General features: G+C 62.7%; 55 protein-coding genes, 1 tRNA gene and 2 pseudogenes (2 of these 58 running past the window's edge). 15 read left to right on the forward strand and 43 right to left on the reverse strand.

The genetic code is table 11. The features are described 5' to 3' along the window. On the reverse strand, positions 1 to 1,049 hold the 5' portion of the coding sequence (locus tag ACA027_RS20540; RefSeq protein WP_370680038.1) for a DUF445 domain-containing protein. The gene continues 217 nt to the left of window position 1, outside the view; only the first 1,049 of its 1,266 coding nucleotides appear in the window; the start codon lies at positions 1,047 to 1,049; its stop codon lies off the left edge, out of view. 169 nt (positions 1,050 to 1,218) lie between these two features. On the opposite strand from ACA027_RS20540, the gene ACA027_RS20545 reads away from it, so the two are divergent. Then, positions 1,219 to 1,461, forward strand: a complete 243-nt coding sequence (locus ACA027_RS20545) for a DUF3297 family protein (protein ID WP_370680039.1) — start codon at positions 1,219 to 1,221, stop codon at positions 1,459 to 1,461. 281 nt (positions 1,462 to 1,742) lie between these two features. Further along, positions 1,743 to 3,893, forward strand: a complete 2,151-nt coding sequence (locus ACA027_RS20550; protein WP_370680040.1) for a TonB-dependent receptor domain-containing protein — start codon at positions 1,743 to 1,745, stop codon at positions 3,891 to 3,893. A 182-nt stretch (positions 3,894 to 4,075) separates the two neighbouring features. Here the strand turns inward: ACA027_RS20550 and ACA027_RS20555 are convergent, their stop codons facing one another. From ACA027_RS20555 to ACA027_RS20570, 4 genes are all read right to left on the reverse strand, one after another. After that, complete coding sequence (locus ACA027_RS20555) at positions 4,076 to 4,486, reverse strand: FKBP-type peptidyl-prolyl cis-trans isomerase (protein ID WP_370680041.1); 411 nt, start codon at positions 4,484 to 4,486, stop codon at positions 4,076 to 4,078. Positions 4,487 to 4,700: 214 nt separating this feature from the next. Continuing rightward, positions 4,701 to 5,840 (reverse strand): aminotransferase class V-fold PLP-dependent enzyme, encoded by a 1,140-nt coding sequence (locus ACA027_RS20560; protein ID WP_370680042.1) that lies wholly within the window; start codon positions 5,838 to 5,840, stop codon positions 4,701 to 4,703. A 235-nt stretch (positions 5,841 to 6,075) separates the two neighbouring features. Further along, positions 6,076 to 9,375, reverse strand: a complete 3,300-nt coding sequence (locus tag ACA027_RS20565) for a carboxyl transferase domain-containing protein (RefSeq protein ID WP_370680043.1) — start codon at positions 9,373 to 9,375, stop codon at positions 6,076 to 6,078. An 81-nt stretch (positions 9,376 to 9,456) separates the two neighbouring features. Next, the gene (locus ACA027_RS20570) at positions 9,457 to 11,055 is read right to left on the reverse strand and encodes an AMP-binding protein (protein WP_370680044.1); all 1,599 of its coding nucleotides are present in this window, start codon (positions 11,053 to 11,055) and stop codon (positions 9,457 to 9,459) included. A gap of 164 nt (positions 11,056 to 11,219) precedes the next feature. Here ACA027_RS20570 and ACA027_RS20575 point away from each other — a divergent pair, with 164 nt between their 5' ends. Beyond that, positions 11,220 to 11,984: a TetR/AcrR family transcriptional regulator gene (locus tag ACA027_RS20575; protein WP_370680045.1), complete on the forward strand. Its 765-nt coding sequence runs from the start codon at positions 11,220 to 11,222 to the stop codon at positions 11,982 to 11,984. On the opposite strand, the gene ACA027_RS20580 is transcribed toward ACA027_RS20575, so the two are convergent. Next, positions 11,969 to 12,688 (reverse strand): YggS family pyridoxal phosphate-dependent enzyme, encoded by a 720-nt coding sequence (locus ACA027_RS20580; protein ID WP_370680046.1) that lies wholly within the window; start codon positions 12,686 to 12,688, stop codon positions 11,969 to 11,971. The genes ACA027_RS20575 and ACA027_RS20580 overlap by 16 nt on opposite strands. Before the next feature lie 42 nt (positions 12,689 to 12,730). Here ACA027_RS20580 and ACA027_RS20585 point away from each other — a divergent pair, with 42 nt between their 5' ends. Next, complete coding sequence (locus ACA027_RS20585; protein WP_370680047.1) at positions 12,731 to 13,777, forward strand: type IV pilus twitching motility protein PilT; 1,047 nt, start codon at positions 12,731 to 12,733, stop codon at positions 13,775 to 13,777. Positions 13,778 to 13,928: 151 nt separating this feature from the next. Then, positions 13,929 to 14,831, forward strand: a complete 903-nt coding sequence (locus ACA027_RS20590) for an NAD(P)-dependent oxidoreductase (protein WP_370680048.1) — start codon at positions 13,929 to 13,931, stop codon at positions 14,829 to 14,831. 231 nt (positions 14,832 to 15,062) lie between these two features. On the opposite strand, the gene ACA027_RS20595 is transcribed toward ACA027_RS20590, so the two are convergent. From ACA027_RS20595 to ACA027_RS20605, 3 genes are all read right to left on the reverse strand, one after another. After that, the gene (locus ACA027_RS20595) at positions 15,063 to 15,725 is read right to left on the reverse strand and encodes a BON domain-containing protein (protein WP_370680049.1); all 663 of its coding nucleotides are present in this window, start codon (positions 15,723 to 15,725) and stop codon (positions 15,063 to 15,065) included. Beyond that, on the reverse strand, positions 15,722 to 16,318 hold the full coding sequence (locus tag ACA027_RS20600; RefSeq protein ID WP_370680050.1) for an SIS domain-containing protein: 597 nt from the start codon (positions 16,316 to 16,318) through the stop codon (positions 15,722 to 15,724). Before ACA027_RS20600 ends, ACA027_RS20595 begins: the two co-directional genes overlap by 4 nt. Before the next feature lie 75 nt (positions 16,319 to 16,393). After that, entirely contained in the window at positions 16,394 to 16,792 is a 399-nt protein-coding gene (locus tag ACA027_RS20605; RefSeq protein ID WP_370680051.1) for a YraN family protein, read from the reverse strand. On the opposite strand from ACA027_RS20605, the gene rsmI reads away from it, so the two are divergent. After that, positions 16,792 to 17,709: a 16S rRNA (cytidine(1402)-2'-O)-methyltransferase gene (gene rsmI, locus ACA027_RS20610; RefSeq protein WP_370680052.1), complete on the forward strand. Its 918-nt coding sequence runs from the start codon at positions 16,792 to 16,794 to the stop codon at positions 17,707 to 17,709. The genes ACA027_RS20605 and rsmI overlap by 1 nt on opposite strands. A 125-nt stretch (positions 17,710 to 17,834) precedes the next feature. Here rsmI and ACA027_RS20615 read toward each other — a convergent pair whose 3' ends face one another. The 26 genes and pseudogenes from ACA027_RS20615 to ACA027_RS20740 all read right to left on the reverse strand — a co-directional run bounded on the left by ACA027_RS20615 (position 17,835) and on the right by ACA027_RS20740 (position 36,670). Next, on the reverse strand, positions 17,835 to 19,085 hold the full coding sequence (locus ACA027_RS20615; protein ID WP_370680053.1) for an Hsp70 family protein: 1,251 nt from the start codon (positions 19,083 to 19,085) through the stop codon (positions 17,835 to 17,837). A 225-nt stretch (positions 19,086 to 19,310) separates the two neighbouring features. Next, positions 19,311 to 19,387 (reverse strand) — tRNA-Met (locus ACA027_RS20620). 24 nt (positions 19,388 to 19,411) lie between these two features. Beyond that, positions 19,412 to 19,798 (reverse strand): 50S ribosomal protein L17, encoded by a 387-nt coding sequence (rplQ, locus tag ACA027_RS20625; protein ID WP_370680054.1) that lies wholly within the window; start codon positions 19,796 to 19,798, stop codon positions 19,412 to 19,414. A gap of 184 nt (positions 19,799 to 19,982) precedes the next feature. Further along, positions 19,983 to 20,978 carry a DNA-directed RNA polymerase subunit alpha gene (gene rpoA / locus ACA027_RS20630; protein ID WP_370680055.1) on the reverse strand — a complete coding sequence of 332 codons (996 nt, stop codon included), beginning with the start codon at positions 20,976 to 20,978 and terminating at the stop codon, positions 19,983 to 19,985. A 106-nt stretch (positions 20,979 to 21,084) separates the two neighbouring features. Next, on the reverse strand, positions 21,085 to 21,708 hold the full coding sequence (gene rpsD, locus ACA027_RS20635; RefSeq protein WP_370680056.1) for a 30S ribosomal protein S4: 624 nt from the start codon (positions 21,706 to 21,708) through the stop codon (positions 21,085 to 21,087). A 90-nt stretch (positions 21,709 to 21,798) separates the two neighbouring features. Then, the gene (gene rpsK / locus ACA027_RS20640; RefSeq protein WP_042417426.1) at positions 21,799 to 22,200 is read right to left on the reverse strand and encodes a 30S ribosomal protein S11; all 402 of its coding nucleotides are present in this window, start codon (positions 22,198 to 22,200) and stop codon (positions 21,799 to 21,801) included. Between the two features lie 17 nt (positions 22,201 to 22,217). After that, positions 22,218 to 22,583 (reverse strand): 30S ribosomal protein S13, encoded by a 366-nt coding sequence (rpsM, locus tag ACA027_RS20645; RefSeq protein WP_370680057.1) that lies wholly within the window; start codon positions 22,581 to 22,583, stop codon positions 22,218 to 22,220. Between the two features lie 25 nt (positions 22,584 to 22,608). Continuing rightward, the gene (gene rpmJ, locus ACA027_RS20650; protein WP_003050535.1) at positions 22,609 to 22,722 is read right to left on the reverse strand and encodes a 50S ribosomal protein L36; all 114 of its coding nucleotides are present in this window, start codon (positions 22,720 to 22,722) and stop codon (positions 22,609 to 22,611) included. A gap of 135 nt (positions 22,723 to 22,857) precedes the next feature. Beyond that, a complete protein-coding gene (secY, locus tag ACA027_RS20655) occupies positions 22,858 to 24,174 on the reverse strand; it encodes a preprotein translocase subunit SecY (RefSeq protein WP_370680058.1) in 1,317 nt (438 codons plus the stop codon). A gap of 23 nt (positions 24,175 to 24,197) precedes the next feature. Next, positions 24,198 to 24,632, reverse strand: coding sequence for a 50S ribosomal protein L15 (gene rplO / locus ACA027_RS20660; RefSeq protein WP_370680059.1), 435 nt, complete (start codon positions 24,630 to 24,632; stop codon positions 24,198 to 24,200). An 11-nt stretch (positions 24,633 to 24,643) separates the two neighbouring features. After that, positions 24,644 to 24,826: a 50S ribosomal protein L30 gene (gene rpmD / locus ACA027_RS20665; RefSeq protein ID WP_370680060.1), complete on the reverse strand. Its 183-nt coding sequence runs from the start codon at positions 24,824 to 24,826 to the stop codon at positions 24,644 to 24,646. Between the two features lie 14 nt (positions 24,827 to 24,840). After that, the gene (gene rpsE / locus ACA027_RS20670) at positions 24,841 to 25,362 is read right to left on the reverse strand and encodes a 30S ribosomal protein S5 (RefSeq protein WP_370680061.1); all 522 of its coding nucleotides are present in this window, start codon (positions 25,360 to 25,362) and stop codon (positions 24,841 to 24,843) included. Positions 25,363 to 25,377: 15 nt separating this feature from the next. Further along, a complete protein-coding gene (gene rplR / locus ACA027_RS20675) occupies positions 25,378 to 25,743 on the reverse strand; it encodes a 50S ribosomal protein L18 (protein ID WP_370680062.1) in 366 nt (121 codons plus the stop codon). An 11-nt stretch (positions 25,744 to 25,754) separates the two neighbouring features. Beyond that, positions 25,755 to 26,288: a 50S ribosomal protein L6 gene (gene rplF, locus ACA027_RS20680; protein WP_370680063.1), complete on the reverse strand. Its 534-nt coding sequence runs from the start codon at positions 26,286 to 26,288 to the stop codon at positions 25,755 to 25,757. A 24-nt stretch (positions 26,289 to 26,312) separates the two neighbouring features. Continuing rightward, positions 26,313 to 26,708 carry a 30S ribosomal protein S8 gene (rpsH, locus tag ACA027_RS20685; protein WP_370680064.1) on the reverse strand — a complete coding sequence of 132 codons (396 nt, stop codon included), beginning with the start codon at positions 26,706 to 26,708 and terminating at the stop codon, positions 26,313 to 26,315. A gap of 20 nt (positions 26,709 to 26,728) precedes the next feature. Beyond that, positions 26,729 to 27,034 carry a 30S ribosomal protein S14 gene (rpsN, locus tag ACA027_RS20690; protein WP_370680065.1) on the reverse strand — a complete coding sequence of 102 codons (306 nt, stop codon included), beginning with the start codon at positions 27,032 to 27,034 and terminating at the stop codon, positions 26,729 to 26,731. Positions 27,035 to 27,042: 8 nt separating this feature from the next. Next, a complete protein-coding gene (rplE, locus tag ACA027_RS20695; RefSeq protein ID WP_066541321.1) occupies positions 27,043 to 27,582 on the reverse strand; it encodes a 50S ribosomal protein L5 in 540 nt (179 codons plus the stop codon). A 10-nt stretch (positions 27,583 to 27,592) separates the two neighbouring features. After that, positions 27,593 to 27,913: a 50S ribosomal protein L24 gene (rplX, locus tag ACA027_RS20700; protein WP_370680066.1), complete on the reverse strand. Its 321-nt coding sequence runs from the start codon at positions 27,911 to 27,913 to the stop codon at positions 27,593 to 27,595. 13 nt (positions 27,914 to 27,926) lie between these two features. Beyond that, a complete protein-coding gene (gene rplN, locus ACA027_RS20705) occupies positions 27,927 to 28,295 on the reverse strand; it encodes a 50S ribosomal protein L14 (protein ID WP_120971765.1) in 369 nt (122 codons plus the stop codon). Between the two features lie 406 nt (positions 28,296 to 28,701). Next, a complete protein-coding gene (locus ACA027_RS20710) occupies positions 28,702 to 30,309 on the reverse strand; it encodes a glycerol-3-phosphate dehydrogenase/oxidase (RefSeq protein ID WP_370680067.1) in 1,608 nt (535 codons plus the stop codon). Positions 30,310 to 30,521: 212 nt separating this feature from the next. Next, entirely contained in the window at positions 30,522 to 32,255 is a 1,734-nt protein-coding gene (locus ACA027_RS20715; protein ID WP_370680068.1) for an ABC transporter substrate-binding protein, read from the reverse strand. A gap of 217 nt (positions 32,256 to 32,472) precedes the next feature. After that, positions 32,473 to 32,781, reverse strand: coding sequence for a DUF2160 domain-containing protein (locus tag ACA027_RS20720; protein ID WP_370680069.1), 309 nt, complete (start codon positions 32,779 to 32,781; stop codon positions 32,473 to 32,475). Between the two features lie 2 nt (positions 32,782 to 32,783). Further along, the gene (locus tag ACA027_RS20725) at positions 32,784 to 33,596 is read right to left on the reverse strand and encodes a carbohydrate ABC transporter permease (RefSeq protein ID WP_370680070.1); all 813 of its coding nucleotides are present in this window, start codon (positions 33,594 to 33,596) and stop codon (positions 32,784 to 32,786) included. Continuing rightward, positions 33,589 to 34,482, reverse strand: a complete 894-nt coding sequence (locus tag ACA027_RS20730) for a carbohydrate ABC transporter permease (RefSeq protein WP_370680071.1) — start codon at positions 34,480 to 34,482, stop codon at positions 33,589 to 33,591. Before ACA027_RS20730 ends, ACA027_RS20725 begins: the two co-directional genes overlap by 8 nt. After that, positions 34,479 to 35,567, reverse strand: a complete 1,089-nt coding sequence (locus ACA027_RS20735) for an ABC transporter ATP-binding protein (protein ID WP_370680072.1) — start codon at positions 35,565 to 35,567, stop codon at positions 34,479 to 34,481. The genes ACA027_RS20730 and ACA027_RS20735 overlap by 4 nt, the downstream gene beginning before the upstream one ends. Before the next feature lie 3 nt (positions 35,568 to 35,570). Continuing rightward, positions 35,571 to 36,670 (reverse strand): annotated as a pseudogene (locus ACA027_RS20740) (ABC transporter ATP-binding protein). 242 nt (positions 36,671 to 36,912) lie between these two features. Between ACA027_RS20740 and ACA027_RS20745 the strand changes: the two are divergent. The 4 genes from ACA027_RS20745 to proC all read left to right on the forward strand — a co-directional run bounded on the left by ACA027_RS20745 (position 36,913) and on the right by proC (position 41,182). Then, positions 36,913 to 37,683 carry a DeoR/GlpR family DNA-binding transcription regulator gene (locus ACA027_RS20745; protein WP_370680073.1) on the forward strand — a complete coding sequence of 257 codons (771 nt, stop codon included), beginning with the start codon at positions 36,913 to 36,915 and terminating at the stop codon, positions 37,681 to 37,683. A gap of 67 nt (positions 37,684 to 37,750) precedes the next feature. Continuing rightward, positions 37,751 to 38,266, forward strand: coding sequence for a GNAT family N-acetyltransferase (locus ACA027_RS20750; RefSeq protein WP_370680074.1), 516 nt, complete (start codon positions 37,751 to 37,753; stop codon positions 38,264 to 38,266). A gap of 41 nt (positions 38,267 to 38,307) precedes the next feature. Next, a complete protein-coding gene (glpK, locus tag ACA027_RS20755; RefSeq protein ID WP_370680075.1) occupies positions 38,308 to 39,804 on the forward strand; it encodes a glycerol kinase GlpK in 1,497 nt (498 codons plus the stop codon). A gap of 547 nt (positions 39,805 to 40,351) precedes the next feature. Next, complete coding sequence (proC, locus tag ACA027_RS20760) at positions 40,352 to 41,182, forward strand: pyrroline-5-carboxylate reductase (protein ID WP_370680076.1); 831 nt, start codon at positions 40,352 to 40,354, stop codon at positions 41,180 to 41,182. Between the two features lie 35 nt (positions 41,183 to 41,217). On the opposite strand, the gene ubiA is transcribed toward proC, so the two are convergent. From ubiA to recG, 5 genes are all read right to left on the reverse strand, one after another. After that, positions 41,218 to 42,105, reverse strand: coding sequence for a 4-hydroxybenzoate octaprenyltransferase (gene ubiA / locus ACA027_RS20765; protein WP_370680077.1), 888 nt, complete (start codon positions 42,103 to 42,105; stop codon positions 41,218 to 41,220). 136 nt (positions 42,106 to 42,241) lie between these two features. Next, on the reverse strand, positions 42,242 to 43,039 hold the full coding sequence (locus ACA027_RS20770) for a phosphatase PAP2 family protein (RefSeq protein ID WP_370680078.1): 798 nt from the start codon (positions 43,037 to 43,039) through the stop codon (positions 42,242 to 42,244). A gap of 25 nt (positions 43,040 to 43,064) precedes the next feature. Further along, positions 43,065 to 43,607, reverse strand: coding sequence for a Dps family protein (locus tag ACA027_RS20775; protein ID WP_370680079.1), 543 nt, complete (start codon positions 43,605 to 43,607; stop codon positions 43,065 to 43,067). A gap of 122 nt (positions 43,608 to 43,729) precedes the next feature. Continuing rightward, on the reverse strand, positions 43,730 to 44,692 hold the full coding sequence (locus ACA027_RS20780; RefSeq protein WP_370680080.1) for a LysR substrate-binding domain-containing protein: 963 nt from the start codon (positions 44,690 to 44,692) through the stop codon (positions 43,730 to 43,732). Between the two features lie 202 nt (positions 44,693 to 44,894). Beyond that, a complete protein-coding gene (recG, locus tag ACA027_RS20785) occupies positions 44,895 to 47,012 on the reverse strand; it encodes an ATP-dependent DNA helicase RecG (RefSeq protein WP_370680081.1) in 2,118 nt (705 codons plus the stop codon). Between the two features lie 95 nt (positions 47,013 to 47,107). Here recG and ACA027_RS20790 point away from each other — a divergent pair, with 95 nt between their 5' ends. Next, positions 47,108 to 48,352 (forward strand): HD-GYP domain-containing protein, encoded by a 1,245-nt coding sequence (locus tag ACA027_RS20790; RefSeq protein ID WP_370680082.1) that lies wholly within the window; start codon positions 47,108 to 47,110, stop codon positions 48,350 to 48,352. Between the two features lie 83 nt (positions 48,353 to 48,435). Here ACA027_RS20790 and ACA027_RS20795 read toward each other — a convergent pair whose 3' ends face one another. Beyond that, positions 48,436 to 49,605, reverse strand: coding sequence for a GGDEF domain-containing protein (locus ACA027_RS20795; RefSeq protein ID WP_370680083.1), 1,170 nt, complete (start codon positions 49,603 to 49,605; stop codon positions 48,436 to 48,438). A gap of 224 nt (positions 49,606 to 49,829) precedes the next feature. On the opposite strand from ACA027_RS20795, the gene queA reads away from it, so the two are divergent. Further along, on the forward strand, positions 49,830 to 50,918 hold the full coding sequence (gene queA, locus ACA027_RS20800; RefSeq protein WP_370680084.1) for a tRNA preQ1(34) S-adenosylmethionine ribosyltransferase-isomerase QueA: 1,089 nt from the start codon (positions 49,830 to 49,832) through the stop codon (positions 50,916 to 50,918). Positions 50,919 to 51,036: 118 nt separating this feature from the next. Here the strand turns inward: queA and ACA027_RS20805 are convergent. Further along, positions 51,037 to 51,969, reverse strand: a pseudogene (locus ACA027_RS20805) (IS5 family transposase). Positions 51,970 to 52,123: 154 nt separating this feature from the next. On the opposite strand from ACA027_RS20805, the gene ACA027_RS20810 reads away from it, so the two are divergent. Beyond that, positions 52,124 to 53,026: a hypothetical protein gene (locus tag ACA027_RS20810; RefSeq protein WP_370680085.1), complete on the forward strand. Its 903-nt coding sequence runs from the start codon at positions 52,124 to 52,126 to the stop codon at positions 53,024 to 53,026. Between the two features lie 8 nt (positions 53,027 to 53,034). Here the strand turns inward: ACA027_RS20810 and ACA027_RS20815 are convergent. Beyond that, positions 53,035 to 53,809 (reverse strand): IS5 family transposase gene (locus ACA027_RS20815; RefSeq protein ID WP_370680086.1). Its coding sequence is split into 2 segments (ribosomal slippage): positions 53,035 to 53,551 and positions 53,550 to 53,809, totalling 777 coding nucleotides; the frame shifts between segments, so codons are not numbered across the junction. A gap of 99 nt (positions 53,810 to 53,908) precedes the next feature. Here ACA027_RS20815 and ACA027_RS20820 point away from each other — a divergent pair. Both ACA027_RS20820 and ACA027_RS20825 read left to right on the forward strand, forming a co-directional pair. Then, a protein-coding gene (locus tag ACA027_RS20820) for an IS5 family transposase (protein WP_370680087.1) occupies positions 53,909 to 54,720 on the forward strand; the annotation gives its coding sequence in 2 pieces (ribosomal slippage) (positions 53,909 to 54,245 and positions 54,245 to 54,720; 813 coding nt in all). Positions 54,721 to 54,984: 264 nt separating this feature from the next. After that, positions 54,985 to 55,784: the 5' portion of a hypothetical protein gene (locus tag ACA027_RS20825; RefSeq protein ID WP_370680088.1), read on the forward strand. Its footprint extends 250 nt past the window's final position; only the first 800 of its 1,050 coding nucleotides appear in the window; the start codon lies at positions 54,985 to 54,987; the stop codon falls past the right edge of the window.

Below are 55,784 nucleotides of genomic sequence, written 5' to 3' on the forward strand. Positions count from 1 at the left end.
CGCGTATTCATGGAGGCGCGCAGGGCCGCATCCTGCGCCAGCGCCTGGCCCAAACCCCGGCCCATGCCCGCCAGCTTGCGCGCAATGTGAGAGTTGGGGTTGGCCAGATCGGCCTCCAGCCGCTGGCGCATACGGCCCCACATCTCGCGCAGATAGGCCGCCAGCTTCTCGTCATGCAGCAGGTAGTGGCGCAGTTGCTCGGCCCGCTGTGCGTAGTCCGGATCTTGCTGCAGCCGGGTGATCAAGCGCTGCACCGCACCATCGAAGGCCTCGCGCATGCGGTGCTGCGGGTTGTGGGCAATGTCATGGAGCAGGCTTTCCAGCGCATCGGCCACCAGCTCTGCGCCCTTGTCACCCAGCCAGTCTGTGGGCAGCAGCTTTTCCTTCACCGGGTGCTCGCGTTTGAGCCATTGCACAATCGACTCGGCCACCAGATGGTGGGTATCGGTCTGCCGCAGCACGCCGCTGATGCGGCGCAGCACATCGTCCAGCACCGCCTGGTGACGGCCATCCTGGGTCAGTGCCTGCAGCACCGAGGCCATAGAGCGAGCGAAGTCCACCTGCGCCAGCACACCGCGCAGCGCTTGCGTCAGCAAGCGCTCCACCTGGCGGTCCTGCACCATTTCCAGCCCGGCCAATGCCAGGCGCGCCAGCTGCCGCCCCAGCAACGGGCTGTTGCCCGGGGCGCCCAACCAGTCCGCCAGCGACTGGGCAGCATCATGGCGGCGCAGCAGCGCCACCAAGGAAACAGGGTCCAGAAACCGGTCGCGCACAAACACCGCAAGGTTCTCGCCGATGCGGTCCTTGTTGCGCGGGATGATGGCCGTGTGCCGCTGCACCCAGGGAATGGGAATGCGGCGAAACAGCGCCGACACCGCAAACCAGTCGGCCAACGCCCCCACCATGGCGGCTTCTGCCACGGCCTGCAGGCACTGCACGGCCAAGGTCTGTGCCAGAAAGTGGGTGGCAATGAACACTGCCGTCACCAGCAGCAGCAGCCCCAGCGCCAGGCGCTTGGAGCGGGTCAGAGCGGAAGCAGTGGAGGACATGACATTCAGCCTAGCATGGCCCTGCCCGTTTTCCATGGCGCTGTGCAGCACCCTGCAGCGCCCTGCAACCTGCACATGGCACATAGCCGCCGGCACCAAAGGCGACCCAGGGGGTTACTTCAAAATCCCGGACAATCCGGGCATTCCCATTTTTTGCCAGCTACACACCATGAGCGACACCCGCCCCACTCTGCCCGATCACCTGTCCATCGACCCACGCAGCCCCCACCATGTGGCCGCGATTTTTGAACACGACATCGGCATCCGCTTCAACGGCAAGGAACGCTTTGATGTGGAGGAATACTGCATCAGCGAAGGCTGGGTGAAAGTGCCCGCCGGCAAGACCGTGGACCGCCGTGGCTACCCGCTGCTGATCAAGCTCAAGGGCCTGGTTGAGGTGTTCTACAAGTAAACCGGCCCCTGCATTCAAAGCCTGTGGTGAAAGGGTCGCCACAGGCTTTTCCGTTTCTGCCCATACCGGTGTCTTGTCTGTGTTTTGCAACGCGCAACACAAATACTCATGCGATTGATAACAATTATCAACATCCTCACGCATAATCTACGGCGCCGGCCTCCATAAAACAATCCATAGCACAGGAACGGCAGTCACCCGCACGCGCTGGCCACTGCGCCCAGCCCCCGCGTTCCTACCCCTTCCTGACCTCCGCCAGCCTCGCCTGGTGAGGCGTAGCTATGTCTTTTTCTGCCGCACCCAGCTCCTTCCTCTCGCCCACCTTATTGGCCTTGGCCGCTGCAGCGGCCTGCGCTTCAGCCACCGCCCAACAAGCCCCCGCTGCAGCAACCCAGACCCTGTCGGAAGTGGTGGTCTCCGCCTCCGGTTTTGAACAAGACATCAAGGAGGCGCCCGCCTCCATCACTGTCATCTCTCGCAAGGATCTGGAGAAGAAGAGCTTCAGCAACCTGGCCCAGGCTTTGGAAGATGTGGAAGGCGTGGACATTGGTGCGGCCACCGACAAAACCGGCGGCCTGAACATCAGCATCCGGGGTATGCCCAGCGAATACACCCTGGTGCTGATTGATGGTCGCCGCCAGAATTCGGCAGGCAATGTCACCCCCAATGACTTTGGCGGGACACAGACCAGCTTTCTTCCGCCCCTCTCTGCCATTGAGCGCATCGAAGTCATCCGTGGCCCCATGTCCACGCTGTATGGCTCGGATGCCATGGGCGGCGTGATCAACATCATCACGCGCAAGGTGGGCAAGACCTGGAGCGGCTCGGTGGGCGTGGACTACACCATGCAGCAAGAATCCGCATTTGGAGACACCCATGCAGGCAAGTTCTATCTGAGTGGTCCCATCAAGCAAGACTTGCTGGGTCTGACCCTGCGCGGCAGCACATTTCATCGCGACGGTGCAGACATGCACTATGTCGGCAGCAACGGGCAAGAAGTCGTTCCGGTCATGGGCTCCAACCCCGTCAAGTCCACCGTCAACACGGTGGGGGCACGTCTGTCGCTCACCCCGAGCCGCCACCACGACATCGTGCTGGACGTGGATACCGGCCGCCAAACCTATGACAACGGACGCGGGCAAATGGGGTCTTTGACAGGTGGCTATGCGCCCGAGCAGAAATACAACCGTGACCAATGGAGCCTGGCCCATACCGGACGCTATGGCTTTGGCACCTGGGAGACCAGCTTCATGGTCAACCAGACCGAGACCATTGGCCGCACCATACCCAGCGGCACACCCGGTGCGGTAGCCGGCGCTCCACGCACGCTGGAAGTAGAAAGCAAGGTGCTGGACACCAAGCTGGTCATGCCCTGGGGCAATCACTTGACGACTCTCGGCGGCCAATGGTGGAAGGCTGAAATGGAAGACGGCGTCGCGCCCAGCCCCTTTGAGTTCACACAAAAAGCCATCTTTGCCGAAGACGAATGGAGCTTGGCCGAGGCCTTCAAACTCACCCTGGGTGCACGTTACGACCGCCACAGCATTTTTGGCGGCAAGGTCAGCCCACGCGCCTACGGTGTATGGCAGGCAGCGCCGCAATGGACCGTCAAGGGGGGCATGAGCCATGGCTACAAGACGCCACGCGTGGAGCAACTGGCTCCCGGCATCAACGGCTTTGGCAACCAGGGCAAGACCCCGCTGGTGGGCAGCCCCAACCTGAAGCCCGAAACTAGCCGCAGCACCGAGCTGGGTGTGTATTTTGACAATGCCCGAGGTCTGTCTGCCAGCGCCATGCTGTTCAACAACCAGTTCAAGGACAAGATCACCAGTGGTCCTGGTTTGCCCAACTGCTCCTTTGCAGGCGACCCCAACCGCCCCGGCTGTGCCGATTTCGGCAACTGGCCCTTGGTGGATACCTTTGGGCAATCCATCAACGTGGATGAGGCTGTCACGCGCGGCATGGAGCTGAGCGCACGCTACACCTTCAATCCCCAATGGAGCAGCAGCGCCAACTACACCTACACCAAGAGCAAACAGCAAAGCGGCCCCAATCAAGGCAAGCCGCTGACCGACACGCCCAAGCATGCGCTGAACGCCCGCGTGGACTGGAAGCCGACAGCCCAATGGAGTGGCTGGGTACGCGCCGAGTACCGCAGCGAACGCTACCGCGACCCAGGTACCACCGCCACAACCATTGCCGCAGCCCAGGTGTTGGGAGACTACAAGGCCTACACCCAGTTCCACCTGGGTGGCAGCTACCGTGTCACGCCCAAATTCACCATCAACGCAGCGGTCTACAACCTGTTCAACAAGGACTTTGTGGACTATCAGCCTTACTACCGCAGCGGCAACACCGTGACCTATGGCAACCGCTATCGCAACCCGCAAGATGGCCGCCGCCTCTGGATCTCGGCCAACTACGAGTTCTAAAAACCGCCGCGAGGCGCAAAAACAAAGGGAGGCCATGCCTCCCTTTTTGCGTTCTGCTCACAGAACATCGCTCATCAAAAATGAGCTGCTTGTGCAGTCCAGCCTTGATTTCACGCACTATTGATGTGTGAAACCAAGTGGGTCACTGCATAGGCAGCTCCTGTTTTCTTCAGGCCCTTGGCTCACTTGCCATTGATGCCCAGCAGCTCCACCTCGAACATCAGCGTGGCGTTTGGTGGAATCACCCGGCCTGCCCCACGGCTGCCGTAGGCAATGCTGGATGGGCAGGTCAGGCGGGCCTTGCCGCCCACCTTCATCTTCTGCACGCCCTCGGTCCAGCAGGGAATCACGCCATTCAGGGGAAACTCGATGGGCTCGCCCCGGGCAATGGAGCTGTCGAAATCCTTGCCGGTATCGGGGAAGTAGCCGCGGTAATGCACCTTGACCTTGTCGCTGGCCTTGGGGCTGAGGCCTGTGCCCTCCTTCAGGCTTTCGTAGACCAGGCCGCTGGCAGTGGTGACGGGCTGGGCCAGTGCATGACCGGCCAACAAGGCGCCCATCAGGCAGGCAGCGCCTGCAATGCGTGTGAACATGGTTTTCTCTCCAATCTGGTGCCCAAGCAATCGGTAAGCGCTTGAGCAGCTATCAAAAAATCAGTGGGCCGTCAGTTCCCATAACGCCACGTCGCCGGCCTATGAAACTGGCGCAGGCCCCATGCCAGGGCACCGCGCAAGGGCCGCCCCGCCGCGCCGGTGCCGTCCCCCTCCATCGCGTAGCGATAGAGAGGGGGAAGGCGCCGCAGGCGACTCAGGGGGTGCTTATTTTTTCCAGGGCATCCCGCAAATGCTCCACCGTGCGGTCCACGTTGTGCCATTTTTCCAGGCCAAACAGGCCGATGCGGAAGGTCTGGAAGTCGGGGCCTTCGTCGCACATCAGTGGCACGCCCGAGGCCGTTTGCAGGCCCACGGCCAAAAAGGCCTTGCCGTTCTGGATCTCGGGGTTGGTGGTGTAGCTCACCACCACGCCAGGGGCCTTGAAGCCGCCGCCCGCCACGCTGGGAAAACCGCGCGACTCCAGCAGCTTGCGCACCTTGTCGCCCAGGGCGATTTGTTCTTCGCGCACTTTTTCAAAGCCGTAGGCACGGGTTTCCAGCATCACATCGCGCAGGCGCACCAGAGCGTCGGTGGGCATGGTGGTGTGGTAGGCGTGCTGGCCTTTTTCGTAGCCTTCGGCAATCTGCATCCACTTCTTCAGATCGCAGGAGAAGCTGGAGCTTTGCGTGGGCTCTATGGCTTCACGCGCACGGGCCGAGAGCATGACCATGGCGCAGCAGGGCGAGCTGCTCCAGCCCTTTTGCGGGGCGCTGATCAGCACGTCCACGCCGGTCTTTTCCATGTTCACCCACATGGCACCGGAGGCCACGCAATCCAGCACCATCAAGGCACCCACGTCATGGGCGGCTTCGGAGATGGTGCGCAGATAGTCGTCGGGCAGCATGATGCCACTGGCGGTTTCCACATGCGGGGCAAACACCACCTTGGGGCGCTCGGCACGAATGGCCTCGGCCACATCCTGGGCCGGGCAGGGGGTCCATGGGTCCTGGCTGCCTGCGCCCTGCTTGCGCGCCTTGCAGACCACGGCGCCGCCGCCCAGGCCGAAGTTGCCGGCCTCGAAGATCTGCGTCCAGCGGTAGCTGAACCAGCCATTGCGCACGATCAGCACCTTCTGGTTGTTGGCGAACTGGCGGGCCACGGCTTCCATGCCAAAGGTGCCGCTGCCGGGCACCAGCACGGCGGTGTGGGCGCTGTAGACCTCTTTGAGCATGCCCAGAATGTCTTGCATCACGCCGGTGAAGCGCTTGGACATGTGGTTGAGCGCGCGGTCGGTGTAGACCACCGAGAATTCCAGCAGACCATCGGGGTCGATATCGGGCAAAAGTCCGGGCATAGGTTTTTATCTCCAGTCACAGGGGCCGCGCGCTGTTGTCCAGCGCTGCGGCCGATGCCGCATCCGGTGCGGCCAAATATTGCATTGAGATTTTCAGCTTAGCATGGGATGCAGCCCCCTCCTGCGCGACCGGCACCCAGCGGCGCTTGCCACATCCCTTCTCTCTGGCATCTCTCGTACCTCCCGTATCCCGCATGCGGCCCTGCCCGAAAGCGCCCGGCCTCCACCGCGGCGGCTACCAGGTGTCAACAAACCGGGGCGGAATCTCCCGCAAGCGGGCGCTGGCCAAGCCCCGCACCAGCCAGGCGCGTGTGTCGGCCGGGTCGATGACGGCATCGATTTCCAGCGTGGACGCCATGTGCTGGGCCTCGCCATGTGCGTATTGCTGGGCCAGCAGTTTCTGGAACAGGGCATCGCGCTCGGGGCCTTCGGCCAGGGCCTCCAGTTCCTTGCGATAGCCCAGGCGCACCGCGCCCTCCAGGCCCATGCCACCGAATTCGCCCGTGGGCCAGGCCACGTTGAACAGCGGTGCATGAAAGCCGCCCGCCGCCATGCCCATGGCACCCAGGCCATAACCCTTGCGCAGCACCACGCTGAAATACGGCACACGCAGCTTGGCGGCGGTGACAAACAGCCGGCTCACATGGCGCACCTGGGCCGTTTTTTCGATCTCTGGCCCCACCATAAAACCGGGGGTGTCCACCAGGCTGACCATGGCAATGCCATGCGCATTGCACAGCTGCATAAAGCGCGCGGCCTTGTCTGCGGCATCGGCGTCGATGGCACCGCCCAGATGCGAGGGGTTGTTGGCCATGATGCCCACGGCGCGCCCCTCTATGCGCGCCAACGCCGTGTGAATGCCGACACCAAAACCGGTGCGCAGCGGCAGCAGGCTGCCCTCGTCCACCAGGTGCCGCATGGCTGCGCGCGTGTCATAGGCGCGCAAGCGGTTTTCGGGCACCACATGGCGCAGGGCACGCGCATCGGGCGCGCTCCAGTCCCGGGCCCGGCCCTGGAAGAAGGAGAGGTAATGCTTGGCAGCGGCCACGGCCTGGGCTTCGTCCTCCACCAGGATGTCGATCACGCCATTGGCATGCTGCACGCCGCTGGGGCCAATTTGCTCGGGCTTGAAAACACCCAGGCCGCCGCCTTCGATCATGGCCGGCCCGCCCATGCCAATGGTGCTGGCGCGCGTGGCGATGATGACGTCGCTGCAGCCCAAAAGCGCCGCATTGCCCGCAAAGCAGCGCCCGTGGGCAATGCCCACCACGGGCACCTGACCGGACAGCGCCGCATAGGCCGCAAAGGTGTGCACATGCAGGCCGGCCACCACGGGCATGTCGGTATCGCCGGGGCGCCCGCCACCGCCTTCGGCGAACAACACCACGGGCAGTTGCTGCTGCAGGGCCACACCCAGCATGCGGTCGGTCTTGGCGTGGTTGCGCATGCCTTGCGTGCCGGCCAGCACGGTGGCGTCGTAAGACATGACGACGGCGCGCGCTTTCTCTTCACCACACTGCGCGCCGTTGATGCTGCCTATGCCGGTGACCATGCCGTCCGCCGGGGTGTTGGCCACCAGGTCTTCCATGCTGCGCCGGCGCGTTTGCGCGGCAATGGCCAGCGCCCCATATTCGATGAAGCTGCCGGCATCACACAAATCAGCAATGTTCTCGCGTGCGCTGCGCCCGCCCTGGGCATGGCGCTTGGCCATGGCTTCGGGCCGGGCCGCATCCTGCGTGAACACATGGCGGTCCATCACGCGCTGCAGGTCGGCGCGGATATGGGCGGGGTCTTGCGTCTGCTGCGACGCCCCCGCTTCGGCCACCTCACCCTGGATGGCCTCGAACACCAACAAGGCCTGGCCCTGGGCCACATAGGCACCGGCCTCGGTCAGCAGATCTGCAATGCGCCCGGCATGCGGCGCGCACAGCACATGCTCCATCTTCATGGCCTCGAGTACGCCCAGCTCGGCGCCCTGCGCCACCACATCGCCCACCGCCACGCTCCACTGCAGCACCCGCGCCGGCATGGGGGCCAGCACTGCGTTTTCAGGAGCTGCTTGTGCAGTATCTGCGGTCGATACAGAGGGATTCATCCCTGCATTGCTTGCGCCATCTGCACTGGTAGCTATCTTTTCTGCTTGCTCTGCGGCCGCCACCAGCGCGGGCAGGGCCTCTTCCAGCCAGCGCGTGTGTACCTTCTGGCTGTCCATCTCCGGCCGCTGCGCCAGGGCCTGCAGCAGCGGCAGATTGGTGGGCAGGCCTGCAATGCGGCATTCGGCCAGGGCGCGGCGCGAACGCGCCAGCACATCAGCAAAGCGTGGCGAATGGCTGTGGACGATGAGCTTGGCCAGCAGCGTGTCGTAATGCGGCGAAGGTGCCACGCCCAGGCGCGCATGGCTGTCTATGCGCATGCCCGGGCCGGCGGGCCAATCCAGCTGGCGGACGCGGCCGCTGCCCGCCGTGGCTGCGCCCTGAGCATCCAGGGTTTCGGCATTGATGCGCCATTGCATGGCATAGCCGCGCGGCGCGGGGGGCGGGCTCAGGCCCAACTCGCTCAGATGCTCGCCTGCCGCAATGCGGATCTGGGCCTGCACCAGGTCCACGCCAAACACCTCTTCGGTGATGGTGTGCTCCACCTGCAGGCGCGGATTGGCCTCGATGAACACATAGGGCAGGTCTTGCGAGGCCATGTCGACCAGAAACTCGAAGGTGCCCAGGCTCTCGTAGCGGATATGCGATGCCAGCGCCAGCGCATCGCGGGTGATGCGCTCGCGCAGTGCCTGGCTCAGGCTGGGGCTGGGCGCAATCTCCACCAGCTTTTGAAAGCGCCGCTGCAGCGTGCATTCGCGCTCGCCCAGGGCCACGGGCCATTCGCTGCCATCGCCCAGCACCTGGATCTCGATATGGCGCGCCCCCGTCATCAAACGCTCCACATAGACGCCGTCCACGCCAAAGGCGGCGCGCGCCTCGCTGCGGCAGCGCTCGTAGGCGGCGGGCAGGTCCTCGGCATGGATCACGGCGCGCATGCCGCGCCCGCCACCACCGCCTATGGCCTTGACCATGATGCCGGGCGCGCCCGCGGCCTGCTGGGCCGCGAAAAACGCCTGGGCCTGCTCCAGGCTCACGGCCTCGCTGCTGCCGGGCATCACGGGCACGCCGCATTCCAGCGCCAGCGCGCGCGCCCTGGCCTTGTCGCCCAGCAGGGCCAGTTGCTGTGGCGTGGGGCCGATAAAGCGCAGGCCGGCATCCGCACAGGTCTGGGCAAAGCCGGCATGCTCGCTCAAAAAACCGTAGCCGGGGTGGATGGCATCGCAGCCCGCCTCACGGGCAATGCGCAGCAGGCTCTCTCCATCCAGATAGGCCGCGGGGCCGCTGGCGCCCAGGGCCTGGGCCGCATCGGCGGCCGCCACATGGGGGGCATCTGCATCGTCGGCCGCGTACACGGCCAGGCTAGCAATGCCCAGCTCGTTCAAGGCGCGCACGATACGCAAGGCGATTTCGCCACGGTTGGCGATCAGTACTTTGTCAAACATTCGATTTCCTATTCAGCGGCACATGGCGCCACGCTTGCCAGCGGTCTTCACCCCCTCCTCCGGGAAGGAGCCTGCCAGCACTCAGGGGATATCACGCAGCAAACGGCGCAGCACCTTGCCTGCGCCGGTGGCCGGCAAGGCCGCGATAAAGCGCAGCTCGCGCGGCGCCTTGTAGCTGGCCATGTTCTGTTTGGACCAATGCAGCAGCGCCTCGGCCTCCAGCGTCTGCCCGGGTTTGGTGACGATGAAGGCGCGCACGATCTCGCCCTTCTCCGCATCGGGCACGCCGATGACGGCGGCCTGGGCCACGGCCGGGTGCTTGATCAAAATGGTCTCCACTTCCTCGGGGAACACGCTGTAGCCCGAGACCTTGATCATTTCCTTGAAGCGGCCGATGAAGGTGAGGTAGCCATCGGCATCCATCTTGCCCATGTCACCGGTATGCACCCAGCCGTCTTTCAGGGTCTTGGCCGTGGCCTCGGGCTTGTTCCAATAGCCTTTGAAGTTGCCTGGGCCGCGCACGATGATTTCACCCACCTCGCCTGCAGGCAGTGGCTCGCCACTCAAGGGGTCGATGATGCGAATTTCATTCCCCGCCACGGGCTTGCCGTGCGTGCCCCAGCGTATGGCGTCCATGGGCATGGTGGTGTCCATGGTGTGGGTCTCTGACAGGCCGTAGGCCGCCTCGCAGGAGATGCAATCGGGCGCGAACTGGCGCCACTTGGCAGCCAACTCCTCGGTATAGGCAATGCCAAAGCTGGTGACGGTGTTGCGGCGCAGCGAACGCAGGTCCATGTTCTGCACGCCGGGCAGCTGCATCACGGCCACGTTCATGGGCGCAATGCTGTACCACCAGCTCACGCGGTAGCGCTCTATGGCCTGGGCCACGGCCAGCGGGTCAAAGCGGTAGAGCAGCACACAGGGCGCGCCGGCCTGCACCGGCATGTTCACCCCCATGGACATGCCGGCAATGTGATAGAGCGGCGCCACGGCCAGCAGCATGTCCTGCGCGCCCACCTGGCTGGCCTGGCAGGCTGCGGCCGTCTTGCTGGCCGCGTTGGCAAAGCTCAGCATGGCGCCCTTGGGCAGACCGGTGGTGCCCGAGGTATAGGTCATCAGCGCCACATCGTCCATGCCAACTTCAACGGGCGCAGGCCTGGCGCCGCTGTGCATCACGCTCCAGAAGGATTCCACGCCGTCAGGCAGGGGCTGCACCGGCGCCTGCAATTCGGCCGGCAGGGGCAGCGTGGGCACCTCGGGCAGCCAATCCGCATAGCGCACGCCCAACACATGCTGCAACGCCGTGCTGCTGCGCACCTGGTCCACGATGGGCAGCAACACATCGGCGGCGATGATGATGCGCGCCTGCAGATCCCCCAGCTGGTAGGCCAGCTCATGCTCCTTGTTCAGCGGGCCGCAGGGGCAAACGATGGCGCCCGCCTTCTGCACGCCGTAGTGGGCCACGATGTACTGCGGGCAGTTGTTCATGAACAGCGCCACGGGCTCGCCTTTTTGCACGCCCAGGGTTTGCAAATGCGCCGCCACGGCATCACTGGCATCGTCCAGCTGCCGCCAGCTGATGTGCCTGCCATACCAGATATAGGCCGTGGCATCGGACTGCTGGCGCGCATTGCGGCGCAGGGCTTGGTGCAAGGGAACGAGGGTTTCGGAATCCGCCATGGCTTGTCTCCTGGGTGTCGGGTGGAGTGCGAGGTCTGGCACGGTATGTTTCCGTGCTTCCAGGGATGGTCACAGGCCTTCCCGCCTCGCTGTCTTGCCAATATATACCGCTTGGTAGAACAATAATACCCATTGGTATAACCTAGATGACACGGAGCCACCGCATGGCCAGCACCTCCCGAAAAGCCCCTGTTTCTCCCCGTGGCCGGCAGCGCCTTCCCACCGCAGGCTCCGACGAAAAGCGCGAGCGCATCCTCAAGGCCGCCGAGGCCCTGTTCGACCGCAATGGCTACGCGAACACCACCATGGAGCAAATCGTGCAGGCTCTGGGCGTGACCAAGCCCTTTGTGTATTACTACTTTCGCAGCAAGCAGGAGATCTTCGAGACCCTATGCTGGGCACCTACCGAGGCTTGTTTCACGGTGCTGGATTTCGAGGCCGACGATGCGCGCCCGGCACATGAAAAAGCCATAGACGGGCTGCAGCGCCTGATTGCGGCCACCATCGCCCATTACCCGGCGGCCTTTTTCCCTTACCGCGAGCCCCAGGCCTTCAGCCCGGCCTACAACAAGGCCTCGCGCGCCGTGGCCAAGCGCTTTTACACCCAGCTCTGTGCGCTGCTGGAAGAGGGCCGCGCCAGCGGCCATTTCGACTTTAAAGAAACGCGCATCACGGCCCAGGCCGCCTGCAGCCTGCCTGGTTTTCTCTACCACTGGTACCGCCCCAGTGGGCGCCTGGGCCCGGCGGAAATGGTGGCCGAGCTGACGGCGCTGGCCACCCGCGTCCTGGGTCTGCAGTCTCTGCCTGCCGCACCGCAGCGCCGCACCAGCAAGGCCCGTACGGCCCAGCCGAGCGAGGCCACCGCCAAGCCCGCCAAAACACGTAAGCGAGCCGCGAGCCAGGCCAGAGAACTTCAGGCTGCGGGGTAGCTTCTTTTACCGAACACGCCGCTGCCCACACGCACCATGGTGCTGCCGGCCGCAACGGCCAGTTCCAGGTCGTCAGTCATGCCCAGGCTCAGGGTGTCAAAGGCATCCAGCCCCGGCAGGCCGCTGTCACGGATCTGCGCAAACACGGCGGCCACACGCTGGTGCACGGCCAGCATGGCCTCGGGCGTGGGCTGGGGGTCGGGAATGCTCATCACCCCGCGCAGTTGCAGCTGCGGCAAGGCGGTGATGGCCTGGGCCAGGGCCAGGGCCTCCTCGGGGCTGCAGCCGGACTTGGTCTCGCCCCCGTCCACATTCACCTGCACGCAGACCTGCAGCGGCGCCAGCGCGGCCGGGCGCTGCTCGGACAGGCGCTGGGCAATCTTCAGGCGGTCCACGGTGTGTACCCAATCAAAATGCGTGGCCACCAGCCGCGTCTTGTTGCTTTGTATCGGGCCTATGCAATGCCATACAGGCTGGGGCATATCGGCCATGGCGCGCAGCTGGGCGATCTTGTCCACGCCTTCCTGGATGTAGTTCTCGCCAAAGGCGCGTTGGCCCGCCAGTGCGGCTTCGCGCACGGCGTCGGCGCCAAAGGTTTTGGAGACCGCCAGCAAGGCCACGCTGTCCTGGGGTCGCTGCGCAGCATCACAGGCATGCGCCATGCGGCGGTGTATCTGCTGAAGGTTCTCGGCTATGGTCGTCATAAGGACTTGAGGTTACCAAACCCCTGGAGGAAGGTGGAGACGGTGGACATCACCCGCTTGCTGGCCTTTGGCGTGCAGCACCAGGCCTCGGACCTGCATCTTTCGGCCGGGCTGCCTCCCATGGTCCGCGTGCACGGTGATATGCGCCGCATCCATGCCCAAGCGCTAGACCACAGAACCGTGCTCGGCATGCTCCATGAAACCATGGGCGATTTGCAGCGCAAGGTATTTGAAGCCTCGCTGGAGGTGGATTTTGCGTTCGAGATCCCGGGCCTGGCACGCTTTCGGGTGAATGCATTCCAGCAAAGCCGGGGCGCTGCCGCGGTGTTCCGCACCATTCCCAGCACCGTGCCGACGCTGGAGCAACTGGGCAGCCCCCCGATTCTTGCCGAGCTGGCCCTCAAGCCCCGTGGCCTGGTGTTGGTCACCGGCCCTACGGGCTCGGGCAAGTCCACCACGCTGGCGGCCATGCTCAACCACCTCAACGACCACTTGCACGGCCATATCCTGACCGTGGAAGACCCCATCGAGTTTGTCCATGCCTCCAAGAAATGCCTGGTCAACCAGCGTGAGGTGGGGCCCATGACCCAGTCGTTTTCCGCCGCACTGCGCTCGGCGCTGCGTGAAGACCCCGACGCCATCCTGGTGGGCGAGATGCGCGATCTGGAAACCATACGCCTGGCCATGACGGCAGCCGAGACCGGCCACCTGGTCTTTGCCACGCTGCACACCGCCAGCGCAGCCAAGACCATAGACCGCATCATTGACGTCTTCCCCGCTGGCGAAAAAGACATGGTGCGCAGCATGCTGTCCGAATCGCTGCAGGCCGTGGTCTCGCAGACGCTGTGCAAAACCAGGGAAGGCACAGGCCGCGTGGCGGCGCACGAGATCATGCTGGGCAGCAGTGCCATACGCCACCTGATCCGCGAGTCCAAGGTGGCGCAGATGTATTCCACCATCCAGACCAGCCAGAGCCTGGGCATGCAGACCCTGGACCAGAGCCTGAGCGATCTGCTGCGCCGCCAGTGCATCAGCGCTGCAGAGGCCCGCAGCAAGGCCAGGACGCCTGAGAGCTTCCCCGGCGGCTGACCGCTGTCATCCCCTGTCCGCAGCACGGCACCATGGTGTGCTGCCCGGCTACTCGCCCATCTGTAGCACCACAGGCTGCCGGCACTGTGTCACCATGTCGGCCTCGCCACAGTGCCTGTGCACTGTTTTTTTGCATTCCTGATCCACCGACATGTCGAGCATTCACCACCGCGAATACGCTGCCACCGCTTCCCGCAAAGTTGCCTTTCTGGGCCTGGGCGTCATGGGCTTTCCCATGGCCGGCCACCTGGCCAAGGCCGGTCACCAGGTCACCGTGTACAACCGCAGCCCCGCCAAGCGCCAGGCCTGGGTGGCGGAGTTCGGCGGTGCCGAGGCCGCCACACCGCGCGAGGCCGTGCAAGGCGCCGAGATGGTGTTCTGCTGCGTGGGCAATGACGATGACCTGCGCTCCGTGGTGCTGGGCGAGCATGGCGCTCTGGCCGGCATGCAAGCCGGCGCGATTTTTGTGGACCACACCACGGCCTCGGCCGAGGTGGCCCGCGAGCTGTATGCCACCGCCCAGGCCCAGGGCTTGCACTTCATCGATGCACCCGTCTCCGGCGGCCAGGCCGGCGCGCAAAACGGCCAGCTCACCGTGATGTGCGGTGGCGATCAAACTCAGTTCGACGCCGTGGCACCGGTTGCGGCATGCTTTGCCCGGGCCTTCACGCTGATGGGCGAAAGCGGCGCCGGCCAGCTGACCAAGATGATCAACCAGATCTGCATTGCCGGCGTGGTCCAAGGCCTGTCCGAGGCCGTGGCCTTTGGCGAAAAAGCCGGCCTGGATGTGCACAAGGCACTGGATGTGGTCAGCAAGGGCGCAGCCCAGAGCTGGCAGATGGAAAACCGTGGCAAGACCATGGTGGAAGGCAAGTTCGACTTCGGCTTTGCCGTGGACTGGATGCGCAAGGACCTGGGCCTGGTGCTGGACGAAGCCAAGCGCAACGGCGCCCGCCTGCCCCTGACGGCCCTGGTGGACCAGTTCTACGCCGATGTGCAGGCCATGGGCGGTGGCCGCAACGACACCTCCAGCTTGATACGCAGGCTGCGCTGATTGGAAGTTTCAGACACAAAAACGGCAGCCCAGGCTGCCGTTTTTTGCTTGTGGTGTTGTGTCCGCGCTCAACTATCCATAGCGTTGAAAACTGTCCGCACCGGCTGAAATCGGCGCAGCCCACGCCAGGGCACCGCGCAAGGGCCGCCTTGTATCCCTGTCAGGCGCCGGTGCCGTCCCCTTCCGGCGAAGCCAGAGAGGGGGAAGACGCGCAGCGGCTCAGGGGGAGCCTCAATTCTCCGTAGCAGGATCGCGCGTGACCGGTGCCGTGCCTGGCATGTAGTTGGCCAGTGCGTCCTCGGTGGTGATCTCGAACAGACGTACCACCTTGCGCACATCGTTGATGCCGCGCGCCACCTCGGCCGCACGCTTGGATTCGCGCTCGGTCACGATGCCCAGCAGGTAGACCACCTTGTTCTCTGTGACCACCTTGATGGCCGAGGCCTGGAGGTCCTTGGAGTCCAGCAAGCTGGCCTTGACCTGGGTGGTGATGATGGAGTCCTTGCCGCGCTGCGTCAGCGAAGAGGTGAAGGGCAGCACCTCAAGCTCGTTGAACACGCCTTCGACGTTGTTCACCTCGCGCACCAGGCGCTCGACTTCCTGCTTGTCCTTTTCGGTACGCGCTTCACCGCTGATGAGCACCTTGCGGTTGTAGCTGGTGGTGTTGACGCGCACCTGGTCGCCCAATGGGGACTGGCGAATACGGTCCGAGGCCCGCAGCTCGATGCCCTGGTCTTCCACCTGGGCGCCCGTGGTGCGACGGTCTGCCGCCGACAGGGCTGCCGTGGCCATGCCACCGCCCACCACCAAGGGCACGCAGCCCGACAATGCGCCCACCATGCCGGCGGTCGCCAAGGCCATACAGACCCAACGGGAGGAACCCGTACGCTTCATAACACCTCCTGATCACCTAGCAACTGGGTGTCCAAGCCATCGCACAGGCAATGGATCACCAACTCATGGGCCTCTCGCACGCGGGCGGCCCTCTCGTGCGGAACGCAGACCAGTACATCGGTCTCGCGCACCCTGGCGGCCAGCGCACCGCCGGTGTGGCCGCTGAGCACGACCACCATCATTTCGCGCTCATGGGCCGCTTCCACGGCTTCGAGCAGGCTTTGTTCATTGCCCGAGACCGAAATCACCAACAGCACATCGCCGGCCTGGCCCAGGGCCCGGACCTGGCGTGCCAGGTATTGCGAACCAGGTGCCGTGCCGGCCGAGCCGCCCAGCAGCCCGCCGTCACTGCTCAGCGCCAGGGCTGCCAGCTCGGGGCGTTCGCGTTCAAAACCGGTGATACACAGGGCGGCAAAGGTCTGCGCCTGCTGGGCAGATACCCCGCTGCCGCAGGCCAGCACTTTGCCGCCGCTGGTGACACTGGCCAAAATGGCCTGCACAGCGGCGGTGATGGGTTGACTCAACGTCTGGGCGGCCTGGTACTTCAGGTCGGCACTGTCGATAAAGTGCTGTTGGATACGTAGCTCAAGCATGGGACTGCGATGATACCTGTGTGCGGTTACACCTTTCGTAGCAGAACGTTTGTGCGGTAACTGCACCACGCAGCGTCACTCGGCATCAAACGCCGCCTCCAGCCATTGCAGCTGCATGCCTTGCACCAGTACCGCGTCAAAGCGGCAGCGTGGCAAGCTGGGCTGGCGTGCCAGCCAATGCCTGGCCGCCAGCACAATGCGCCGGCGCTTGGTGGCATCAATGCTGCCACCAGCTCCGCCATAGTCCTGCAGGCTGCGGCTGCGCACTTCTACAAACACCACCACGCCGTCGCCGGTGCGCAGAATCAGGTCTATCTCGCCACCGCCACGGCCGGGCGTCCGATAATTGCGTGCTATCAGCCGCCAGCCCCGCGCCTGTGCGTGCTGCAAGGCCGCATCTTCGGCCAGCTGGCCCGGCGTGCGCTGCGCAGCAGCCAACGTCTTTGGCGGCGGCTTTTTTCCAAGGAAACCCATTGAGTGCCTCTTTCGCTCCGGCCCTGAGCGCTGCCCGCGAGGCAGCGGCTGCCCAGAATTATCCGCAGGCCACGCTGTACGTGATGGCCACGCCCATCGGCAATCTGGCCGACATCTCGCTGCGTGCCCTGCATGTGCTGCAACTGGTGGACGCGGTGGCCTGCGAGGACACCCGCCACACCCAGGGCATGCTGCGCTCCTATGGCATGGAACGCCCCGGCAGCCAGCTGCTGGCCGTGCACCAGCACAACGAGGCCGAGGCCGCCGCCGGCATCATCGCCCGGCTGCAGCAAGGCCAGCGCATTGCCTATGTCAGCGATGCCGGCACGCCCGGCGTCAGCGACCCCGGCGCGCGCCTGTGTGCGGCCGTGCAGGCCGCCGGCCTGCGCTGCATGCCGCTGCCGGGTGCCAGCAGCATCACCAGCGCCATCAGCGTGGCCGGCTGTGTGCCACCCGGGCAAACCGATGGCGGTTTTGTGTTTGCCGGTTTTTTGCCGACCAAGAATGCGGAACGCCAGGCCGCTGTGCAGCAGTTGGCTGGGGAGCCGCGCTGCACCGTGCTGCTGGAGGCACCCCACCGCATCCACGAGCTGGCCAAGGCCCTGGCCGTGCTGGGCGAGCGACCGGTGACGCTGGCGCGTGAGATCACCAAGCAGTTTGAGCAGATCAGCACCCATGCGGCCCAAGACCTGCCGGAGTGGCTGGCGGGCGAGTCCTCCCGCGCCAGGGGCGAGTTTGTGGTGGTGCTACACCCCGTGGCCGTGCAGCAGGACGACGGCGATGCCGAGCGCGTGCTGCGCCTGTTGCTGGCCGAGCTGCCGACCAAGAGCGCGGTGAAGCTGGCGGCCGACATCAGCGGCGGCAACCGCAACCAGCTCTATGAGCTGGCGTTGGCCATCAAACGGGAAGCGGAATAAGGAAGAAGCCGCGCGCTGCGGCCTTCGAAATCGACTGAAAAAATAGACCAGGAATGTGGTCTTTTCGGCTGCTCACGTAAGCCACATCTGCATGGCAAGCTCCCGATTCAGGAGCATAGAAAGCATCAGGCGTAGGCCAGGCCCGTGGCCACACCGCCAAACAAATCACCTTCGACCTGCTCCACACCGGGCAGGGCCTGGGCCAGGGCATGGCGCAGCGTGCGCAGGGCCGAGGAGCCGCCAGTGAGGTAGACCGCATCCAGCTGCGTGGGCGCCAAGCCCGCCAGTTGCACGCATTCCAGGGCGCACACCATGACCTGGGCCAGCGGGGCCTGCAGCGATTGCTCCAGCTGCGCCTGGGTGATGGCCGCCTGCAAGCCGGCCTCCAGCCAGCCGAGATCCAACGCGGCATCACCGCCGCTGGATGAGGCCTGGATCTTGCCCTGCTCCACCGCATCGGCCAGGCGGTGGCCGGCGCGCTCCTCCAGCACCGTCATCAGGCGCTGGTGCAGCTGTGGGTCACGGTAGTCGCTGCGCAGCGCCTGGGCCTCGCGCAAGGCCTTGGCGCTGTACTGCCATTGAATCAAATGCCAGGTGGCCAGGTCGTAGAACACGCGGCTGGGCACTTCTCGGCCATGCGGGCCGATATGGCGCAGGCCCAGCAGCGGCATCACTGTGTCCACACTCAGGCGATGGTCGAAGTCAGTACCGCCTATGTGCACACCGCTGGTGGCCAGGATGTCAGCCTGGCGATCGGCCTTGCCCGCATGCTGCGGGCCCAGGCGCACCACGGTGAAGTCCGAGGTGCCGCCGCCGAGGTCCACCACCAGCACCACGGCTTCGCCGGTAAGGCGCTGCTCGTAGTCCAGCGCGGCGGCAATCGGCTCCAGCTGGAACTGCACCTGGGCAAAGCCTGCAGCCTGCGCCGCCTGTTCCAGTGCGTCCTGGGCCTGGCGGTCGCGTTCGGGGTGGGCATCGACAAAATGTACCGGCCTGCCCAGCACCACGCGCTCGGGCAGACCGCCGAGCTGGGCCTGGGCGCGCTGAGCGAATTGCTTCAGAAACAGGGCAATGATGTCCTGATAGCTGATCAACTGCTCATGCACCAAGGTCTTGTCCTGCAGCAGGCTGCTGCCCAGCAGGCTTTTGAGCGAGCGCATCAGCCGGCCATCCTCACCCGCCAGGTACTGGCGCATGGCGTCGCGGCCAAAGTGCGTGCTGTGGGTTTCGGTGTTGAAGAACAGCGCCGTGGGCATGCCTGTGGCTCCACCTTCCAACGGCACCAGCTGCGCAGCACTGCTGCCCTGGCGCAGGGCCATGGCGGAGTTGGAGGTGCCGAAGTCGATACCCAAGGTGGTGCCAGCCAGTGCTTGCATAGGAAATTCCGGTGATGACAGAGGGCCGCTACAGGCCAACAGGCCACAGCAATAGGAAAAAGAGAGCTGTCTGCGCTGACAGGCAGCGCTTTTGCGCATTCCAGCAGCCGCTATCGCACACTGCAGGCGTAGAGCATGCTCATCAAAATGATGCCGCAGCCAAGCAGCAAACAAAAAATGCACAAACAAAAACGCCTGCTGAAAACTCAGCAGGCGTTTTGAACTTGGTTGCGAGGGCTGGATTTGAACCAACGACCTTTGGGTTATGAGCCCAACGAGCTACCAGACTGCTCCACCTCGCGATATTTCCAAATTATAGCACGGAATTATTCAGCAGCTTGGGTTTGAGCGACTTCTTCTTGCTCAACCAGCTCCACATAGGCCATGGGAGCGTTGTCGCCCACGCGGAAGCCCATCTTCAGGATACGGGTGTAGCCGCCAGGACGCTTGGCGTTGCGGGGACCCAGCACGTTGAACAGCTTGGTCACGCTGTCACGGTCGCGCAGGCGGTCGAAAGCCAGGCGGCGGTTGGCGACGGAGTCGACCTTGGCCAGGGTGATCATGGGCTCGATCACGCGGCGCAGTTCCTTGGCCTTGGGCACAGTGGTCTTGATGGCTTCGTGCTCGATGAGCGAGTTCATCATGTTCTGCAGCATTGCCTTGCGGTGTGCAGAAGTGCGGTTCAGTTTGCGGAGGCCGTGACCGTGACGCATGGTGCTTTTCCTTGAATTTGATGTTTGCGGGCAAGCCGTATCAGGTACTGCCCGGTGCACTGTTAAATATTTACGGTATCAAATCGTATCAACAGTATCGATACCGTGTAAATATTGCGGCTCCCAGCCCTCATCGAGCAGGGAGCCGCAAATTATAGCGTGATGCCGAAATGGGCGCTAATGCTTAGCGCTTTTCTAGGCCAACCGGTGGCCAGTTTTCCAGCTTCATGCCCAAGGTCAGACCACGCGAAGCGAGGACTTCCTTGATTTCGTTGAGCGACTTGCGACCCAGATTCGGGGTCTTGAGCAGCTCGTTCTCGGTGCGCTGAATCAGATCACCGATGTAGTAGATGTTTTCTGCCTTCAGGCAGTTGGCGGAACGCACGGTCAGCTCCAGCTCGTCCACAGGACGTAGCAAGATAGGATCGAACGTAGCGTTGGAGCGCTGGTTGCCGGCCTGCAGGATGCCGCCTTCACCGAACTCACCTTCCAGCTGCGCGAACACGGCCAGCTGTTCCACCAGGATCTTGGCGGATGCGCGCACTGCGTCTTCCGCATTGATGGCGCCATTGGTTTCGATTTCGACGACCAGCTTGTCCAGGTCGGTACGTTGCTCCACGCGGGCGGATTCCACGTTGTAGCTCACGCGGCGCACGGGCGAGAACGATGCGTCCAGCACGATGCGGCCGATCGACTTGGTCGACTCGTCACCATAGCGGCGCACGTTGCCAGGCACATAGCCACGGCCTTTTTCCACCTTGATCTGCATATCCAGCTTGCCGCCTTGCGACAGGGTGGCGATGACATGATCGGGGTTGATGATTTCAACGTCGTGGGGCGTCTGGATGTCACCAGCAGTGACAACACCTTCGCCGTCCTTGCGCAGGCTCAGCGTGACTTCGTCGCGATTGTGAAGCTTGAACACCACGCCCTTGAGGTTCAGGAGGATGCTCACCACATCTTCTTGCACACCGTCGATGGACGAGTACTCATGCAGCACGCCAGCAATCGTGACTTCCGTCGCTGCATAACCCACCATGGACGACAGCAGCACGCGACGCAGAGCATTGCCCAGCGTGTGGCCGTAGCCGCGCTCGAAAGGCTCCAGAGTCACCTTGGCACGGTTGTGGCCCAGTTGCTCCACATTGATCGTCTTGGGTTTCAGCAGATTTGTTTGCATGCAGACTTCCTCTCAATACCCCCGGCTCGTTACACCGGTAAGGCTGGCGAAGCACCCACGGTGCGATGCCTCGCGCCGTGGGGACGGGTTGCTAAAAGCCGGAGAATTAACGCGAGTACAACTCAACGATCAGGGATTCGTTGATGTCGGCGCCGAATTCGTCGCGGTCCGGTGCCTTCTTGAAGGTACCTTCAGCCTTGTCCAGGCTCACTTCCACCCATGCCGGGAAGCCCACTTGCGAAGCCAGTTGCAGTGCTTCCACCACACGAGCTTGCTTCTTGGACTTTTCGCGCACAGCGATCACATCGCCTTCCTTCACGGAGTAGGAAGGAATGTTCACCGACTTGGCGTTCACGGTGATGGCCTTGTGCGACACCAGCTGACGTGCTTCAGCGCGGGTCGAGGCGTAGCCCATGCGGTACACCACGTTGTCCAGACGCGACTCCAGCAGGGACAGCAGGTTGGCGCCAGTGTTGCCACGGCGACGGTCGGCTTCAGCGAAGTAGCGGCGGAATTGCTTTTCCAGCACGCCGTACATGCGCTTGACCTTCTGCTTTTCACGCAGCTGCAGACCGAAGTCGGAGGTGCGCTGACCCGAGGTGCGGCCGTGTTGACCGGGCTTGGTGTCGAACTTGGACTTGTCCGCGATGGAGCGACGGGCGCTCTTCAGGAACAGGTCGGTGCCTTCACGGCGGGAGAGTTTGGCCTTGGGGCCGAGATAACGTGCCACTTGAGCTTCCTTTGTGTCATCTACCGTGCGTAAAACGCACGGGAGCCGCCAGGAGTGAAACACCCCTGGCGGCGGTGGTCTTCAAAAAGATTAGATACGACGACGCTTTTGAGGGCGGCAGCCGTTGTGGGGCACCGGAGTCACGTCCGAGATGGAAGTGATACGGATACCCAGAGCGCCCAGGGCGCGCACCGAGGATTCACGGCCGGGGCCGGGACCCTTGATTTCCACGTCCAGGTTCTTGATGCCCTGTTCAATGGCAGCACGGCCAGCCACTTCCGAAGCCACTTGAGCTGCAAAGGGAGTCGACTTGCGCGAACCCTTGAAGCCCTGGCCACCCGACGAGGCCCACGACAGAGCGTTGCCTTGGCGGTCGGTGATGGTGATGATCGTGTTGTTGAACGAGGCGTGAACGTGAGCGATACCGTCGGAAATGTTCTTGCGAACTTTCTTACGCACGCGTGCAGCAGCGTTGTTTTGTGCCTTTGCCATAGTGATCTCTCAGTCCCTTATTTCTTCAGAGCCGCGGCGCCCTTGCGCGGACCCTTGCGGGTGCGGGCGTTGGTGCGGGTACGTTGACCACGCATGGGCAGGCCACGACGATGACGGAAACCACGATAGCAACCGATGTCCATCAGACGCTTGATGTTCATCGTGGTCTCGCGACGCAGGTCGCCTTCCAGGGTCATGGGATTCAGCTGGTCGCGGATCTTTTCCAGATCAGCGTCCGTCAGGTCCTTAACCTTCTTGGAATATTCGATGCCGCATGCGTCGCAAATCTTGCGTGCAGTGGTACGACCCACGCCGTAGATGGCGGTCAGGCCGATTTCAGCATGCTTGTGCGGCGGGATGTTAATGCCGGCGATACGTGCCATATTAGTAGTCCTCTAATACTTTCAATCAACCTTGGCGCTGCTTGTGGCGCTGGTCGGTACAGATCACGCGCACCACACCCTTGCGGCGGATGATCTTGCAGTTGCGGCAGATTTTCTTGACCGAAGCCGAAACTCTCATTTCATTCTCCTAAAACTTTTCATCCGAGCTCTTTCTTGTCCTGGACACTGCCTGTGACCGACAAAAATGCGCAGGGCTCTTCACTAGGTTGGGGGCACCTTACGGGCGAACCCGCAAGGATAGACCATTTCTTGCTTAATTGCCAGATGTCTTGAAGTTAGCCTTCTTCAGCAGTGACTCGTACTGCTGGGACATCATGTAGTTCTGCACCTGTGCCATGAAGTCCATGGTCACCACCACAATAATCAGCAGTGATGTACCACCGAAGTAGAACGGAACGTTGTACTTCAGGATCAGGAATTCGGGCAGCAAGCACACAAAGGTGATGTAGATCGCGCCGGCCAATGTCAGACGCACCAGGATCTTGTCAATGTAGCGAGCCGTCTGGTCACCAGGACGAATCCCGGGGATGAAGGCACCGCTCTTCTTCAGGTTGTCGGCAGTTTCCCGGCTATTGAACACCAGGGCCGTGTAGAAGAAGCAGAAGAAGATGATGGCGGCGGCATACAGCAACACATAGATGGGCTGACCGGGGGTCAGAGCACCTGCGATGTCCTTCAGCCAGCGCATCGACTCTCCAGCACTGAACCAGTTCACCACCGTTGCGGGCAGCAAGATGATGGACGAAGCGAAGATGGGAGGAATCACACCTGCCATATTCAGCTTCAGTGGCAAGTGCGAAGACTGGCCACCATACACCTTGTTGCCGACTTGACGGCGTGCGTAATTCACCAGGATCTTTCGTTGGCCTCGCTCGACAAACACGACGAAATACGTCACGGCTGCCACTACGAGAACAATGATGATCGCGGCCAGAATGCTCATGGCGCCGGTGCGCACCAGCTCCAGCAATCCACCGATCGAGCTGGGCAGGCCTGCGGCGATACCAGCAAAGATCAGAATGGAAATACCGTTGCCCAGACCACGTTCCGTGATCTGCTCACCCAACCACATCAGGAACAGCGTACCTGCCGTCAGAGTCACCACCGCCGTGAGACGGAAGCCGAACCCTGGGGCGTACACCAGACCCGCCTGGCTTTCCAGAGCGACTGCGATACCCAATGATTGAAAGAGGGCCAAGGCCACAGTGCCGTAGCGGGTGTATTGGGTAATCTTGCGACGACCCGCCTCACCTTCCTTCTTCATCTGTTCGAATGTCGGGATGACGTAAGTCATCAGCTGCATGATGATCGATGCCGAGATGTACGGCATGATCCCCAGTGCAAACACCGAGAAGCGCGACAAAGCGCCACCGGAGAACATGTTGAACAGATTGAGGATACCGCCCTGTTGGCCATTGAACAGCTGCTGCAGTTGCGCAGGGTCGATGCCCGGCACCGGGATGTGAGTCCCGATGCGGTACACGACCAGCGCGAGCAGCAGAAAAACCAGTCGGCGACGCAAGTCACCGAACTTGCCAGTTTTTGCAATTTGCGCTGCGCTAGTAGCCACGGATGTCTTCTTTCAGTTCTTGATCAGGCGGCGATGCTGCCACCGGCTGCTTCGATGGCGGCCTTGGCGCCAGCAGTGGCACCAATTCCGCTCAGCTTCACAGCCTTGCTGATTTCGCCACTCTTGATCACCTTCACCACCTGGGCAATAGCGGGCACGAGGCCAGCTTGCTTCAGGGCGGCGAGGTCGACTTCAGCCAGACCCAGTTGCTCCAGGGTGGACAAGGTCACTTCTGCATTGAACTTCAGCAGATGCGACTTGAAACCACGCTTGGGCAGGCGACGCTGCAGAGGCATTTGACCGCCTTCGAAGCCCACCTTGTGGTAGCCACCCGAACGCGATTTCTGACCCTTGTGACCACGGCCGGCGGTCTTACCCAGACCAGAACCGATACCACGGCCAACGCGACGCTTGGCGTGCTTGGCGCCGTCTGCAGGCTTGATGCTATTGAGTTCCATCATCAATCCTTTCAGAGCACTTTGACCAGATAGCTGATCTTGTTGATCATGCCGCGCACTTCAGGGCTGTCCTTCAGTTCGCTGATGCTGTTCAGCTTGCGCAGACCCAGACCGCGCACGGTAGCGCGGTGATCTTGCTTGGTGCCAATGGGGCTGCGCACCAATTGCACCTTAACGGTTTGTTGCGTTGTCATGTAATTGACTCCGATCAGGCCGCGAAGATATCTTCGACCGACTTGCCGCGCTTAGAAGCCACTTCCGCAGGGGTCGTAGCGTTTTGCAGAGCGTCGAAGGTGGCGCGAACCATGTTGTAGGGATTCGAAGAACCGTGGCTCTTGGCCACGATGTCGGTGATACCGACGACTTCGAACACGGCGCGCATAGGGCCGCCAGCGATGATGCCGGTACCCTTGGGGGCGGGGTGCAGCTCAACGCGAGCAGCACCGTGGTGACCGGTCACAGAGTGGTGGATGGTGCCGCTCTTGAGCGAAACCTTCACCAGATTGCGACGGCACTCTTCCATTGCCTTTTGCACGGCGGCGGGCACTTCCTTGGACTTGCCCTTACCCATACCCACGCGGCCATCACCGTCGCCAACCACGGTCAGTGCAGCGAAGCCGAGGATACGACCGCCCTTCACGACCTTGGTGACGCGGTTCACCGCGATCATTTTTTCGCGCAGACCGTCGTCATTACCTTGGTCTTGCACTTTGGGGGAAAATTTAGCCATTTCTATCCGCTCCGCTTAGAACTGCAGGCCCGCTTCGCGAGCGGCTTCAGCCAAGGCCTTCACGCGGCCGTGGTATGCAAAACCAGCGCGATCGAAAGCCACCTTCTCAACGCCAGCAGCCTTGGCCTTTTCAGCAATGCGCTTGCCGATCAGTGCGGCAGCAGCCACGTTGCCACCCTTGCCTGCGGCGCCCAGCTGAGAGCGCACTTCGACTTCGGCAGTCGAGGCGCAAGCCAGCACCTTGGTGCCGTCTTCCGACGTCACGCTGGCGTAGATGTGGAGGTTGGTACGGTTCACGCTCAGACGCGCTACGCCTTGCTGTGCAATGCGAATGCGGGTTTGGCGTGCACGGCGCAGACGCTGCTCTTTCTTGTTCAACATCATGCAGCTCCTTACTTCTTCTTGGTCTCTTTGATCACGACCTTCTCATTCGCATAGCGAATGCCCTTGCCCTTGTAAGGCTCGGGAGGACGAACGGCGCGGATCTCAGCGGCCAACTGACCCACCACTTGGCGGTCAGCACCCTTGATCACGATTTCAGTCGGAGTGGGGGTAGCGACAGTGATACCGGCAGGCATCTCGAAGTTCACGGGGTGCGAGAAACCGATAGCCAGGTTCAGCTTGGAACCTTGTGCAGCGGCCTTGAAGCCCACGCCAACCAGCGTCAACTTCTTCTCGAAACCCTCGGTCACACCCTTGACCATGTTGTTGACCAACTGGCGGAAAGTACCGGCCAGGGCGTCAGCATCACGGGAGTCATTGGCGGGAGCGAACGACAGCTTGCCGTCGTTGTTGCTGATGGACACCAGGGCATGCAGGGCTTGGGACAGCTCGCCGCCCTTGCCCTTGACCTTGATGGAATCAGCATTGATAGACACATCCACGCCAGCGGGGATGGTCACATTTGCTTTTGCTACGCGAGACATTTCAGTATTTCTCCTTAATGTCCGTTAGGCCACATAGCACAGCACTTCGCCGCCGACACCGGTAGCGCGCGCTTTGCGATCGGTCATCACGCCCTGGGGAGTGGTGACGATGGCCACGCCCAGGCCGTTTTGGACCTGAGGGATTGCGTGACGGCCCTTGTACACGCGCAGGCCAGGACGGCTCACGCGCTCAATGCGCTCGATCACAGGGCGGCCGGCGTAGTACTTCAGGCTGATAACCAGCTCGGACTTGCCTTCTTCGGTCTTCACTTCGAAGCCGTCGATATAGCCTTCGTCTTTCAGCACTTGTGCAATGGCAACCTTCACTTTGGAGGAAGGAGCCGACACGGTGGCCTTGGACACCATTTGGGCGTTGCGGATGCGGGTCAGCAAGTCGGCGATAGGATCACTCATGCTCATCTTGTATCTCTCCTGCTTGCTTACCAGCTGGCCTTGGTCACGCCGGGAATCTCACCGGCAAAGGCCATTTCACGGATCTTGGCGCGGCCCAGACCGAATTGACGGAAGGTGCCACGGGGACGGCCCGTGATCTCGCAACGGTTACGTTGGCGAGTGGGGTTGGAGTTACGGGGCAGCTTTTGCAGACCCAGGCGGGCTGCATCACGCTCTTCGTCGGAACGCTTGGCGTCGCCGGCGATGGCCTTCAATTCAGCGTACTTGGCAGCAAACTTGGCGGCCAGTTTTTCGCGCTTCAGTTCGCGCTCGATCAAAGCTTTCTTAGCCATGCGCTACCTCAGTTCTTGAAGGGAAATTTGAACGCTGCGAGCAGTGCCTTGCACTCTTCGTCGTTCTTTGCCGAAGTCGTGATGCTGATGTTCAGACCACGCAGAGCATCCACTTTGTCGTATTCGATTTCAGGGAAGATGATCTGTTCTTTAACGCCAACGTTGTAGTTGCCGCGGCCGTCGAACGAGCGACCCGAAATACCACGGAAGTCACGCACGCGGGGCAGAGCCACGGTGACGAAACGGTCCAGGAATTCGTACATTTGAACGCCACGCAGGGTCACCATGCAGCCAATCGCTTGGCCTTCGCGGATCTTGAAACCAGCGATAGCCTTCTTGGCCTTGGTCACCACAGGCTTCTGACCAGCAATCTTGGTCAGGTCAGCCACGGCGTTGTCCATCACCTTCTTGTCGGCCACGGCTTCGCTCACACCCATGTTCAGGGTGATCTTGGTCAGGCGGGGCACTTCCATAGCGGAGGTGTAGCCGAACTTTTCTTTCAGTTCAGCCGCGATCTTTTCGCGATAGAGTTTTTGCAGTCGTGCCATGTGTTACTCCTCAGGCGACCGTGATTTCAGCGCCGCTGGACTTGAACACGCGAGCACGCGTGCCGTCTGCGTTCACCTTGATGCCCACGCGATCGGCCTTGCCGGTCGCAGCATTGAAGATGGCCACGTTGGACTGGTGGATAGGCATGGCCTTTTCCACGATGCCGCCAGTGGTGCCCTTCATGGGGTTTGGCTTGACGTGCTTCTTCACCAGGTTGACGCCGTCCACCACCAGGTGGGAGTCATCCTTGCGCAGTGCAACCACGCCACGCTTGCCTTTGTCACGGCCGGTCAGCACGATGACTTCGTCGCCCTTGCGAATCTTGTTCATGATGTGCTTTCCTTTAGAGAACTTCAGGCGCCAGGGACACGATCTTCATGAACTTTTCGGTACGCAGTTCACGGGTCACGGGGCCAAAGATGCGGGTGCCGATAGGCTCCAGCTTGGCGTTCAGCAGAACGGCGGCATTGCCGTCGAACTTCACGAGCGAGCCGTCTGCACGACGGATGCCCTTGGCAGTGCGCACCACCACAGCGCTGTAGACCTCGCCTTTTTTGACGCGGCCACGCGGAGCGGCTTCTTTGATGCTCACCTTGATGATGTCGCCAACACTTGCGTAGCGACGATGAGAACCGCCCAGCACTTTGATGCACTGGACAGACTTCGCGCCGGTGTTGTCGGCAACCTCTAAACGAGATTCTGTTTGGATCATTTCAATATTCCCAACTTGCTCCAGCTATTCCAACAGCCCCAGAGAACTTCTCAAGGGCTGAACAAAGCAGCCAGTCAGTCTTGGGCCCGTCGTCCACCTCTCGGCTCATTCCGAAAGGCTTCCCGCTGGGCAGAAACTTTCACGCTTTTACACGTGAAGCAGGAGAGTGTCGCAGAAATTCCTTTGCGCGTCAACCCTTTAGCCCGGATTGGACGCAGGATTTGCAGGCCTTGGCGTGAGCACTGCACAGCACGGCAGCAACACCCCAAAAACCAGAGCACCTTCTGCTTTCAGCACCTTGATTTCAAAGGGTTTTAAACGCAAGAGCCAAGGCGCACCAGCGATCAATGCTCCTGTTTTATGCAGGCCCTGGCTACCCAGGCTTGGGCCCTGCCTGCGCCCAGAATTACACCGGCAGATACTGCTGGGCCAGCGCCAGAAAGTCATCCAGGCGCGCATCCTGGCCCAGCTCCTCCTGCACGATGGCCGCCACACGCGGCGCCACCTGGGCCGCCAGGCGCGCATCCAGGAACAGCAGGCGGCTGCGACGCGCCAGCACATCTTCCACGGTGCGGGCGTATTCATGGCGCACGGCAAAGCGCACCATGGCCTCGTCCAGGGCCAGGCCGGGCGCCAGGGCCACGCCCGCACCAGGCAGAGCTTGCACAACCTGGGCCTCGGTGCCGTAGCTGTGCAGGCCCTGCGAGACCGCCATGCTCTGGCGGGTGTTGGTGGCCAAGGCCACGGCAGCGGGCGCCCCCACCAGCGGCAGGTGCACGGTCACACCGCCAGCACGCGCATCCATCAAGCCCCGCGTGAAGCATTCCTTGAGCACGTCTTCGGCCATGGCGCGGTAGGTGGTCCATTTGCCACCGGTGACCGTGACCAGACCCGACTTGCTGGTCAGCACCGTGTGCTCGCGGCTGATGCTCTTGGTGTTCTCACCATCGTCGTCCTGGGGCTTGACCAGGGGACGCAGGCCCACCCAGATGCTGCGGATATCGGCGCGTGTGGGTTGGCGGCTCAGGTAGTTGCCGGCCTCGCGCAAGATGAAATCGACCTCTTCCGGGAAAGCCAGGGGCTCGCGCGCCAGGTCATGGCGCGGGGTGTCCGTGGTGCCCAGGATGACCTTGCCCAGCCATGGCACGGCAAACAGCACGCGGCCATCGGCGGTCTTGGGCACCAGCAGTGCGTGGTCGGAAGGCAGAAAATCACGGTCCACCACCACATGCACGCCCTGGCTGGGCGCCACCATGGGTTTGACGGGCTTGCCCAGCAGTTCGGCATCCTGCTGGCGGAACAGGTCCACCCAGGGGCCTGTGGCATTCACCACGCAGCGCGCCTTCACGGTGAAGCGGCGGCCGGCTTCTGCGTCTTCACAGACCACGCCAGCCACCTTGCCCGCCTCATGCACCAGTTCCTTGGCCGGGCAGTAATTCACCAACAGCGCGCCCTTGGTGGCGGCCGTGCGGGCCAGCGCCAGCGCCAGGCGGGCATCGTCAAACTGGCCGTCCCAGTACTTGACGCCGCCCTTCAGGCCATCGCTGCGCACGGTGGGCAGATAGCGCAAGGTCTTGTCGCGGCTGAGGAATTCGGTGCGACCCAGGCCGTCCTTGCCGGCCAGGGCGTCATACATCTTCAGACCTGCGCCGTAGAACGGCGTATCCAGCAGGCGGTAGGACGGCATCACAAACGGCAGCGGCTGCGCCAGGTGGGGGGCGTTGTTCAGCAGCGTGCTGCGCTCGTGCAAGGCCTCGCGCACCAGGGCGATATTGCCCTGGGCCAGGTAGCGCACCCCGCCATGCACCAATTTGGTGGCGCGCGAGGAAGTGCCCTTGGCGAAGTCATCCGACTCCAGCAACACCACCTTGAAGCCGCGCGCCGCCGCATCCAGCGCCGTACCCAGGCCCGTGGCACCGCCGCCGATGATGGCCAGGTCATAGGTCTCGGGGGCCGCCAGGCGCTCCAGCAAGGCAGCGCGATCAGTCAGCAAGGGGGCTGTGGTGGTGTTCATGGGCAAATTCGAGAATCGTGCCGGAGCACGGTGCGGACTGCACGGGCGACGGCGGTTGCAAGTATTTCTATATTTTCGCTCTTTTTCGGTTTTTGTGCGTATTCACCCGGTTGAATGTTTCGTTTTTGATCGTTATTACCTCAAACATCCACCATACGAAAAAACAAGCGGCCCGCAGCCGCTTGTTTGTACCAGAGCCTGGTGACAGGCTCTCAGCGCACCTTGCCGTTTTTCCAGGCGTTCAACAGGCTGTCATAGGCAATGGTCTCGCCCTTGGGCTTTTCATTGCCCAGCTTTTTCCAGGGCGCGTGCTGGTCGCTGAGCCATTTGCCCGGATCGCCCTTGGGATTGAGCTTGGGCGCGCAATGGGCCATGCCGGCGCGCTGCAGCCGGGCCATGACCTGGTCCATCTCCTCGGCCAGCGTGTCCATGGCGGCCTGGGGCGTTTTCTCCCCCGTCACAGCCTGGGCCACGTTCTTCCACCACAGCTGGGCCAGCTTGGGGTAGTCGGGCACATTGGTGCCGGTGGGCGTCCAGGCCACACGCGCCGGGCTGCGGTAGAACTCCACCAGGCCGCCCAGCTTGGGCGCCATATCGCTCATGGCCTTGGAGCGGATGTCGGATTCACGAATCGGCGTCAGCCCCACCATGGTCTTTTTCAGGCTGGTGGTCTTGGCCGTCACAAACTGGGCGTACAACCAGGCTGCGGCCTTGCGGTTGGCGTCATGGTCTTTGAAGAAGGTCCAGCTGCCCACGTCCTGGTAGCCGTTTTGCATGCCCTGCTTCCAATACGGGCCGTTGGGCCCGGGCGCCATGCGCCATTTGGGCGTGCCGTCGGCATTCACCACCGGCAGGCCGGGCTTGGTCATATCGGCCGTGAACCCCGTGTACCAAAAGATCTGCTGGGCAATATGGCCTTGGGCCGGCACGGGGCCGGACTCGCCAAACGTCATGCCCATGGCCTCCTTGGGCGCGTACTTCTTCATCCAGTCCACATATTTGGTGAGCGCATACACGGCCGCCGGCGAGTTGGTCGCCCCGCCGCGCGAGACCGAGGCCCCCACGGGCGTGCATTTGTCGTCAGCCACGCGAATGCCCCACTCATCCACCGGCATGCCATTGGGAATGCCCTTGTCGGCGCTGCCGGCCATGGACAGCCAGGCATCGGTGAAACGCCAGCCCAGCGAAGGGTCTTTTTTGCCGTAGTCCATATGGCCGTAAATGGGCTTGCCATCGATGTTCTTCACATCGTTGGTGAAGAACTCGGCAATGTCCTCATAGGCGCTCCAGTTCAATGGCACGCCCAGCTCATAGCCGTACTTGGCCTTGAACTTGTCCTTGAGGTCCTTGCGCTCGAACAGGTCGGCACGGAACCAGTAGAGGTTGGCAAACTGCTGATCCGGCAACTGATAGACCTTGCCATCCGGCGCGGTGGTGAAGCTGATGCCGATGAAATCCTTGATGTCCAGACCGGGGGTGCTCCATTCCTTGCCCTCACCGCTCATGTAGTCGGTGAGGTTCATGATCTTGCCGTAGCGGTAGTGGGTGCCGATGAGGTCGGAGTCGGAAATCCAGCCGTCGTAAATGCTCTTGCCCGACTGCATGGAGGTCTGCAGCTTCTCCACCACATCGCCTTCCTGGATCAGGTCATGCGTCACCTTGATGCCGGTGATCTCGGCAAAGGCCTTGGCCAGGGTCTTGCTTTCGTATTCGTGCGTGGTGAGGGTCTCGGACACCACGGAGATTTCCTTCACCCCCTTGGCCTGCAGCTTTTTGGCGGCCTCGATGAACCATTTCATCTCGGCCATCTGCTGGTCCTTGCTCAAGGTGCTGGGCTGGAATTCGCTGTCCACCCACTTCTTGGCCTCGGCTTCGCCCGCCCAGGCGGAATGGCCCGCCACCAATGCCGCAGCGGCAAAGGCAATGGCCCGAAATTGCACGTTCATAGCTGTCTCCTGTTGGTGTCATTCGCAAGCACTCCCCGCCGTCACTCGCATCCAGGCCACGGGAGAGAATCGGGCCTGTTGAAAACCAATACCTACTGCGCAGGCCACCACCCACGCCCACACCGGCGAGCCCCCATCAGGGACAGCGAGCAAGGGCCACCCCGCAGCGAGGCTGTCGTCCCCCTTCCTGGGGGAAGCGGCGCAGCCGCTCAGGGGGTCAGCCTTTTTTCATCACGATGGCCAGCGCCAGCATGGACAGCCCAAAGCTGATCCACACCGATGGCTCTTCAGCCAAGGCAAACCACTGCACCATCTTCTCGCCCAGCCCTACCCAGGTCAGATTGATATAGGCCGCCAGCAGCAGCCCCATGAACAAGCGATCTCCGCGCGTGGTAGCCATGGGCAACCAGCCCTTGCGCAGCGTGGTGGGCGACTTGATCTCCCACCATGTCATCCCCACCAGCATCAGCGCGATGCAGACAAAAAACACCGCCACCGGCGTGGTCCAGGCCATCCAGGAAAACATGGTCAAACCCTCCCCATGGCAAAGCCCTTGGCGATGTAATGCCGCACAAACCAGATCACCACCGCACCCGGCAGAATGGTCAGCACGCCGGCCGCCGCCAGCGTGGCCCAGTCCATGCCCGAGGCACTCACCGTGCGCGTCATGGTGGCCACAATGGGCTTGGCATTCACACTGGTCAGCGTGCGCGCCAGCAGCAATTCCACCCAGCTGAACATGAAGCAAAAAAAGGCCGCCACGCCCACACCGGCCTTGATCAGCGGCAGAAAGATGGTGAGGAAAAAGCGCGGGAAGCTGTAGCCATCGATGTATGCGGTCTCATCAATCTCGCGCGGTATGCCGCTCATGAATCCTTCCAGAATCCACACCGCCAGCGGCACGTTGAACAGCAAATGCGCCAGCGCCACGGCAAGATGTGTATCCATCAGCCCCACCGTGGTGTAGAGCTGAAAAAACGGCAGCAAAAACACGGCAGGCGGCGTCATGCGGTTGGTCAGCAGCCAGAAGAACACATGCTTGTCGCCCAGAAAGCGGTAGCGCGAAAAAGCATAGGCCGCAGGCAGGGCCACCGTCAGTGAAATCACGGTGTTGATGGCCACATAGATCAGGCTGTTGATATAGCCCGAATACCAGGATGGGTCGGTGAAGATGGTGCGGTAGTTGTCCCAGGTGAAATGCTGGGGCCACAGCGAAAAGCTGGACAGAATCTCCTCATTGGTCTTGAAGCTCATGTTCACCATCCAGTAGATGGGCAGCACGGCAAACACCAGGTAGAGCAGCAGAAACAGGCTGCGCTTGTGAATGCGACGCTCAGTCATGGCCCACCTCCGGGCTTTGGGTGCCCACGCGCTGCATCCAGTTGTAGAGGATGAAGCACAGCAGCAAGATGATGAGAAAGTAGATCAGCGAGAACGCTGCGGCAGGCCCCAGGTCGAACTGGCCCACGGCTTTTTGCGTCAGGTACTGGGAGAGAAAGGTGGTGGCATTGCCCGGCCCGCCACCGGTGAGCACAAAGGGCTCGGTGTAGATCATGAAGCTGTCCATGAAGCGCAGCAGCACGGCAATCATCAGCACCCCGCGCATCTTGGGCAGCTGGATATAGCGAAACACCGCCCATTTGCTGGCCCCGTCGATGCGGGCAGCCTGGTAGTAGGCGTCGGGTATGGAGCGCAGGCCGGCATAGCCCAGCAAGGCCACCAAGGGCGTCCAGTGCCAGACATCCATGACCAGCACCGTCAGCCAGGCATCCAGGGCATGGCCGGTGTAGCTGTAGTCCACACCCAGGCCGTTGAGTGCTGCACCCAGCAGGCCGATGTCCGAGCGGCCATAGATTTGCCAGATGGTACCCACCACATTCCACGGAATCAGCAGCGACAGCGCCACCACCACCAGCACGGCCGAGGCCTTCCAGCCCTGGGCCGGCATGGACAGGGCCAGGGCAATGCCCAGCGGAATCTCCACCGCCAGCACCGCCAGCGAAAAGCCCAGCTGGCGCCACAGCGCGGCATGCAGCTCTTCGTCGCGCATCACGGCGGCAAACCACTCGGTGCCGACAAACACGCGCCGCTCGGGGCTGATGATGTCTTGCACCGAGTAATTCACCACCGTCATCAAGGGTACGATGGCCGAGAAGGCCACGCACAGCATCACCGGCAGGATCAGCAGCCAGGCGCGCTGGTTCACCGGTTTGTTCGACGGGTTCATGCCAGCAGCTCCTCATTGCGGTAGTAGCAGGTGTGCGGGCCCAGCAGCTGCAGCCACACGGTCTGCCCCACGGCGGGCAGTGGCGTGCCTGCGGCAAAGCGGGCCTTGAGCACCTGGCCGGCGGCCTGGGCGCTCAGCAGCGCGTGGGTGCCCAGGTCTTGCACCTTCAGCACCTGGGCAGGCAAGGCGCCGGGGGCTTGGGGCTGCGCCAGCCGCAGGTATTCCGGCCGGATACCCAGTTGCAAGGACTGTGGCTGCATGCCGGCGGCGGCCTGCAGCACCTGGGCCATGGGCATGGACTGCTGCCCCACCCACATGGCGCCATCACGGCATTGCAGGGGCAAAAAATTCATGCCGGGCGAGCCTATGAAATGCCCCGCAAAGGCATGGCTGGGTCGCTCGAACAAGGCATCCGGCGCGCCCAGCTGCATCACCCGCCCGCGCGACATCACCACCACCTGCTCAGCAAAGGTCAGCGCCTCCACCTGGTCGTGGGTGACGTAGATCAGCGTAAGCTTGAGCTCCTGGTGGATCTGTTTGAGCTTGCGCCGCAGCTGCCATTTCAGGTGCGGGTCGATCACGGTGAGTGGTTCGTCAAACAGCACGGCCGCCACGTCCGAGCGCACCAGGCCACGGCCCAGCGAGATCTTCTGCTTGGTGTCCGCCGCCAGACCGGCAGCACGCTGATCCAGCTGCGCACTGAGCTCCAGCATCTCGGCAATAACGCCCACGCGCTGGCGGATTTCGACCTCGGGCACTTGGCGGTTGCGCAACGGAAACGCCAGGTTCTCGGCCACGGTCATGGTGTCGTAGATCACCGGGAACTGAAACACCTGGGCGATGTTGCGCTGCTGCGGGCTGTCGCGCGTCACATCACGGCCATCGAACAGCACCTGGCCCTGCGAGGGCGCCAGCAGGCCGGACATGATGTTCAGCAGCGTGGTCTTGCCGCAGCCCGAGGGTCCCAGCAGCGCATAGGCTCCACCGTCGGCAAATTCCATCTGCAGCGGCAGCAGGGCGTAGTCGCTGTCCTGCTGCGGGTGGGGGTGATAGGCATGGGCCAGATCCAGGGTAATGCGTGCCATGGCTTAGCTCCTGCTTTCGGCCTGTGGCAGCTGCAGCAAACCGCCGCCGCTGCCATCCGGTTGTTCGCTCTCAAACACATAGCAATCCAAGGGTGACAGGTACACGCTGATGGCCTGGTTGATCTCTACCTGGTGCACCCCCGTCAGCTGCGCCACCCAATCCCCCCAGGGCAGCTGTACGTGGACAAAAGTGTCGGAGCCCGAGATTTCCGCCAGATGCACCTGGCCGCGCAGCTGCACATCGCCGGGCGCGGCCTGCAGCCGCAGCGCATGGGCGCGCACCCCCAGCACCGCCATGCTCTGGCCCTGGGCCAAGGGCTGGAGCAGGTCCAGCACACTGCCATCGGGCAGCTGCAATTGCCTGCCGCCCTGGGCCAGTTGCACCGGCGCCAGGTTGATGGGGGGATCGCTGAATGCCCGGGCCACACGCAACGAGCACGGCGCATGGAACACCTGGGCCGTGGGGCCGTATTGCAGCAGCTCGCCCGCATCCAGCACGGCGGTATAGCCGCCCAGCAGCAAGGCCTCGCCCGGCTCGGTGGTGGCATAGACCACGGTGGAGCGACCGACCTCAAACAGCTGGCCCAGCTCGTCACGCAGGCCTTCACGCAGCTTGTAGTCCAAGTTCACCAAGGGCTCGTCCAGCAGCATCAGCGGGGCATCTTTGGCCAAGGCCCTGGCCAGGGCCACGCGCTGCTGCTGGCCGCCCGAGAGCTCGGCCGGCAAGCGTTCCAGAAAGCCATCAATGTGCAAACGCTTTGCCAGCGCGCGTACCTTGCTATCAATGTCTTGGTCTCCGCGCAGCCTCAACGGCGAGGCAATGTTGTCGGCCACCGTCATCGCCGGGTAGTTGATGAACTGCTGGTAGACCATGGCCACATTGCGCTGGCGCACGGGCATGCCGGTCACGTCCTGCCCATCCACCAGCACGCGGCCGCTGGTGGGGGCGTCCAGCCCGGCCATGATGCGCATCAGGCTGGTCTTGCCCGCCTGGGTGGCGCCCAGCAGCACCGTGACGGCATGGCTTTGCAGGGCCAGACTCAAGGGGTAGAGCCAGGTCTGCCCCCAACGCGCTGCTCCACGTTTTCCAGCACCAGCTGCATCGCCACCTCTCTGCTCCGCACCGGGAGCCCATGTGTACTTGCACGTCGTTGAAAGCTGTTGCTTTCGGTTTGCATGAGTTTTTGTTCTTTTTCGCCACTACCCCATAGAAAATTACCCTAGGCCATGTTCGTTTTACTTCGGTCTACATTGCGCATACATGCCGCAGGTGTGCTGCTGCGTGCGCTATAAAGCTGCCGGGTTTGCTTTTTTCCCCTTTGCCCCACCCTTACCTTTTTGCGCCGTGAATTCCAATCCCCGCCAACTGCAACTGCTCGAAGAAGTCCGTCAACGCCAATCCGCCACCGTGGAGCAGTTGGCCGACATCCTGGGGGTGACCCTGCAGACCGTGCGCCGTGACGTGCAGAAGATGGCGGACATGGGCCTGTTGGTGCGTTTTCACGGCGGTGTGCGCATGCCCAGCGCCACCGTGGAGAACATCGCCCACCCGCAGCGCCTGACCATGAATGCAGAGGGCAAGACCCGCATCGCCCAGGCCGTGGCCCAGTCCATCCCCAATGGTTGCTCGCTGATCCTCAACATCGGCACCACCACCGAGGCCGTGGCCAAGGCGCTCTTACGCCACCAGGGTCTGCGCGTCATCACCAACAACCTGAACGTGGCCGCCATCCTCAGCAGCAATGCGGACTGCGAAGTCATCGTCGCCGGTGGCGTGGTGCGCACGCGCGACCGCGGCATCGTGGGGGAGGCGGCGGTGGACTTCATGCGCCAGTTCAAGGTGGACATTGCCGTGATCGGCATCTCTGCCATCGAGGCCGACGGCACGCTGCGCGACTTCGACCTGCGTGAGGTGAAAGTGGCGCAAACCATCATCCAGCAGTCGCGCGAGGTCTGGCTGGCGGCCGACCACAGCAAGTTCGACCGCCAGGCCATGGTGCAGCTGGCCACGCTGCAGCAGGTGGACCGGCTGTTCACCGATGCGCCGCCACCGGCCCACTTCATTCCCTTGCTGGAACAGGCCGAGGTGGAGTACACCGTGGCCGGCCAGAGCTGACGCGGCCTCCGGAGGCTTGCGGGCAGCACCTAGCGGCATGCCGCGCTTTTGCCTCTATCCTCTCTCCATGAAGACCGATCTGCTTGCCGCCTCGGGCCCTGGCACGGCCACCCACCGCATTCGCCCCGCCCAGCCGGCCGATGCCGCAGGCATCAGCGCCCTGCTGCACGGCATGGGCTGGTTTGCCGCCTATGAAGGCCGCAGCGCGGCCCAGAATGTCGAGGCCGTGCAGGCCCTGCTGCAGGCCCAAGCCCAGACCGATCGCAGCCTGCTGCTGGTGGCCGAAGACGAGCAGCAGCAGATTCATGGCTACTGCGCCGTGCACTGGCTGCCCGCAGCCATCATCCGGGGCTGGGAAGCCTATCTGAGCGAGCTGTTTGTGGCCGACACCGCACGCGGGCTGGGCCTGGGCAGCCGCTTGCTGGATACCGCCGTGCAGGCCGCACGCCAGCAAGGCTGTGCGCGCATCTGGCTGGTGAACAACCGCCAGCGCAGCTCCTACGAGCGCGGTTTCTACGCCAAGCTGGGCTGGAGCGAACAGGTCCAGATGGCCCGCTTTGTACTGCCTTTGACGGCACCTTAAGTTGCGCGCTGCCGCTGGCAGCGCCTGGAAGACACCCTCTTATGACGACCTATCTGCTTGCCCTGGACCAGGGTACCTCCAGCTCCCGCTCCATTGTTTTTGACGCCCAGGGTCGCCTGGTGGCCTCGGCCCAGCTGGAGCTGCCCCAGATCTACCCGCGCCCGGGCTGGGTGGAGCATGACCCGCGCGAAATCTGGCGCACCCAGCTGAGTACAGCCAAAGAGGCCCTGGCCAAGGCCGGCCTCACGGCCCGTGACATCCGCGCCGTGGGCATTACCAACCAGCGTGAGACCACGGTGGTGTGGAACCGCAAGACCGGCGCCCCCATTCACCACGCCATCGTCTGGCAGGACCGGCGGGCCGAGCCGATTTGCGCCCAATTGCGCGAAGCCGGCATGGCCGAGACCATCCAGCAAAAAACCGGCCTGCTGATCGATGCCTATTTCTCCGGCAGCAAGCTGCAGTGGCTGCTGGACCATGTGCCCGGCGCCCGCGCTGCGGCCGAGGCCGGCGAGCTGGCCTTTGGTACCGTGGACAGCTGGCTGGTCTGGCAGCTCACCGGCGGCAAGCGCCATGTCACCGATGTGAGCAATGCCAGCCGCACCATGCTGTTCAACGTCCACACCAACCAGTGGGACGAGGAGCTACTGGCCGCGCTGCACATTCCCAAAAGCCTGCTGCCCGAAGTCCTGCCCTCGGCCGCCGACTTTGGCCGCACCGCAGCCGATGTGCTGGGCGACGAGATCGCCATCGGCGGCGTGGCCGGCGACCAGCAAAGCGCACTGTTCGGCCAGGCCTGTTTCTCGGCCGGCATGGCCAAGAACACCTATGGCACGGGCTGCTTCATGCTGATGCACACCGGTGGCAACTTTCAGCGATCCGCCAATGGCCTGCTGACCACCTCGGCAGCCCAGGCGACAGCCACGCCCCAGTTCGCGCTGGAAGGCAGCGTGTTTGTCGGTGGCGCCGTGGTGCAGTGGCTGCGCGACGGCCTGCGCGCCATCGAACACAGCGGCCAGGTGCAGCAGCTGGCGGAAAGCGTGCCCGACAGCGGCGGTGTGATGCTGGTGCCCGCCTTCACCGGCCTGGGCGCGCCCTACTGGAAGCCCGATGCCCGCGGCACCATCACCGGCCTCACCCGCGGCTCCACCATGGCCCATATCGCCCGCGCGGCGCTGGAATCCATTGCCTACCAAAGCGCCGCCCTGCTGCTGGCCATGAGCCGCGATGCCGTGGCCAACGGTGGCGCTGCCGTGAGTGAGCTGCGTGTGGATGGCGGCGCCTGCGTGAACAATCTGCTGATGCAGTTCCAGGCCGATTTGCTGGGCATTCCCGTGGTGCGCCCGGCCTGCGTGGAAACCACCGCCCTGGGCGCGGCCTATCTGGCCGGCCTGTCCACCGGCGTCTACCAGAGCACGCAGGAGCTGTCCGCGCTGTGGAAGGCCGAGCGCCGCTTTGTCCCCACCATGGACCAGCACCGGGCCGAGGAGTTGATGGCACGCTGGGAGCATGCGGTCGCCCAAACGGTATTGGAGTGACACCCCCTGAGGCACTTCGTGCCTTCCCCCCGCTCTCGCTCGCTGCCCTCGCGGGAGGGGGGCGCTGCCAGCGCGGCGGGGCGGCCCTTGCGCGGCAGCCCTGACTTGGGGTCCGCCAGTTTTATACGCCTGGGCCCGATTGGAACGTGGCGACAGGCTGGCCACACCCATAGAGGCGTCATCCGGGAGAAAGGCTTTTGCTCCCTGCCTTGGGTGTTGCCCCTTCCCCACCGGGGGAAGGCGGGGATGGGGGCCGGCCTCCGGTATCCCTCCCTCGCCCGCTTGCGGGAGAGGGTGGGGGTGAGGGGTAGCCCGCTACGCCAGCATGGCTTGACTAAAAGCAGAGCACCTATCGCTCTTATGTATTGGGTTTGTCGCAGTTTTAATTCGCAAATCCATATTTGAAGCGCACAAGCCGCTACCATTTTCTTGAGCGCCACCAACCGCACCGCGCCACAATGGCCAGGCCTTCGGCGCGTAGACGGATTCGGACAAAGCCCTTCTGCCCACGTACCAGGCACCCCCTTCTTCTCATTGCGAGCCCTTTATGAGCACTCCTGCCTCTCTTCCCCGCGCCATCGCCTTCGTCGGCGGCGGCAATATGGCCAGCGCCATCATCGGTGGCCTGATCGCCCAGGGCCTGCCGGCCGAACGCATCACCGTGGTCGAGCCGTTTGAGGCCGCACGCGATGCGCTGCGCAGCAAGTTCGGCATTGAGGCCCTGCCCTCCGCCACCGAGGCACTGCAAGAGGCCGAGCTGGTGGTCTGGGCCACCAAGCCCCAGACCTTCAAGGATGCAGCCTATGCCGTCGGCCCCTTCACCCGCCATGCCCTGCATCTGAGCGTGGCCGCCGGCATCACCACCGACAGCGTGGCCCAGTGGCTGGGCACCGGCCGCGTGGTGCGCGCCATGCCCAACACCCCAGCCCTGGTGGGCAAGGGCATGACCGGCCTCTACGCCCGCGCCGATGTGGACGCCGCAGGCCGCACGCTGGTGGATGGCGTGATCGCCAGCACCGGCCAGTTCATCTGGGTGGCGCAAGAGGGCCAGCTGGATGCCGTGACCGCCTTGTCCGGTTCCGGCCCGGCCTATGTGTTCTTGTTCCTCGAAGCCATGACCCAGGCCGGCGTAGACATGGGCCTGCCCCAGGCCCAGGCCTACCAGTTGGCCGTGGCCACCTTCCAGGGCGCATCCGAGCTGGCGGCCCGTTCCGACGAACCCGCCAGCGTGCTGCGCGAACGCGTCACCAGCAAGGGCGGCACCACCCACGCTGCCATCACCCATATGCAAGCCACCCAGGTGCCCGAGCATTTTGTGCAGGCCATGCGCAATGCCGAAAGCCGGGCCAAGGAGCTGGCGGCTGAATTTGGCAAGTAACAGTGATGCTGTGGGGCGCTATGCGCCCCACAGCATCACTTCAATCCATAGCCCAGTACCACGCCGGCAAAAATGGCGGCGCCAATCCAGTGGCTTTTGCTGAAAGCGACAAAGCAGCCTTCGCGCGTGCGGTGGCGGATCAGCGTGAAATGCCAGGCGATCTGCGCCGCGGCCACGGCCATGCCCAGCCAGAAAGGCCAGCCCAGCTGGTAGGGCAGCAGCACCCAGGCGGTGAGCGCCCAGCACAGCACGAAAAAGGCCATGATGCCGGCCACATCGAAGCGGCCCAGGGTGATGGCCGAGGTCTTCATGCCGATCTTGAGGTCGTCGTCACGGTCCACCATGGCGTATTCGGTGTCATAGGCCAGCACCAGGCACATATTGGCCAGCCACAGAATCCAGGCCGTCAGCGGCACATGGCCCGTGACGGCGGCAAAGGCGATGACGATGCCGAAGTTGAAGGCAATGCCCAGAAAAGCCTGGGGCATGGCAAAAAACCGTTTGGTGAACGGGTAGAGGATGGTGAACAGCACGGCCGGCACCGACCAGGCCACGGCCTCCCAGCGCGTGGTCAGCACCAGCACCAGGGACACCAGGGTCAGCGCCAGACCCACCAGGGCGGCTTCTTTCACGCTGACCTGGCCGCTGGTGATGGGCCGCTGCGTGGTGCGCTTCACATGCTTGTCAAAGTCGCGGTCGGCAATGTCGTTGATGGTGCAACCGGCGCTGCGCATCAACACCGTGCCCAGCACGAACACCGCCAGCAAATGCCAGCCCGGAAAACCATCTGCCGCCACCCACAAAGCGCCCAACGTGGGCCAGACCAGCACCAACCAGCCTGCGGGGCGGTTCCAGCGGACCAGGTCCAGGTACAGCGCAAGACGGCTGCGGCGTGGGGCAGTGGGAGGCAAGGAGGCATTCATAAATCGTCAACTCACAAAAAAACCGGCCTGCGGAACGGGTGAACGCTCCACCGGCCGGCGGTCATTGTGCATGCTGCCCACGGGCGCTGCGGCACAGCGGGTATAGCGGCCTGGCATGTGGGCACGCTCCAGGCGCTCAGCCCCGGGGCCGCTGCAGTCCCTGCCCTGCCGCCTTGCGCGCCAGCTCGGCCATGCCAATCACCAGGGACAACCAGGCCAGGCCCAACAGCCAACCGGCCAGCACATCGCTCACATAGTGCACCCCCAGCAGCACCCGGCTGATGCCCACGCCCAGCACCACGGCCACCGTGCCGGCCACCACCCAGCGCGGCTGCGCGGGCCTTGCCAGCGCCAGGCATACCCAGGCCAGCAGCCCGTAGCACACCACCGTGCCGGCGCTGTGGCCGCTGGGAAAGCTATAGCCATGCTCCATGGCCCAGCGCACCTCGGGTCGCTCCCGTGCCACCTGGGTTTTGAGGATGCGCACCCACAGCCCCACACCGGCCACGCCCACCACCCAGGCACCCAGCAACAGCCAGGCGCGGCGGTAGAGCAGCCAGATGCAGGCCAACATGCCCAGCGCTGCCATCCAGAGCACATGGCCCAATTGGGTCCAGGCGCGCACCACGGGCATCCAGGCGGCCTGGCCCAGGGTCTGTACCCAGACCTGCACCCGGTGGTCCAGCACCAGCCAGTCCACGCCCACACTGCCTTGCGCTGCAGCGGGGACCATGCCCTGCGCCACGCTCCAGGTCATGCCGGCCATGGCCAGCGCAGCCAATCCGCCCAGGGCCAGCCAGGGCCATGCAGACCCCGGCACACCGGCGGGAGAAGGACGCAGCCCCAGACGTTGGTGCACAAAAAAGCCGCCCAGGGCGGCTGTCAAAAGCAGCGCCAGCAAGGGCGCTGCATAGATATCGATCCACTGCATCATGGGATGCAGTGTGCCGAAAAACCGCTCAGGCTTCCAACAGCGAGCGCAACATCCACGCGGTTTGCTCGTGGATTGTCAGGCGCTGGGTCAGCAGGTCGGCCGTGGGCTCATCGCTGGCCTTGTCGGCCAGGGGGAAGAGCTCGCGCGCCGTACGGGCCACGGCCTCATGGCCTTGCACCAGGATGCGAATCATCTCGTCCGCCTTGGGTGGCGTGGCCGGCACATCGGGCAGGGTGGCCAGCAGGCCGAACTGGGCATAGGAGCCCGGTGCGAAATGGCCCAGCGAGCGAATGCGCTCGGCAATCGGGTCCACCGCATTCCACAGCTCGGTGTACTGGCCCATGAACATGGTGTGCAGGGTGTTGAACATCGGCCCCGTCACGTTCCAGTGGAAATTGTGCGTGGTCAGGTACAGGGTGTAGGTATCGGCCAGCAGCACCGACAGCCCTTTGGCAATGGCTGCGCGGTCCTTTTCGCTGATGCCGATGTTGATGGCGGGCACGCCAGTTGTAGCAGCGCTGTCAGGCTTGCTGGTCTTGCTAGGGGTTTTGCGGGAATCCTTGGCCATGAATACACACTCCTTGAAAAACGCCCTGCGCGAGGGCTATGCAAAACTGTAGCGCCGCCTGCGCAGCAGATGCTGCGCACCATCAAGTTTTTGCCTATGGCGGCGATTGCCACCCACTGGCTTCAGGACAGCCTGCTCACCCCGGGCAGCACGCAGGCGTAGACCGCATTGCGCAGCGCAGCAATGGCTTCATAGCGGGTAAAGCTGCGGCGCCAGACCAGCACCACGCGACGGCTGGGAGGGAGGGCACCGTCTTCCTCGACGATGGGCAGATAGCGGATATGGGGCTCGTCCGACTTGCGTCGGCGCGGTGTGTCCAGCGCGTCCTTGGGCACGGACAGGCGCGGCACCAGGGTCACGCCCATGCCGGCCGCCACCATGTGCTTGATGGTTTCCAGCGAAGAGCCTTCAAACGTGCGGCGGATACCTTCGGCGTTGCTGGCGTAGCGCGCGAACTCGGGGCAGACCTCGAGCACATGGTCGCGAAAGCAGTGGCCCGTACCCAGCAGCAACATGGTTTCGTTCTTCAGATCCTGCGTGGACACCGAAGCTTTTTGCGCCAGCGGGTGGCTGCTGGGCACAGCAGCCATAAAGGGCTCGTCATACAGCGGCGCAATGGCCAGGCCGGTGTCGGGAAAGGGTTCGGCCACGATGGCGCAATCGATCTCGCCGGTGCGCAGCATCTCCAGCAGCTTGACGGTGAAGTTCTCCTGCAGCATCAGCGGCATCTGCGGCGTGCGGTCTATGGAGTTGCGCACCAGATCGGGCAGCAGATAGGGGCCTATGGTGTAGATCACGCCCAGGGTCAGCACGCCGGACAGTGGATCCTTGCCGCGCTTGGCGATTTCCTTGATGGCAGCGGCCTGCTCCAGCACGCTTTGGGCCTGGCGCACGATTTCCTCACCCAGGGGGGTGACGGTGACTTCACCCGCGCTGCGCTCGAACAATTTGACATCCAGCTCGTCTTCGAGCTTTTTGATCGCCACAGACAACGTGGGTTGCGAAACATAGCAGGCGTCAGCCGCACGGCCGAAATGCTTTTCTCGGGCAACCGCAACGATGTATTTCAGTTCTGTGAGCGTCATGGCGTCTTGGGATTCTCTTCACATAAAAGGGGCCGTTCATTGTGCATGCACCTACAGCTGGCGCAGGTCAAATGCCCTTTTTTTTCCAGCATATGTCAGGGAAGCTGCGGGGTAAGAATGCTTGGCCCGCATCCACCCTCTTGGCGAGTGTCGCCAGAGCCGCCAGAGCCATCACGGCCACGGCCCGGCCATTGGCACAGGCTCAAGCCTTCAGGTATTCGGCCTTGCCACCCAACCAGCGGGAGATATGCACCTCCGCCAGCAGCGCATGCTGCTCCAGCATGGGGGGCGCCAACTCGCGCGCCCATTCCAGCAAGGCCACGTCCTGCTCCAGATCGGCAAAGCGCAGCATGGCGGCACCGGACTGGCGTGCGCCCAGAAACTCACCAGGGCCACGGATTTCCAGATCGCGCCGGGCGATCTCGAAGCCGTCATTGGTTTCGGCCATGGCACGCAGCCGCTCCTTGCCGGTGTCGGACAGGCGACCGTTGTCATTGACGGCATACAGCAGCACACAGGCCGATGCCGCCGCGCCCCGCCCCACGCGGCCGCGCAGCTGGTGCAGCTGGGACAGGCCAAAGCGTTCGGCATGCTCAATCACCATCAGCGATGCATTCGGCACGTCCACACCCACCTCGATCACCGTGGTGGACACCAGCACGCCCATGATGCCGGCGGTGAACAGCTCCATCACCGCCTTCTTCTCGGCAGTGGGCATGCGTGAATGCAGCAGGCCCACCATCACGCCGGGCAGGGCTTCGCTCAGATCAGTGTGGGTGGCCGTGGCGTTGGACAGGTCCAGGGCCTCGCTCTCTTCAATCAGCGGGCACACCCAGTACACCTGGCGGCCGGCCGCCACCTGGGCGCCGATGCGGGCAACGACCTCGTCCTTGCGGCTGTCCGAGATCACCTTGGTGACAATGGGGGTGCGGCCCGGCGGCAGCTCGTCAATCACCGACACATCCAGGTCGGCGTAATAGCTCATGGCCAGGGTGCGCGGAATGGGGGTGGCGCTCATCATCAACAGATGCGGCTCCAGCCCGGCATGGGCGAGTTTTTGCCGCAGTGCCAGGCGCTGGGCCACGCCAAAGCGGTGCTGCTCGTCGATCACGGCCAGCGCCAGGTTGTGGAACTCCACCTGCTGCTGAATGACGGCATGCGTGCCCACCACCAAGGCGGCTTCGCCACTGGCCACCAGGGCCAGCATGGCGGCGCGTTCCTTTTTCTTTTGCGCGCCCGACAGCCAGGCCACCTTCTTGCCCAGCGGCGCAAGAATAGGCTCCAGCCAGCCCACCAGCTTGCCAAAGTGCTGCTCGGCCAGGATTTCGGTGGGGGCCATCAGCGCACATTGCCAGCCGGCCGCAATGCAGACCATGGCCGACATGGCAGCCACCACGGTCTTGCCCGAGCCCACATCGCCCTGCAGCAGGCGGTGCATGGGCATGGGGCGGGCCATGTCGTCGGCGATCTCACGGCAGACCCGTTGCTGGGCGCCGGTCAGGCCAAAGGGCAGCACGGCCAGGAATTGCTCCACCAATGTGGCGTCGCCGGCCTGCGGCAGGGGCACCGTCAACGACGGCGCTTTCAGCCGTGCGCGCTCGCGTTTGGCCTGGTACTGGGACAGCTGCTGGGCCAACAGCTCTTCGGCCTTGAGGCGCTGCCAGGCCGGGTGGCTGTGGTCTTCCAGCGTGGCCAGGGCCACATCGGGCGTGGGATTGTGCAAAAACAGAAGCGCATCACGCAATCCCATCAAAGGCTGCAGGCCTGTTTCATTCCAATAAGGCAGCACCGGTGGCCGCGTGCCGGGCGGCAGCGTCTCGGGCAGCTGCACGCGCTGCAAGGCACTGGCAATGGCCCGGCGCAGATAGGGCTGGGGCAGGCCGGCCGTGGTGGGGTAGATGGGCGTGAGCGCCTGTGGCAATTCACCACCGGCCAGCTTGAATGCGGGGTGCAGCATTTGCCGGCCCCAGAAGCCACCCTTGACCTCGCCCCGAATACGCAGCACAGCGCCTGGCGACAGCGTCTTCTGGTGCGAGGGGTAGAAGCTGAAGAAGGTGAGCACGCAAGTGCCCGTTCCGTCATCCACCGTGACTTTCAGCATGCGGCGCGGGCGCAGCTGCACCTCGCTGTGGGTCACGGTGGCCTCGATCTGTACCGTGTCGCCATCGCGCGCATTCTTCAGCGGGGTGATGCGGGTTTCATCCTCATAGCGCAGCGGCAGGTGCAATGCCAGGTCGATGTCACGCACCAGCCCTAATTTGTGCATGGCCTGCAAGGCAGCACTGGGGGCGGTTTTTTTGGCGGGCGATGGAGCGGACATGAGGCGGATCAAAGGGCAGACAAGCTGCAACACAAGCACAAGGGGAAAGGCTACCATGGCCCTCGACCCGCTTTGGCCACCGTTTCCCGCTTTGCATGTTCAAACGCATTTCCGTCCAACATCTCGCCACGGGCATGTACATCTATGAGATGTGCGGCCCCTGGATGTCCCATCCCTTCTGGCGGCGGGCGTTTTTGCTGACTTCGTTGGCCGATCTCCAGCGCCTGCGGCAAAGCCCGGTGACCGAGGTCTGGATCGACACACGCCGCGGCAAGGACATTCCGCCCGACGTGCCCTGCGTGGTCTGGGACCCGCAAAAAGGCAGCCCCCAGGCCGTGCCTGTGGCCCCGCCCCCCCAGCCGCAGGCCAGCATCAACACCACACCGGCCACCCTGGGCAAAGAGCTGAACCAGGCCATTGCGCTGTGCGAGCAATCACGTGAGGCCATGCTGGACATGTTCAGCGAGGCCCGCATGGGCAGCGCCATCAGCATGGATATGGCCGAGACCCTGGTCAACGAGATCACGGGGTCTGTGCTGCGCAACCCCGATGCACTGCTGAGCGTGGCGCGACTGAAAACCGCCGACAACTACACCTATATGCACTCCGTGGCCGTCAGCGGCCTGATGGTGGCACTGGCGCGCAACCTGGGCATGGATGAGGCACAGGCGCGCCGCGCCGGTCTCGCGGGTCTGCTGCATGACCTGGGCAAGGCCCGCATGGACCCGGCCATTCTGAACAAGCCCGGCAAGCTGAACGATGCAGAGTTTGCCCATATGCAAGGCCACCCCCGTGCCAGCTACGAGATGCTGCTGGGCAGCGAAGGCATTGACGAGGCCGTGCTGGATGCCTGCCTGCACCACCACGAGCGCATGGATGGGCGTGGCTACCCTGATGGACTCGCGGGCGAGAACATCAGCCTGCTGGCGCGCATGACGGCCATCTGCGATGTCTACGACGCCATCACCTCGGACCGTCCCTACAAGAAAGGCTGGCCGCCTTCGGTGTCACTCAAGCGCATGGCCGAGTGGACCGACACCCATCTGGACAAGCGCCTCTTCGAGACCTTTGTGCGCACCGTGGGCATCTACCCCGTGGGTTCGCTGGTGCGCCTGCAATCGGGCCGGCTGGCTGTGGTGAGCGAGCCGTCCACCAAGAGCCTGACAGCGCCGCGCGTGGTGGCGTTTTACTGCACCAAAAGCGAGAAGCTGCTCAACCCTCAGCTGCTGGACCTGGCACAGACACGGCAAGACCGCATCGTGGCCCAGGAAGACCCGGCCAACTGGCCGTTCACCAATCTGGACAGCCTGTGGCACAAAGGCGCGGCGGCCACGGCTTGACATAGCCCCCTGAGTCGCCTTTGGCGCCGTCCCCTGCAATAGGGAGACGAGGGGACGACAGCGGAGCGTAAGGGGCAACACCGCTACATCACCAGCACGGTTCCCGCTGACTCGGCGCATGCCAATTGACAACCATTGCGGCCCTGAGCCTTGGCGCGGTAGAGGGCAGCATCGGCCAAGGCCACCAGATCGGCCGGCGCAGCACGGCTGGCCGAACCGCCCGGTGGCACCAGGCTGGCGGCTCCGGCGCTCACGGTCACATGGGGCCATACCGACGAAGCCCCGTGCACCAGTTCCAGCGCACGCACATTGCGCACCATCTGCCTGGCCACCGCCAATGCGCCATCGGCGTCGGTATCGGGCAGTATCACCGCCAGCTCTTCCCCGCCATAACGCGCCACCAGATCGGTCACGCGGAGCACGCTGGTACGCAGCGCCTCGGCCACGGCCTGCAGGCAGCGGTCGCCCTGCTGGTGACCATGGTGGTCGTTGTAGCGTTTGAAGTGGTCCACATCGACCATGATCAGGCCCACCGGCCGGCCGCTGCGCCCGGCCTGCGCACAGGCCTGCAGCAAACGCTCGTCGAAATAGGCGCGGTTGGCGATCTGCAGCAATCCATCGGTGCGGGACATGGACTCCAGCCGGGCATTGACCTGCTCCAGCTCCTGCGTGCGCTGCGCCACACGCTCCTCCAGATGCAAATTGGCTTCAGCCAGCTGCATGTTCTGTTGCGACAGCACGTTGTAGAGCTTGCCAATCATCTTCAGCAGCGCTTGCGTGCTGTTGTCATGGTTCTCGCGCTCCAGGTCGAAAGCCTGAGTGGGTGGCATGCCGGCACGCACACAGGCAATCTGCCGCGCCATGGACTGGTCTATGCCCAGGATATGCAGCCCCAGCCACGAGGTGAGAAAGCCCACCAGCGTGGTGCCGGGGTCGCTCATGTTCTTGCGCTGGCGCCACAGCAGCGCCACCTGCTCCACAAACTGCTGGTGCAGATGATGGTGGGGCTGTATGTGTCTATCGTCCAGCCCATGCTCCTGCATCAGCGCCTCTTCCTCGGCAAAGTGGTATTCGGTATAGGCCAGCAGGCGGCGATAGATGTCTTCCAGCAGAACTTCGCTGTCGCTGTCCTGGCGAAACAGGGCTGCGCTGAGCTCATTGAACAGGTCCACCAATGCATGATGCTGCGTATCCACCGTATCCAGCTCGGTGATGAAGTTGTCGTCCCAGACAAAGGTGGTGTCCATGGCCATGCGCCGCACTTGTTTCAATAAGTAACCAACAAGTCTATCTGCGCGCCCACCATCACATGCTGATGCTGCGCAAAAAGCAGGCGGAAGATGACCCTGGCAGCATGATCAGCACCACGCTTTCAGGGTAATTCCCAGGTGTTTCAGCGCCGCCACTGCACGGATTTGCGACAATCTGTTTTTCGGTTTCGACCTTGGAACGGGCTTGTCAAGCCCTCAAGAACAGCATGTCTTTCAGTCCCCGCGCCCATACCCTCAGTGATTTCGACTTTGCTCTGCCCGAGCATCTGATTGCCCAACACCCTGCCGCCGAGCGCAGTGCCTCGCGCCTGCTGGATGGCCGCCAGCAGCCTTTTGTGGACCGCGTGTTCAAAGAGCTGCCAGAGCTGCTGCACGAAGGCGATCTACTGGTCTTCAACGACACCAAGGTCGTCAAGGCCCGCGTGTTTGGAGAGAAGGCCAGCGGCGGAAAGCTGGAGCTGCTGATCGAGCGCGTGCTCGAAGGCAACGAGGTTGTGGCCCATATGAAGGTCAGCAAAAAACCACTGCCCGGAGCCAAGGTGCATCTGCACGGCGGCAAGGGCCGTGGCGGTTTTGACGGCGTGCTGCTGGGCCGCTGGCCCGATGAAAGCGGCCCGCTGTTTCGCTTTGCCCTGGAAGGTGAACAGGGCCAAACCCCATGGGAGCTGATGGAGCAGTTCGGCCATCTGCCGCTGCCGCCCTATATCGCCCGCAACCAGAACAGTGACGAGGACCCGGACGAAGCCGAGGACACCGAGCGCTACCAGACCGTATTCGCCAGCCACCCCGGCGCCGTGGCAGCCCCCACCGCCGCCCTGCACTTTGATGCACAGGTGCTGGCCGCGCTGAAAGAAAAAGGCGTGGAAACCGCTGCCGTCACGCTGCATGTGGGCGCGGGCACCTTCCAGCCTGTGAAGGTGGAAAACATTGCAGAGCACCAGATGCACAGCGAGCGGTACAACATTCCGCTGACCACCCTGGCCGCTCTCGAGCGCTGCCGCCAGCGGCGCGGCCGCATTGTGGCCGTGGGTACCACCAGCGTGCGCACCCTGGAATCCTGGGCGCGGACCGGGCAGATCTCGGGCGACACCAATATCTTCATCACCCCCGGTTTTGAATTCCGCGTCGTGGACTGCCTGGTCACCAACTTCCACCTGCCCAAAAGCACGCTGATGATGCTGGTCAGTGCCTTTGCAGGCTACAAGCACATCACGGAGCTCTACCAGCACGCGGTGCAAAACGAATACCGCTTCTTCAGCTACGGCGACTCCATGTTGCTGGAGAGACGCCGCTGAGGCCTTTCAAACTCCATTAAAAACGGAAGCAGCCAACGCTTTAATAAGCATCGCATCCCGGACGAGGCGCTGTTGCACAAATCCGCTGAGGCCAAGCCTCCCCCAACCCCAGGCGTAGCTATGCCACAGCGGTCGTCTGCGGACGGCCCAGCTCTATGAATCGATTGAGGATGGCGCATCGAATGTGCAGTTCGTTGACTTGGCGCTCGAACGTTCTGGACATCACCCGCTCGCCCAGCCGTTTGATGCAGTTCATCTTGGTCTCTACCAGACTGCGTCGGTGATAGCCGCTCCAGCATTTCCAGATCTTGCGCCCCAGTCGCCTGCATGCGGCGATAGCCGCATTGCGCAACGCAAAGGCATCGCCTGTGCGATCCGGGCATTCTTTCTCGGGGGAATGATAGGGATGGCGCTGCGCTCTATCACGGTGGCATATACAGTCTGCGTGTCATAAGCGCCGTCACCCGTGAGGCTCAGCAAGGGTTCCTCGGCAGGAAGCTGTGCCAGCAACTCAGGCACGACAGCAGCATCACTGACATCGTTGGTTGTGACGCAGATAGCCCGCACCTGCAGTGTCTGGGCATTCGATGCCGATGTGCAGCTTGCTCCATTGGCGTCGGCGTTCAGCACCGTGTTTTTTGCATTTCCATTCGCCTTCCCCCAGGAACTTGATGCCTGTAGAGTCGAGCAGCAAATGCAACCCGCCGGAGCTGGGTTGGTACGGAACCTGCACATCCAGGCTGCGCTGCCTGCGGCACAGCGTGCTGAAGTCTGGCACAGGCCAATGCAGGCCTGACAGGGTGAGCAAGGGCTGCACGAAGCCGGTGGTTTGCCGCAAAGCCAAGCCAAATAGGTTCTTGATAGTCAGGCAGAACTGGATGGCAGCATCCGAGAACTTCGGGCTTCGCCCGCGTTTGCCGCTGGCTGCGGCAAACCAGCCCATGCGTCTGTCAAACCAGACCGCCAGCGATCCGCGTGCCTTGAGCGCTGCGTTGTACTGCGCCCAGTTGGTGGTGCGATATCGGGGCTTGGTCTGAAGGGGCTTGCTCATCTCCCAAGCCTACCTGCTGCCAAGAGATGATTTGTGCAACAGCGCCGCTCAAAACATGGGTTACAAATAAAATACCGATATTGCAAATCAATGTAAAGTGGCACAAAGAAGCAAGATGAAATGCTAGATTCGATACATTTCGTTCTGGTATTCCATGCTCATGCCACCCAGCACACCCGCAGTCATAGCCCCTTCCCCAGCCGCAGCAGAAAACACGGATGAGATTGACCTGCTGGATCTCTTGATCGTGCTGGCCGAACACATCAAGCTGCTCACCATTGCCCCTCTGGTCATAGGCCTCTCCTGCTTGCTGGTGAGTCTGTGGTTGCCAAAAAGCTTTGAGAGCGTTTCCATGCTGGATGCAGACAAATCCGGCATCCGCATTTCTCCCTCTGCCATCATCAGCCTGAGCAATTCGGCCGATTTTCTGGACAGTGTTGCACTCGATTTGGGCATTGCCAAAGACCAGTCAAAGGCTGCACGGCACCAGTTGATGTCCCAATTGGTGCACGCCAGCACAGGGCGCCAAGACAAGCTGGTCACCTTGCGAACTTTCGGCCCATCACCCGAGCAGGCGCAACAACTCAATGCAGCGGTTTGGCTCCATCTGCGCCCACTCTCTGTTCCCCGTGGAGACGAGCTGCGCAGGCTACAAGGACTTTTGCAGACCGAGCAAGATCGCCTGGCCGAGGGCAATCAGCTGGAACAAACCATCACCCAACAGCTGCAAAAAGGCCGTGTCACCGACCAGATGGCCAGGCTGTATGGTGAGCTGCTGGATGCCAACAGCAATCGCATGCGGGCCATTGTCACGCTGCAAACCCAAATGGAGGGGCTGACCGATGAGGACATGGTGCAAACGCCCACGCTGCCCGAGCACTCCATAAAACCCAAGCCTCTGCTGATTGTCAGCATTGCCACATTGGCCAGCGCCATGTTGCTACTGCTTTTCGTCCTGACCCGCCATGCCATGCAAAGCAATTGGCAGCGACCGGAGCAAGCCCAAAAAGTCACACGTCTGCGCGCCGCTTTCGGCCGATCTGACAGCAAGCGCTAAGAACGTGTTCAAAGTCTCCTGAGCAAGGACCCCAAGAACGCCAGATGGACGAACTGCAAGCTGGTGTTGAGCCAACGCTCGCAGTTTTTCCACAACCTCCTGTTCTTCTCCAGCCAGGCGAAGCTGCGCTCCACTACCCAGCGCTTGGGCATGACCTTGAAGCTGTGCATCTCGCTTCTCTTGGCGATTTGCACCGTCACGTGCTCGCCCAGAATCTCTTGTACGCCCTGCGCAAAGGGCTGACCCACGTAGCCGCTGTCGCACAACACGCCTTGCACCCGCCCCAGCGTCCGCTTACAGCGCTGCAGGGCACCTTTGCGGTCCGTTACCTCAGCCGTGGTCACCGCAATGGCATGTGGCAGCCCCTGGGTGTCCACCGCAATGTGCCGCTTGATCCCACAGACCTTGTCATAGCCCTTCAGCCCCACCGTGTCCCTGTTCTTCACGCTCTGCGCGTCGATGATCAAGAACGCGCTGCATGCGTTGCGCCCCAGTTTCTCGCGGGCCGCGCCAACCTGATTTTTTTAAAGCCTGCTCCAGCAGGCTGCCTTCCTCGCGGGGCTCGCTCCAGATCGCCCAGTACGAATGCACCGTGCGCCACTTGGGAAAGTCGCTGGGCAGCGCTCGCCACTGGCAGCCCGTGCGCAGCAGATACAGCACGGCGCAGAACACCTCGTAAAGCTCCACCTTGCGTGGGGCCGTCCTTTTGCGCGCACTCTCCAGCATTGGCCGGATCACTTCGAACTGCTCGCGCTTGATATCGCTGGGGTAGCCTTTTCTCATCCTGCGAGCTTCTCACATCTGGCGAGACTTTGAACACGCTCTAAGAACGGCTAACAAAAGCCTGTCATCACCAAGGGCAGGCTGTGCGTTTGATAGTGCATGGGAAGAAAGAGAAACAAGGAAGTTGGCGCGGCGCTGTACAAAAGGATCGAGCCGTTGCTACCCTTCGTGAAGCTATCGCCCAAGGGAGGCAGACCACGACTGAGTGACGAGTTGGCCTTGAATGGCATCCTTTTTGTGCTGCGCACTGGCATCCCTTGGGAAGAACTTCCGCAGGAGCTGGGCTTCGGCAGTGGCATGACGTGCTGGAGGTGGCTGCGAGACTGGCAAGCTGCGGGCGTTTGGCACAGCCTGCATCTGCAGTTGCTGAGCGAACTGCGCAACGCCGACAAGCTCGACTTCAGCCGAGTCAGCGTGGATGGGGCCAGCGTGCCCAGCCCCCGGGGGGCCCGTACACGGGGCCCAACCCCACGGATCGGAGCAAACTCGGCAGCAAGCGCCATCTCATCACGGATCGCCAAGGCATCCCATTGATCTTCTGCGTGACCGGGGCCAACCGTCATGACTCGGTGGTCTTCGAGGAATTGGTTGACGCTCTGCCGGCTGTGGGCGGCAAGCAGGGCAGGCCGCGCAGGTGTCCAGACAAGCTGCATGCGGACAAGGGCTATGACTATGCGAGGTGCCGCGCCCACCTCAAGCGCCGCGGAATCAAGAATCGCATCGCACGCAGGGGGATCGAGCGTAATGACCGTCTCAGGCGCCACCGCTGGGCGGTCGAACGCACTCACTCTTGGCTGGCCACCTTCGGCAAGCTGCGTACCCGTTTCGAGCGTCGCATCGACGTTCATCTGGCCCTGCTTTCCCTGGGGTGCGGTGTCATATGCGCTCGCAACCTGCCTGTGTTTTATTAGCCGCTCTAAATGCGGCCAACACCTCTCGGCGAATCGCAGGTTTGTGTTTAAAACCAAGCTGCGAAATTTCGGGCCGAGAGCTGAATAAGCATCCCTCAATATGGGGAGTGCATATTTTCTGCATTGTGTGACTTCTGAACCGATAGTCAAAAGCTTTCCTTAAGTGGCACCGACGTAATTCATCAGACTGGTTGGGTCTTCGCGAAGCCTGGCAAACCATATAAACTTGGCAGGTTTTTGGCCTTTATCCGGGTTTTATCCTTCGTGCGTACTGACAATTCTTTACTTTCTCATGCTTTTGTTTTTTTCAAACGCCAGAGACTCTTAATAGGCGGAACATTTTTTGCTGGCTTGCTCATTTCTGCAGCCAGCGTTGCAATGCGCCAGCCTCTATATGAGGTTCGAGCCTATTTGGATGCACCCTATAACAATGAATTGATCCAGCTCAACCAAGGACGCTCTCCAGACTCTGGGCTGGAGCCATTCACTCCTGAGCAGGTCTATACCTATTTCACACGCCGCCTGCTGAGCGACGAGGCTCTACAGCGCTTCTTTGCCGAGACCTATTTGCCAGCTCAAGCACAGCGACCGGCTTCAGCTGCTGCTGAACAAGCGCTTTTTTCTGGCATGAAGCACCATGTTTTGCGCATGACACCTCCGCCACCCAAAGGGCGGATGCTATACAGCATCCAGGTCGTTGCGCCCACGGGGAGTCAAGCAGCACAGTGGGCAACGGACTTTCTGACACAAGTGGAGCAGGATGCCAAAACAGCCTTGCTTACCGACTCGGAAAAATCGGTCTCCTTGCTCATACACAATACGGAGCAAGACTGGCAGGAGCGTTTGCGGGTCTCACAAACCATGCGTCAAGATCGTCTGGCGCTGTTGGATGAGGCATTGCAGGTGGCCCAGGCCGTGGGCCAGCATGAGCCGCAAATCACGCGCATGCAACCACCTCAACAAGACGGTTTGGCCCCCTATATGGATGGTTCGCAACTCTATGCACGTGGCACCAGATCGTTGCAAGCCGAAATTGATGTCCTCAAGCGCCGAGAGGACGAGGC

Source organism: Comamonas sp. GB3 AK4-5 (genome assembly GCF_041320665.1).
GTDB lineage: Bacteria > Pseudomonadota > Gammaproteobacteria > Burkholderiales > Burkholderiaceae_C > Comamonas.

Bases quoted from the DNA above. Each gene is read 5' to 3' on its own strand.
- ACA027_RS20545 (WP_370680039.1), top strand. From the start codon at position 1,219: ATGAGCGACACCCGCCCCACTCTGCCCGATCACCTGTCCATCGACCCA.
- ACA027_RS20550 (WP_370680040.1), top strand. From the start codon at position 1,743: ATGTCTTTTTCTGCCGCACCCAGCTCCTTCCTCTCGCCCACCTTATTG.
- ACA027_RS20555 (WP_370680041.1), bottom strand. From the start codon at position 4,486: ATGTTCACACGCATTGCAGGCGCTGCCTGCCTGATGGGCGCCTTGTTG.
- ACA027_RS20560 (WP_370680042.1), bottom strand. From the start codon at position 5,840: ATGCCCGGACTTTTGCCCGATATCGACCCCGATGGTCTGCTGGAATTC.
- ACA027_RS20565 (WP_370680043.1), bottom strand. From the start codon at position 9,375: ATGTTTGACAAAGTACTGATCGCCAACCGTGGCGAAATCGCCTTGCGT.
- ACA027_RS20570 (WP_370680044.1), bottom strand. From the start codon at position 11,055: ATGGCGGATTCCGAAACCCTCGTTCCCTTGCACCAAGCCCTGCGCCGC.
- ACA027_RS20575 (WP_370680045.1), top strand. From the start codon at position 11,220: ATGGCCAGCACCTCCCGAAAAGCCCCTGTTTCTCCCCGTGGCCGGCAG.
- ACA027_RS20580 (WP_370680046.1), bottom strand. From the start codon at position 12,688: ATGACGACCATAGCCGAGAACCTTCAGCAGATACACCGCCGCATGGCG.
- ACA027_RS20590 (WP_370680048.1), top strand. From the start codon at position 13,929: ATGTCGAGCATTCACCACCGCGAATACGCTGCCACCGCTTCCCGCAAA.
- ACA027_RS20595 (WP_370680049.1), bottom strand. From the start codon at position 15,725: ATGAAGCGTACGGGTTCCTCCCGTTGGGTCTGTATGGCCTTGGCGACC.
- ACA027_RS20600 (WP_370680050.1), bottom strand. From the start codon at position 16,318: ATGCTTGAGCTACGTATCCAACAGCACTTTATCGACAGTGCCGACCTG.
- ACA027_RS20605 (WP_370680051.1), bottom strand. From the start codon at position 16,792: ATGGGTTTCCTTGGAAAAAAGCCGCCGCCAAAGACGTTGGCTGCTGCG.
- ACA027_RS20615 (WP_370680053.1), bottom strand. From the start codon at position 19,085: ATGCAAGCACTGGCTGGCACCACCTTGGGTATCGACTTCGGCACCTCC.
- rplQ (WP_370680054.1), bottom strand. From the start codon at position 19,798: ATGCGTCACGGTCACGGCCTCCGCAAACTGAACCGCACTTCTGCACAC.
- rpoA (WP_370680055.1), bottom strand. From the start codon at position 20,978: ATGCAAACAAATCTGCTGAAACCCAAGACGATCAATGTGGAGCAACTG.
- rpsK (WP_042417426.1), bottom strand. From the start codon at position 22,200: ATGGCAAAGGCACAAAACAACGCTGCTGCACGCGTGCGTAAGAAAGTT.
- rpsM (WP_370680057.1), bottom strand. From the start codon at position 22,583: ATGGCACGTATCGCCGGCATTAACATCCCGCCGCACAAGCATGCTGAA.
- rpmJ (WP_003050535.1), bottom strand. From the start codon at position 22,722: ATGAGAGTTTCGGCTTCGGTCAAGAAAATCTGCCGCAACTGCAAGATC.
- rplO (WP_370680059.1), bottom strand. From the start codon at position 24,632: ATGGAACTCAATAGCATCAAGCCTGCAGACGGCGCCAAGCACGCCAAG.
- rpmD (WP_370680060.1), bottom strand. From the start codon at position 24,826: ATGACAACGCAACAAACCGTTAAGGTGCAATTGGTGCGCAGCCCCATT.
- rpsE (WP_370680061.1), bottom strand. From the start codon at position 25,362: ATGGCTAAATTTTCCCCCAAAGTGCAAGACCAAGGTAATGACGACGGT.
- rplR (WP_370680062.1), bottom strand. From the start codon at position 25,743: ATGTTGAACAAGAAAGAGCAGCGTCTGCGCCGTGCACGCCAAACCCGC.
- rplF (WP_370680063.1), bottom strand. From the start codon at position 26,288: ATGTCTCGCGTAGCAAAAGCAAATGTGACCATCCCCGCTGGCGTGGAT.
- rpsH (WP_370680064.1), bottom strand. From the start codon at position 26,708: ATGAGCATGAGTGATCCTATCGCCGACTTGCTGACCCGCATCCGCAAC.
- rpsN (WP_370680065.1), bottom strand. From the start codon at position 27,034: ATGGCTAAGAAAGCTTTGATCGAGCGCGAACTGAAGCGCGAAAAACTG.
- rplE (WP_066541321.1), bottom strand. From the start codon at position 27,582: ATGGCACGACTGCAAAAACTCTATCGCGAAAAGATCGCGGCTGAACTG.
- rplX (WP_370680066.1), bottom strand. From the start codon at position 27,913: ATGAACAAGATTCGCAAGGGCGACGAAGTCATCGTGCTGACCGGCCGT.
- rplN (WP_120971765.1), bottom strand. From the start codon at position 28,295: ATGATCCAAACAGAATCTCGTTTAGAGGTTGCCGACAACACCGGCGCG.
- ACA027_RS20710 (WP_370680067.1), bottom strand. From the start codon at position 30,309: ATGAACACCACCACAGCCCCCTTGCTGACTGATCGCGCTGCCTTGCTG.
- ACA027_RS20715 (WP_370680068.1), bottom strand. From the start codon at position 32,255: ATGAACGTGCAATTTCGGGCCATTGCCTTTGCCGCTGCGGCATTGGTG.
- ACA027_RS20720 (WP_370680069.1), bottom strand. From the start codon at position 32,781: ATGTTTTCCTGGATGGCCTGGACCACGCCGGTGGCGGTGTTTTTTGTC.
- ACA027_RS20725 (WP_370680070.1), bottom strand. From the start codon at position 33,596: ATGACTGAGCGTCGCATTCACAAGCGCAGCCTGTTTCTGCTGCTCTAC.
- ACA027_RS20730 (WP_370680071.1), bottom strand. From the start codon at position 34,482: ATGAACCCGTCGAACAAACCGGTGAACCAGCGCGCCTGGCTGCTGATC.
- ACA027_RS20735 (WP_370680072.1), bottom strand. From the start codon at position 35,567: ATGGCACGCATTACCCTGGATCTGGCCCATGCCTATCACCCCCACCCG.
- ACA027_RS20750 (WP_370680074.1), top strand. From the start codon at position 37,751: ATGAAGACCGATCTGCTTGCCGCCTCGGGCCCTGGCACGGCCACCCAC.
- glpK (WP_370680075.1), top strand. From the start codon at position 38,308: ATGACGACCTATCTGCTTGCCCTGGACCAGGGTACCTCCAGCTCCCGC.
- proC (WP_370680076.1), top strand. From the start codon at position 40,352: ATGAGCACTCCTGCCTCTCTTCCCCGCGCCATCGCCTTCGTCGGCGGC.
- ubiA (WP_370680077.1), bottom strand. From the start codon at position 42,105: ATGAATGCCTCCTTGCCTCCCACTGCCCCACGCCGCAGCCGTCTTGCG.
- ACA027_RS20770 (WP_370680078.1), bottom strand. From the start codon at position 43,039: ATGATGCAGTGGATCGATATCTATGCAGCGCCCTTGCTGGCGCTGCTT.
- ACA027_RS20775 (WP_370680079.1), bottom strand. From the start codon at position 43,607: ATGGCCAAGGATTCCCGCAAAACCCCTAGCAAGACCAGCAAGCCTGAC.
- ACA027_RS20780 (WP_370680080.1), bottom strand. From the start codon at position 44,692: ATGACGCTCACAGAACTGAAATACATCGTTGCGGTTGCCCGAGAAAAG.
- recG (WP_370680081.1), bottom strand. From the start codon at position 47,012: ATGTCCGCTCCATCGCCCGCCAAAAAAACCGCCCCCAGTGCTGCCTTG.
- ACA027_RS20790 (WP_370680082.1), top strand. From the start codon at position 47,108: ATGTTCAAACGCATTTCCGTCCAACATCTCGCCACGGGCATGTACATC.
- ACA027_RS20795 (WP_370680083.1), bottom strand. From the start codon at position 49,605: ATGGCCATGGACACCACCTTTGTCTGGGACGACAACTTCATCACCGAG.
- queA (WP_370680084.1), top strand. From the start codon at position 49,830: ATGTCTTTCAGTCCCCGCGCCCATACCCTCAGTGATTTCGACTTTGCT.
- ACA027_RS20810 (WP_370680085.1), top strand. From the start codon at position 52,124: ATGCTCATGCCACCCAGCACACCCGCAGTCATAGCCCCTTCCCCAGCC.